This is a genomic window from Butyrivibrio sp. INlla18 (assembly GCF_900103635.1).
In the GTDB taxonomy this organism is placed as follows: domain Bacteria; phylum Bacillota; class Clostridia; order Lachnospirales; family Lachnospiraceae; genus Butyrivibrio.
The window spans coordinates 173,014-228,502 of the sequence record NZ_FMXK01000008.1; the positions used below are offsets into that span (position 1 = coordinate 173,014).

The 55,489-nt window shown below is 42.9% G+C and carries 64 protein-coding genes, 2 pseudogenes and 1 riboswitch (2 of these 67 running past the window's edge); of the genes and pseudogenes, 55 read left to right on the forward strand and 11 right to left on the reverse strand.

Translation table 11 applies throughout. From position 1 onward, the window contains the following. The 4 genes from BLS24_RS06965 to clpX all read left to right on the forward strand — a co-directional run. Window positions 1–379 carry the 3' portion of a phosphatase gene (locus tag BLS24_RS06965; protein ID WP_091757458.1) on the forward strand. It extends 434 nt beyond the left edge of the window, so only the last 379 of its 813 coding nucleotides appear in the window; the start codon falls outside the window, past its left edge; the stop codon is at window positions 377–379. 77 nt (window positions 380–456) lie between these two features. Continuing rightward, window positions 457–726: a hypothetical protein gene (locus BLS24_RS06970; protein WP_091757460.1), complete on the forward strand. Its 270-nt coding sequence runs from the start codon at window positions 457–459 to the stop codon at window positions 724–726. A 95-nt stretch (window positions 727–821) separates the two neighbouring features. Then, window positions 822–2,417: a S1C family serine protease gene (locus BLS24_RS06975; protein ID WP_242872248.1), complete on the forward strand. Its 1,596-nt coding sequence runs from the start codon at window positions 822–824 to the stop codon at window positions 2,415–2,417. An 18-nt stretch (window positions 2,418–2,435) separates the two neighbouring features. Further along, window positions 2,436–3,965 carry an ATP-dependent Clp protease ATP-binding subunit ClpX gene (gene clpX / locus BLS24_RS06980; RefSeq protein WP_091757462.1) on the forward strand — a complete coding sequence of 510 codons (1,530 nt, stop codon included), beginning with the start codon at window positions 2,436–2,438 and terminating at the stop codon, window positions 3,963–3,965. 52 nt (window positions 3,966–4,017) lie between these two features. Here the strand turns inward: clpX and arcC are convergent, their stop codons facing one another. Next, window positions 4,018–4,956, reverse strand: a complete 939-nt coding sequence (arcC, locus tag BLS24_RS06985; protein ID WP_091757464.1) for a carbamate kinase — start codon at window positions 4,954–4,956, stop codon at window positions 4,018–4,020. A 172-nt stretch (window positions 4,957–5,128) separates the two neighbouring features. Between arcC and BLS24_RS06990 the strand changes: the two genes are divergently transcribed. Next, window positions 5,129–6,499, forward strand: a complete 1,371-nt coding sequence (locus tag BLS24_RS06990) for an MATE family efflux transporter (protein WP_091757599.1) — start codon at window positions 5,129–5,131, stop codon at window positions 6,497–6,499. Window positions 6,500–6,555: 56 nt separating this feature from the next. Here the strand turns inward: BLS24_RS06990 and BLS24_RS06995 are convergent, their stop codons facing one another. Genes BLS24_RS06995 through BLS24_RS07010 form a run of 4 tightly spaced genes read right to left on the reverse strand, consistent with a single transcriptional unit; the run spans window position 6,556 to window position 10,186 of the window. Further along, window positions 6,556–8,481, reverse strand: coding sequence for a glycoside hydrolase family 2 protein (locus BLS24_RS06995; RefSeq protein ID WP_091757466.1), 1,926 nt, complete (start codon window positions 8,479–8,481; stop codon window positions 6,556–6,558). A gap of 15 nt (window positions 8,482–8,496) precedes the next feature. Then, on the reverse strand, window positions 8,497–9,225 hold the full coding sequence (locus BLS24_RS07000; protein WP_091757468.1) for a DUF975 family protein: 729 nt from the start codon (window positions 9,223–9,225) through the stop codon (window positions 8,497–8,499). A 25-nt stretch (window positions 9,226–9,250) separates the two neighbouring features. Beyond that, window positions 9,251–9,745, reverse strand: coding sequence for a hypothetical protein (locus tag BLS24_RS07005; protein WP_091757469.1), 495 nt, complete (start codon window positions 9,743–9,745; stop codon window positions 9,251–9,253). A gap of 27 nt (window positions 9,746–9,772) precedes the next feature. Beyond that, window positions 9,773–10,186 (reverse strand): DUF4190 domain-containing protein, encoded by a 414-nt coding sequence (locus tag BLS24_RS07010; RefSeq protein ID WP_091757470.1) that lies wholly within the window; start codon window positions 10,184–10,186, stop codon window positions 9,773–9,775. A 206-nt stretch (window positions 10,187–10,392) separates the two neighbouring features. Here BLS24_RS07010 and BLS24_RS07015 point away from each other — a divergent pair, with 206 nt between their 5' ends. The 3 genes from BLS24_RS07015 (at window position 10,393) to metK (ending at window position 16,187) form a co-directional block, all read left to right on the forward strand. Further along, a complete protein-coding gene (locus BLS24_RS07015; protein WP_091757472.1) occupies window positions 10,393–13,065 on the forward strand; it encodes a Tex family protein in 2,673 nt (890 codons plus the stop codon). Between the two features lie 151 nt (window positions 13,066–13,216). Next, window positions 13,217–14,686, forward strand: a complete 1,470-nt coding sequence (gene xylB, locus BLS24_RS07020; protein ID WP_091757474.1) for a xylulokinase — start codon at window positions 13,217–13,219, stop codon at window positions 14,684–14,686. Window positions 14,687–14,794: 108 nt separating this feature from the next. Next, a riboswitch (SAM riboswitch) is annotated at window positions 14,795–14,913 on the forward strand. A gap of 83 nt (window positions 14,914–14,996) precedes the next feature. Further along, window positions 14,997–16,187 (forward strand): methionine adenosyltransferase, encoded by a 1,191-nt coding sequence (gene metK, locus BLS24_RS07025; RefSeq protein WP_071175053.1) that lies wholly within the window; start codon window positions 14,997–14,999, stop codon window positions 16,185–16,187. Window positions 16,188–16,420: 233 nt separating this feature from the next. On the opposite strand, the gene BLS24_RS07030 is transcribed toward metK, so the two are convergent. Beyond that, complete coding sequence (locus BLS24_RS07030; RefSeq protein WP_091757476.1) at window positions 16,421–19,960, reverse strand: DNA polymerase III subunit alpha; 3,540 nt, start codon at window positions 19,958–19,960, stop codon at window positions 16,421–16,423. Window positions 19,961–20,121: 161 nt separating this feature from the next. Here BLS24_RS07030 and pfkA point away from each other — a divergent pair, with 161 nt between their 5' ends. The 17 genes from pfkA (at window position 20,122) to BLS24_RS07115 (ending at window position 34,175) form a co-directional block, all read left to right on the forward strand. Then, window positions 20,122–21,090 (forward strand): 6-phosphofructokinase, encoded by a 969-nt coding sequence (gene pfkA / locus BLS24_RS07035; RefSeq protein WP_091757478.1) that lies wholly within the window; start codon window positions 20,122–20,124, stop codon window positions 21,088–21,090. A 119-nt stretch (window positions 21,091–21,209) separates the two neighbouring features. After that, a complete protein-coding gene (locus BLS24_RS07040; protein WP_091757480.1) occupies window positions 21,210–22,013 on the forward strand; it encodes a TrmH family RNA methyltransferase in 804 nt (267 codons plus the stop codon). A 1-nt stretch (window position 22,014) separates the two neighbouring features. Continuing rightward, on the forward strand, window positions 22,015–22,809 hold the full coding sequence (proC, locus tag BLS24_RS07045) for a pyrroline-5-carboxylate reductase (protein WP_091757482.1): 795 nt from the start codon (window positions 22,015–22,017) through the stop codon (window positions 22,807–22,809). A gap of 145 nt (window positions 22,810–22,954) precedes the next feature. Further along, on the forward strand, window positions 22,955–24,067 hold the full coding sequence (locus BLS24_RS07050; protein WP_091757484.1) for a cell wall hydrolase: 1,113 nt from the start codon (window positions 22,955–22,957) through the stop codon (window positions 24,065–24,067). Window positions 24,068–24,192: 125 nt separating this feature from the next. Beyond that, window positions 24,193–25,185: an ornithine carbamoyltransferase gene (gene argF, locus BLS24_RS07055; RefSeq protein ID WP_091757486.1), complete on the forward strand. Its 993-nt coding sequence runs from the start codon at window positions 24,193–24,195 to the stop codon at window positions 25,183–25,185. A 1-nt stretch (window position 25,186) separates the two neighbouring features. Next, window positions 25,187–25,990, forward strand: coding sequence for a biotin--[acetyl-CoA-carboxylase] ligase (locus BLS24_RS07060; RefSeq protein ID WP_091757488.1), 804 nt, complete (start codon window positions 25,187–25,189; stop codon window positions 25,988–25,990). A gap of 12 nt (window positions 25,991–26,002) precedes the next feature. Then, the gene (locus BLS24_RS07065; RefSeq protein WP_091757490.1) at window positions 26,003–26,818 is read left to right on the forward strand and encodes a type III pantothenate kinase; all 816 of its coding nucleotides are present in this window, start codon (window positions 26,003–26,005) and stop codon (window positions 26,816–26,818) included. 22 nt (window positions 26,819–26,840) lie between these two features. Then, on the forward strand, window positions 26,841–27,323 hold the full coding sequence (locus tag BLS24_RS07070; protein ID WP_242872249.1) for a DUF6145 family protein: 483 nt from the start codon (window positions 26,841–26,843) through the stop codon (window positions 27,321–27,323). After that, window positions 27,324–28,304, forward strand: a complete 981-nt coding sequence (gene dusB / locus BLS24_RS07075) for a tRNA dihydrouridine synthase DusB (RefSeq protein ID WP_091757492.1) — start codon at window positions 27,324–27,326, stop codon at window positions 28,302–28,304. A gap of 101 nt (window positions 28,305–28,405) precedes the next feature. Next, complete coding sequence (greA, locus tag BLS24_RS07080; RefSeq protein WP_071175063.1) at window positions 28,406–28,891, forward strand: transcription elongation factor GreA; 486 nt, start codon at window positions 28,406–28,408, stop codon at window positions 28,889–28,891. A 120-nt stretch (window positions 28,892–29,011) separates the two neighbouring features. Beyond that, window positions 29,012–30,583, forward strand: coding sequence for a lysine--tRNA ligase (gene lysS, locus BLS24_RS07085; protein ID WP_091757494.1), 1,572 nt, complete (start codon window positions 29,012–29,014; stop codon window positions 30,581–30,583). A gap of 239 nt (window positions 30,584–30,822) precedes the next feature. Next, window positions 30,823–31,077: a DUF6462 family protein gene (locus BLS24_RS07090; RefSeq protein WP_091757496.1), complete on the forward strand. Its 255-nt coding sequence runs from the start codon at window positions 30,823–30,825 to the stop codon at window positions 31,075–31,077. 16 nt (window positions 31,078–31,093) lie between these two features. Beyond that, complete coding sequence (locus BLS24_RS07095) at window positions 31,094–31,354, forward strand: DUF6462 family protein (RefSeq protein ID WP_091757498.1); 261 nt, start codon at window positions 31,094–31,096, stop codon at window positions 31,352–31,354. Next, on the forward strand, window positions 31,339–32,118 hold the full coding sequence (locus BLS24_RS07100) for a ParA family protein (protein ID WP_091757500.1): 780 nt from the start codon (window positions 31,339–31,341) through the stop codon (window positions 32,116–32,118). Before BLS24_RS07095 ends, BLS24_RS07100 begins: the two co-directional genes overlap by 16 nt. Then, window positions 32,111–33,040, forward strand: coding sequence for a ParB/RepB/Spo0J family partition protein (locus BLS24_RS07105; protein ID WP_091757502.1), 930 nt, complete (start codon window positions 32,111–32,113; stop codon window positions 33,038–33,040). Before BLS24_RS07100 ends, BLS24_RS07105 begins: the two co-directional genes overlap by 8 nt. Then, window positions 33,037–33,237, forward strand: a complete 201-nt coding sequence (locus BLS24_RS07110; RefSeq protein ID WP_091757504.1) for a hypothetical protein — start codon at window positions 33,037–33,039, stop codon at window positions 33,235–33,237. Before BLS24_RS07105 ends, BLS24_RS07110 begins: the two co-directional genes overlap by 4 nt. Further along, the gene (locus BLS24_RS07115) at window positions 33,234–34,175 is read left to right on the forward strand and encodes a DUF4868 domain-containing protein (RefSeq protein ID WP_091757506.1); all 942 of its coding nucleotides are present in this window, start codon (window positions 33,234–33,236) and stop codon (window positions 34,173–34,175) included. The genes BLS24_RS07110 and BLS24_RS07115 overlap by 4 nt, the downstream gene beginning before the upstream one ends. A gap of 489 nt (window positions 34,176–34,664) precedes the next feature. Here BLS24_RS07115 and BLS24_RS07120 read toward each other — a convergent pair whose 3' ends face one another. Beyond that, entirely contained in the window at window positions 34,665–35,108 is a 444-nt protein-coding gene (locus tag BLS24_RS07120) for an Rrf2 family transcriptional regulator (protein ID WP_091757508.1), read from the reverse strand. 116 nt (window positions 35,109–35,224) lie between these two features. Here BLS24_RS07120 and BLS24_RS07125 point away from each other — a divergent pair, with 116 nt between their 5' ends. The 12 genes and pseudogenes from BLS24_RS07125 to BLS24_RS15585 all read left to right on the forward strand — a co-directional run. Next, window positions 35,225–35,620: a pyridoxamine 5'-phosphate oxidase family protein gene (locus tag BLS24_RS07125; RefSeq protein ID WP_176764364.1), complete on the forward strand. Its 396-nt coding sequence runs from the start codon at window positions 35,225–35,227 to the stop codon at window positions 35,618–35,620. Window positions 35,621–35,715: 95 nt separating this feature from the next. Continuing rightward, entirely contained in the window at window positions 35,716–36,489 is a 774-nt protein-coding gene (locus BLS24_RS07130) for a protein-ADP-ribose hydrolase (RefSeq protein WP_091757513.1), read from the forward strand. Continuing rightward, complete coding sequence (locus tag BLS24_RS07135; protein WP_091757514.1) at window positions 36,440–37,414, forward strand: SIR2 family NAD-dependent protein deacylase; 975 nt, start codon at window positions 36,440–36,442, stop codon at window positions 37,412–37,414. Before BLS24_RS07130 ends, BLS24_RS07135 begins: the two co-directional genes overlap by 50 nt. Before the next feature lie 37 nt (window positions 37,415–37,451). Then, window positions 37,452–37,982, forward strand: coding sequence for a hypothetical protein (locus BLS24_RS07140; RefSeq protein WP_091757516.1), 531 nt, complete (start codon window positions 37,452–37,454; stop codon window positions 37,980–37,982). Window positions 37,983–38,066: 84 nt separating this feature from the next. Next, window positions 38,067–38,495: a flavodoxin family protein gene (locus BLS24_RS07145; protein ID WP_091757518.1), complete on the forward strand. Its 429-nt coding sequence runs from the start codon at window positions 38,067–38,069 to the stop codon at window positions 38,493–38,495. A gap of 5 nt (window positions 38,496–38,500) precedes the next feature. Beyond that, window positions 38,501–38,848: a C-GCAxxG-C-C family protein gene (locus BLS24_RS07150; protein WP_242872250.1), complete on the forward strand. Its 348-nt coding sequence runs from the start codon at window positions 38,501–38,503 to the stop codon at window positions 38,846–38,848. 13 nt (window positions 38,849–38,861) lie between these two features. Next, complete coding sequence (locus BLS24_RS07155; protein WP_091757520.1) at window positions 38,862–39,083, forward strand: hypothetical protein; 222 nt, start codon at window positions 38,862–38,864, stop codon at window positions 39,081–39,083. Between the two features lie 15 nt (window positions 39,084–39,098). Then, the gene (gene crcB / locus BLS24_RS07160; RefSeq protein WP_091757522.1) at window positions 39,099–39,467 is read left to right on the forward strand and encodes a fluoride efflux transporter CrcB; all 369 of its coding nucleotides are present in this window, start codon (window positions 39,099–39,101) and stop codon (window positions 39,465–39,467) included. A 134-nt stretch (window positions 39,468–39,601) separates the two neighbouring features. Next, window positions 39,602–39,910, forward strand: a complete 309-nt coding sequence (locus tag BLS24_RS07165; RefSeq protein ID WP_091757524.1) for an ArsR/SmtB family transcription factor — start codon at window positions 39,602–39,604, stop codon at window positions 39,908–39,910. Between the two features lie 10 nt (window positions 39,911–39,920). After that, window positions 39,921–40,154 carry a thioredoxin family protein gene (locus tag BLS24_RS07170; RefSeq protein WP_091757526.1) on the forward strand — a complete coding sequence of 78 codons (234 nt, stop codon included), beginning with the start codon at window positions 39,921–39,923 and terminating at the stop codon, window positions 40,152–40,154. Between the two features lie 87 nt (window positions 40,155–40,241). Continuing rightward, window positions 40,242–41,249 carry a permease gene (locus BLS24_RS07175; protein ID WP_176764365.1) on the forward strand — a complete coding sequence of 336 codons (1,008 nt, stop codon included), beginning with the start codon at window positions 40,242–40,244 and terminating at the stop codon, window positions 41,247–41,249. Between the two features lie 6 nt (window positions 41,250–41,255). After that, a pseudogene (locus BLS24_RS15585) lies at window positions 41,256–41,453 on the forward strand (diguanylate cyclase); the annotation flags it as partial. 78 nt (window positions 41,454–41,531) lie between these two features. On the opposite strand, the gene BLS24_RS07185 reads toward BLS24_RS15585, so the two are convergent. The 3 genes from BLS24_RS07185 to BLS24_RS07195 form a co-directional block, all read right to left on the reverse strand. Further along, the gene (locus BLS24_RS07185) at window positions 41,532–41,861 is read right to left on the reverse strand and encodes a hypothetical protein (RefSeq protein ID WP_091757528.1); all 330 of its coding nucleotides are present in this window, start codon (window positions 41,859–41,861) and stop codon (window positions 41,532–41,534) included. Between the two features lie 21 nt (window positions 41,862–41,882). Beyond that, window positions 41,883–42,122 (reverse strand): helix-turn-helix transcriptional regulator, encoded by a 240-nt coding sequence (locus BLS24_RS07190; RefSeq protein WP_091757530.1) that lies wholly within the window; start codon window positions 42,120–42,122, stop codon window positions 41,883–41,885. Window positions 42,123–42,199: 77 nt separating this feature from the next. After that, the gene (locus BLS24_RS07195) at window positions 42,200–42,901 is read right to left on the reverse strand and encodes an XRE family transcriptional regulator (RefSeq protein ID WP_091757532.1); all 702 of its coding nucleotides are present in this window, start codon (window positions 42,899–42,901) and stop codon (window positions 42,200–42,202) included. Window positions 42,902–43,832: 931 nt separating this feature from the next. Here BLS24_RS07195 and BLS24_RS07205 point away from each other — a divergent pair. The 18 genes and pseudogenes from BLS24_RS07205 to crcB (BLS24_RS07285) all read left to right on the forward strand — a co-directional run bounded on the left by BLS24_RS07205 (window position 43,833) and on the right by crcB (BLS24_RS07285) (window position 55,058). Beyond that, entirely contained in the window at window positions 43,833–44,171 is a 339-nt protein-coding gene (locus tag BLS24_RS07205; RefSeq protein WP_091757536.1) for a helix-turn-helix domain-containing protein, read from the forward strand. Between the two features lie 123 nt (window positions 44,172–44,294). Continuing rightward, complete coding sequence (locus tag BLS24_RS07210; RefSeq protein WP_091757538.1) at window positions 44,295–45,590, forward strand: ATP-binding protein; 1,296 nt, start codon at window positions 44,295–44,297, stop codon at window positions 45,588–45,590. Window positions 45,591–45,800: 210 nt separating this feature from the next. Continuing rightward, complete coding sequence (locus tag BLS24_RS07215; protein WP_044960409.1) at window positions 45,801–46,373, forward strand: hypothetical protein; 573 nt, start codon at window positions 45,801–45,803, stop codon at window positions 46,371–46,373. Between the two features lie 3 nt (window positions 46,374–46,376). Further along, window positions 46,377–46,598 (forward strand): DUF6462 family protein, encoded by a 222-nt coding sequence (locus tag BLS24_RS07220; protein ID WP_091757540.1) that lies wholly within the window; start codon window positions 46,377–46,379, stop codon window positions 46,596–46,598. Window positions 46,599–46,705: 107 nt separating this feature from the next. Next, window positions 46,706–46,876 carry a CopG family transcriptional regulator gene (locus BLS24_RS15110; RefSeq protein WP_139221536.1) on the forward strand — a complete coding sequence of 57 codons (171 nt, stop codon included), beginning with the start codon at window positions 46,706–46,708 and terminating at the stop codon, window positions 46,874–46,876. Between the two features lie 35 nt (window positions 46,877–46,911). Continuing rightward, window positions 46,912–47,280, forward strand: a pseudogene (locus tag BLS24_RS15530) (integrase DNA-binding domain-containing protein); the annotation flags it as partial. 78 nt (window positions 47,281–47,358) lie between these two features. Further along, complete coding sequence (locus BLS24_RS15535; RefSeq protein ID WP_330388230.1) at window positions 47,359–48,141, forward strand: tyrosine-type recombinase/integrase; 783 nt, start codon at window positions 47,359–47,361, stop codon at window positions 48,139–48,141. Window positions 48,142–48,739: 598 nt separating this feature from the next. Continuing rightward, complete coding sequence (locus tag BLS24_RS15615) at window positions 48,740–49,198, forward strand: DUF6462 family protein (RefSeq protein WP_330388227.1); 459 nt, start codon at window positions 48,740–48,742, stop codon at window positions 49,196–49,198. 13 nt (window positions 49,199–49,211) lie between these two features. Next, on the forward strand, window positions 49,212–50,024 hold the full coding sequence (locus tag BLS24_RS07240; RefSeq protein WP_091757544.1) for a ParA family protein: 813 nt from the start codon (window positions 49,212–49,214) through the stop codon (window positions 50,022–50,024). Continuing rightward, window positions 49,987–50,898, forward strand: a complete 912-nt coding sequence (locus tag BLS24_RS07245; RefSeq protein ID WP_091757546.1) for a ParB/RepB/Spo0J family partition protein — start codon at window positions 49,987–49,989, stop codon at window positions 50,896–50,898. Before BLS24_RS07240 ends, BLS24_RS07245 begins: the two co-directional genes overlap by 38 nt. A 1-nt stretch (window position 50,899) precedes the next feature. After that, window positions 50,900–51,265 (forward strand): replication initiator protein A, encoded by a 366-nt coding sequence (locus BLS24_RS07250; protein ID WP_091757548.1) that lies wholly within the window; start codon window positions 50,900–50,902, stop codon window positions 51,263–51,265. Between the two features lie 65 nt (window positions 51,266–51,330). After that, on the forward strand, window positions 51,331–52,281 hold the full coding sequence (locus tag BLS24_RS07255; protein WP_091757550.1) for a DUF6017 domain-containing protein: 951 nt from the start codon (window positions 51,331–51,333) through the stop codon (window positions 52,279–52,281). Between the two features lie 79 nt (window positions 52,282–52,360). After that, window positions 52,361–52,801: a hypothetical protein gene (locus BLS24_RS07260; RefSeq protein WP_026499363.1), complete on the forward strand. Its 441-nt coding sequence runs from the start codon at window positions 52,361–52,363 to the stop codon at window positions 52,799–52,801. Then, window positions 52,801–53,238, forward strand: coding sequence for a hypothetical protein (locus tag BLS24_RS07265; RefSeq protein WP_091757552.1), 438 nt, complete (start codon window positions 52,801–52,803; stop codon window positions 53,236–53,238). Before BLS24_RS07260 ends, BLS24_RS07265 begins: the two co-directional genes overlap by 1 nt. 53 nt (window positions 53,239–53,291) lie before the next feature. After that, window positions 53,292–53,570: a type II toxin-antitoxin system RelE/ParE family toxin gene (locus BLS24_RS07270; protein ID WP_091757556.1), complete on the forward strand. Its 279-nt coding sequence runs from the start codon at window positions 53,292–53,294 to the stop codon at window positions 53,568–53,570. 17 nt (window positions 53,571–53,587) lie between these two features. After that, window positions 53,588–53,884: a HigA family addiction module antitoxin gene (locus BLS24_RS07275; RefSeq protein WP_074891508.1), complete on the forward strand. Its 297-nt coding sequence runs from the start codon at window positions 53,588–53,590 to the stop codon at window positions 53,882–53,884. A 128-nt stretch (window positions 53,885–54,012) separates the two neighbouring features. Further along, window positions 54,013–54,567, forward strand: a complete 555-nt coding sequence (locus BLS24_RS07280) for a GNAT family N-acetyltransferase (protein WP_091757558.1) — start codon at window positions 54,013–54,015, stop codon at window positions 54,565–54,567. Window positions 54,568–54,689: 122 nt separating this feature from the next. Continuing rightward, a complete protein-coding gene (gene crcB / locus BLS24_RS07285; protein ID WP_091757561.1) occupies window positions 54,690–55,058 on the forward strand; it encodes a fluoride efflux transporter CrcB in 369 nt (122 codons plus the stop codon). A 103-nt stretch (window positions 55,059–55,161) separates the two neighbouring features. Here crcB (BLS24_RS07285) and BLS24_RS15225 read toward each other — a convergent pair whose 3' ends face one another. Then, window positions 55,162–55,489 carry the 3' portion of a TetR-like C-terminal domain-containing protein gene (locus tag BLS24_RS15225; protein ID WP_091757563.1) on the reverse strand. The gene runs 17 nt beyond the window's last position, so the window shows 328 of its 345 coding nt (coding positions 18–345); its start codon lies off the right edge, out of view — the gene reads right to left on this strand; its stop codon occupies window positions 55,162–55,164.

Consider the following 55,489-nt stretch of genomic DNA (forward strand, 5'->3'; position numbering starts at 1 on the left):
CATAAATGCCCTTAGCCATCCAAAGGTTCTTTTCATAGGACACATCGGAAGATCTGGTGTTGAGTTTGAGATGGACCCAGTGCTGAAGGCAGCCAAGGATATGAACAAGGCCCTTGAGATCAACGAGGCCAGCTTCTCATACGAAGGACATCATCAGAGTCTTTGTAGACAGGTGGCAGTAAGATGCGCAGAGCTTGGAGTTAAGATTGCAGTCAATACTGATGCTCATATGGCTTATGAGATTGGAAATGCATCTAAGGCTCTTGCAATGCTAGAGGACATCCACTTCCCGGAGGAACTCATCATTACCCGCACAAGGGAGAGTTTCCTTGAAGCCTTAAGAGCAAGTGGAGTTTTTACAGATAATATTATAAAATGATTATATGCTGGATTATGAGATAAGCTCATGATCCAGCATTTATTATGAAAAGAACTTTAACAAGGCGGTATTTATCTATGTTTAGAATGTGGTGCAGAGTTGTTGATGATAACCACTTGATCAAGGATACAGTGATATGCGATGAGACCTATGACAAAAGAACTCACAAAATAATGAACGCCCTTGAAAAGGCGTGCTATGAATTTGACCTTCCAAAGCCTATTTGGCTGGACCCAATAGTTAAGGATTTTCAGCTACACAATAAATGCAGGTTCTATCAGGACTCTTTTATCGAGGAAATAGATTTCGACTATCTGGAAATACAGGTTTTAGAAGAAGATTATTAATTCTAATATTATTTTTTTATTATAAATTCAACACAATTCCGTCACAGAATGAAACTATACTAAAGCCATAATTTGAAAGGAAGAAGGTATGACCTATGTTTGAAGAAGAAAACAAGCCAGGTACAAACAGCAACCCTTACAACAATTATAGTTATGGAAATGGATATATGGGGAATAGCTCACAGAATTCTTACAGCTACGGTAACGGGCAACAGAGCTATGGAACTTATCAATATAGCTCCAATGGCAACATGAATTCTGGGGCAACAAATCAGGCGCCTGCGCCAAAGAAGAAAAATACAGCAGGCATCGCAGTAGCAATTATAGTAGCAATAGCTCTTTTGACTGGTGGCATTGGAGCGGGCTACTACGCAGTAACAAACAGACCAGAACTCTTTGCTAGTGTCAAAGATGGTTCCAAGCAGGTCGAGGAAACTCAGGAAGAAGCTCAGGACGAGACAGCAAAAGAGGAAGCTGCAGCAGAAGAAGCTTCACAGGCTGCAGAAGAGGCAGCAGAAGCAGAGAACAAGATCCAGACAACAACAGTTTCTGGTGAAGTTAAGGCAGTAGTTACCGATGTTACAGGTGTTGTATCAGAAGTAATGCCAGCAATGGTAATCATCCACAACAACTACACAGCTTCTCAGAACTACTTTGGATATGTTCAGACTCAGGAAGCTCAGGCTTCAGGTAGTGGTATCATCGTAGGTGAGAACGATACAGAGCTTCTCATTGCAACTAACTACCACGTTATCGAAGGTGCAGATTCACTTGAAGTTATCTTTACAGATGATGCTTCAGTTCAGGCAGTTGTTAAAGGAACTGACCAGGATATGGACCTTGCAGTTATAGCAGTTATGCTTGATGACATTTCAGCAGATACTCTTGGTTCCATCAAGGTAGCAACTCTTGGCGATAGCGATTCACTTGTGCTTGGCGAGCCAGCAATTGCAATAGGTAACGCTCTTGGATATGGCCAGTCAGTTACAACAGGTGTTATCTCAGCTATCAACAGAGAAGTTGAGATCTCAGAGGGTGTATATCAGACATTTATCCAGACAGACGCAGCGATCAACCCAGGTAACTCAGGTGGCGCGCTTCTTAATATTTCTGGTGAAGTGATCGGTATCAACTCTAACAAGATCGGTGGCGAGACAATTGAAGGTATGGGCTATGCTATTCCTATTTCAGTTGCACGTCCTATCATCGACAAGCTCATGAATGAAGAGACCAAGGTTAAGGTTTCTGATGAAGAGAGAGGATATCTTGGAATTTCAGGTGTGACAGTTACATCATCAGTATCTCAGATGTATGGACTTCCACTTGGCATCTACGTTGCAGAAGTTGCTGATGGCGGTGGGGCACAGGCAGCAGGTATGCAGAAGGGCGATGTCATCGTTGGATTTGAAGGCGATGAGATCACATCAATGGATGAGCTTCAGAACAAGCTTGAGTATTATTCAGCCGGCACAACAGTTAAGGTTACTGTTAAAAGAGCTAACGGCGCAGAATATTCAGAGATCACTATGGACCTTACACTCGGCAAGGCTATGGCTGATTCTAATGCAACAAATGGAAGCGGCAATTCTGGCAATGGCAATGGGTCAGAAAGCGGCAACAATGGCGGCAATGTAGACCAGCAGCCAGCCGGCGATCCAAATGCTAAGAGCGGCCAGGGTAGCGGTCACTAATAATTTAATGAGGTATATATGGCAGGAAACAGAGACGACGAATTTGATTTCAGAGAGATAAAAGAGGGTGATGATGGCTCAGATGTTGTGAATACAACATCTGAGTCTTCTGATACAACAACAGAAGATAACAACAAAACTGAATATGAAGATGTTTGTTTTGTATGCAGACGTCCAGAGAGCAAAGCTGGTAAGATGTTCCATCTTCCAAACAATATCTGCATCTGTAACGACTGTATGCAAAAGACCATGGACACAGTCAGCCAGTTTGATTATCAGAACATGCTGAACAATCCAAATCTTATGAATGAACTCAACAAGAATACAAACGGGTTCCCAGGATTTGGTTTCTTTGGCATGGGAGATCAGCCTTTTGGCGGTATTCCTAATTCACAGAAGATCAAGAAAAAGAGTGAGAGCAAGGTTAAGCCAGCTTTTGATATAAAGAATATCCCAGCTCCTCACAAGATCAAGGCTAAGCTTGATGAATATGTTATCGGACAGGATCAGGCTAAAAAAGTAATGTCTGTTGCGGTCTATAATCACTACAAGAGAGTAGCTACAGATACAATGGATGATATTGAGATCGAGAAGTCAAACATCCTTCTTCTGGGACCTACAGGTAGTGGTAAGACTTATCTAGTTAAGACCCTTGCTAAGCTTCTTGATGTGCCTCTTGCTATTGCAGATGCTACATCTCTTACAGAGGCTGGTTATATCGGTGATGATATCGAGAGCGTAGTTAGTAAGCTTCTTGCAGCTTCTGGCAATGATGTAGAGAAGACTGAGCACGGAATTATCTTCATCGATGAGATAGACAAGATTGCCAAGAAAAAGAATACTACATCAAGAGATGTTAGCGGCGAATCAGTTCAGCAGGGAATGCTCAAGCTTCTCGAAGGATCAAATGTTGAAGTTCCAGTTGGAGCAGGCAGCAAGAATGCCATGGTTCCTCTTACAACTGTTAATACTAGAAATATTCTTTTCATCTGCGGTGGTGCCTTCCCAGATCTTGAGGAAATCATTACCCAGAGGTTAAATAAGAAGACATCAATCGGATTTGATGCAGATCTTAAGGACAAATATGAAGATGATCCAAATCTTCTTTCAAATGTCACAGTGGAAGACCTCAAGAAATTCGGTATGATTCCTGAGTTCCTCGGAAGACTTCCTATTATCTGTACTCTTCAGGCTCTTGATAAAGAGATGCTGATACAGATATTAAAAGAGCCAAAGAATGCGATCCTTAAGCAGTATCAAAAGCTTCTTGCACTTGATGAAGTAGATCTACGTTTTGATGATTCAGCCCTAGAAGCTATTGCTGAGAAGGCTCTTGAAAAAGACACAGGAGCAAGAGCTCTTCGTGCCATAATAGAAGATTTCATGCTGGATATCATGTATGAGATTCCTAAGGATGAAAATATCGGAAGAGTAACTATTACTCGTGACTATATTGAAAAGAAAGCAAGTCCTTTGATCGAGATCAGAGGAGAGAGCTTCCAACCTAGAATACCTCAGTTTAATACTGAAGCAGCAAAACAGGTTTAAAGACATAATTAAAGCCTCACGCAGATGCGTGAGGCTTTATATATGAAAGAAATTATTCAAAAGTGATGAAAGTACCAGCTTTGCCCTTAAGAGCTGCATCAACAGAATCAAGTGATGTGATGAGAACTGATCCTTCGTGATTAGCTTCAAGGAATTCGATAGCAGCTTCAATCTTAGGAAGCATGTCTACCTCTCCAAACTCGCCAGCCTCGATATACTTCTTAGCATCAGCTACGTTCATCTTGAGGATTGGCTCCTGATCTTCCTTCTGGAAGTTCTTGTAAACGTAAGGAACTGAAGTTAAGATGATGAGTCTATCTACTTTGAGGTCCGCTGCAAGCTTACCGGCAATAGCATCTTTTTCGATTACGGCAGAAGCACCCTTAAGAGTGTGTCCCTGCTGAATAACTGGGATTCCGCCACCGCCACAAGCGACAACTTCCTGACCAGCATCTACAAGAGTTCTGATAGCGTCGATCTCGACGATCTCGATTGGCTTAGGAGCTGCAATGATTCTCTTGTATCCGTTTCCAGGAATCTCTTTTACGAAGTTACCTTTTTTAACCTCGTTATCAGCGTCTTCCTTGGACATGTTACGTCCGATCTCCTTGGTAGGAGCGTAGAAGGCTTCATCATAAGGATCAACAGTAACCTGTGTGAGGATAGTGCTGACCGGCTTGTAGATTCCGCGCTTTGTGAGCTCTGTTCTAAGTGAGTTCTGAATATCATAGCCAACATAGCCTTGGCTCATGGCACTGCAGACACACATAGGAGCTGAAGTGTAATCTATATACATTCTGTGAAGTTCGGTCATAGCTTTATGGATCATGCTGACCTGTGGACCATTACTGTGAGTGATGACCAGCTGATAGCCGGCCTCAACGAGATCTGCAAGAGCTTTACCAGTGAGCTGTGTGGCAGCTCTCTGTTCCATGGTGTTGACACCAAGAGCTTCGTGACCTAGAGAAACAACTGCTTTGATATTTTCCATTTTGTCCTCGTTCCTGCACTACATCTGTGCTAGTAAGATACGACTATTGTACAATAATTGCTCTATTTTTGGAAGTTTCCACCTAAAAATATACTTGATATTTTATCAGAATGTAGTAGACTATCTCAGTACCAAAAAACATGTTCGATATTGTGAAAGAATGGTTTTAAACATGCAAAAAAGTAGTAATGTAAAAGACTTAACTGTAGGAAATCCAATGTCTCTTATCCTTGGATTTGCGCTTTCTCTTTTGTGGGGAATGCTCTTCCAGCAGTTGTACAACATCATAGATACAGCCATTGTTTCCTGGTTCCTTGGTAAAGAGGCTTATTCAGGAATGGGCTCAACAGGATCCATCAACTTCCTTATCATGGGATTTTGTATGGGTGTATGTAATGGATTTGCGATTCCTGTAGCTCAGAGATTTGGAGCCAAAGACTATAAGAGCATGCGTAAGTTCGTAACACACTCCATCATCCTCAGTGCTATATTCGCTGTAGTGATGACAGTTCTTGTCAGTGTTTTCTGCAGACAGATCCTTACTGCTATGAAGACACCTGAGTCAGTTTTTGAATATGCATACATTTATATATTAGTAATATTCCTTGGAATTCCAGTTACATATATGTATAACCTTTTATCTGGAATCATCAGAGCTCTTGGAGATAGCAAGCACCCTGTTCAGTACCTGATCATTGGATCAGTTGTTAATATCGTTCTGGATATCGTGTTTATTGTTCCTTTCCACTGGGGAATCTTTGGAGCAGCCTTTGCTACAGTAATTTCTCAGGGCATTTCTGGAGCCCTTTGTCTTATCTATATTATTAGAAAGATTGACATCCTTCATTTGCAGAAGGAAGACTGGGAGCTTGATAGACATCACTTTGTGATTCTCCTCAATATGGGCGTTCCAATGGGGCTTCAGTATTCCATCACAGCCATCGGAAGCGTAATCCTTCAGATTGCCATCAACTCCCTTGGAGAAGATGCTATCGCCGCTGTTACAACAGCCAGCAAGGTTGCGATGTTCTTCTGCATTCCATTTGATGCTCTTGGATCAACAATGGCAACTTATGGCGGACAGAACGTTGGTGCCAAGAAACTGGAGCACCTTCAGGATGGCCTCATTGCTGCCTGTAAGATTGGATGTGGCTATGCAATCTTAGCCTTTGTAGTCCTTGCACTTTTTGGAAGACAGTTCTCAATGATATTTCTGGAGGCAGGAGATGTGGCATGTCTAGACAACGCCCACCTGTTCCTCTTTTACAATAGCTTATTCTACGTACCACTTGCACTTGTAAATATTGTCAGATTCCTTATCCAAGGGATGGGCTTTTCAATGTTTGCAGTACTTGCCGGAGTAATGGAAATGATCGGACGAGGCGCAGTAGCCCTTCTCTTTGTTCCTAAATTCGGCTTCATAGCAATCTGCCTTGCAAGTCCAGCAGCCTGGATCCTTGCAGACGCATTCCTGATACCAGCCTTCATCATGGTTCGTAACAGACTTAGACGAATCTTCCAAGGTCAGGTAGAAGTATATTGATCGGAAAAAAATTAAACCTCCGAGTGAGCCATTAGCAGGCTCTCGGAGGTTTTTGGTTACTGTTTTTTAAACCTTGTTAGAAGATGTGGATCAAGGTCTGGGTTGATCTTGGTGATTTTGCGGTCGTAGGTGATGAGGCCGTTTACTTCTTCTTCTACGTCGCTGAGCTGGGTGTAGACTACACCGGCTAGGCCCTTTGAAACAAGAGGCATGACGCTTGAGTTCATGATGTTATAGTAGGCGACACCTAGGTCATCTAGAGTGTCGTATTTTTTGTATCCAAAAACGCGGTCTACACTGGAGTGGCCATCTATGTGGCAGGTGAGTCCACCAAATTCCGAGATGACAAAAGCTCTGTGGTTAGGATCATCTTCCACGGTAAGTGGACGGAAGTAGTTGTGTACACTTCTAAAGTCGCCGCTTCCTTCATCAAACCATCCGCTGGCCTGATCGATAGGTCTGGTGTCATCAAGGTCTTTTGCCATGATCGTGGCACCAGCTGCGTTGAACTGTCCCCAGCCTTCGTTGAACAGAACCCAGGTGCCGATACTAGGCACGTTGTAGAGATAGCTGATGGTGTTCTGCATCTCCTGAAGCCATTCTCTGCGTCCATCTGCTGAATGCCTTGAAAATGCCTTGTAATAAGCAGGACCATCTGACATTCGCCCAAACACCTTTGGGAAAAGAGTTGGAAGGTATGAAACTACAGGCTTAGCATAGGATGAACCTCCGCTTACCATGTCCTGCCATACTATCATTCCAAGTCTATCGCAGTGATAGTACCAGCGAGCAGATTCAATCTTGATGTGCTTGCGCAGCATATTGAAGTGAAGTCTCTTCATCTCCTTAATGTCAAAGATAAGAGCTTCATCTGAAGGCGCTGTATAAAGACCATCTGGCCAATAGCCCTGGTCCAAAACTCCCATGAGGAAGTAAGGCTTATGATTTAAGCAAAAACGTCTAATGCCCTTCTCGTCATCCTCTACAGTAAATGAGCGCATTGCAAAGTATGAACTAACATGATCATCTGCGGTAGAGATCTGGATTGGATAAAGATAAGGATCTTCTGGGCTCCACAGATGAGGGTCATCGATCTCAAACTTAAAGTTATAGTAAGATGCTGGTCCCTGTGAGTGATCTATACTTGCGCTAGGATAAGTATCTGATGAGTAGGAGAAGTCTCCGATAAAGAAATTATCTAAAGCATCATGTGATGCTGGAGACTTAACAAGCTCGTGACCTGGAATCTTAACAGTAACCTGACTTGGAAGATTTGTTGAAACTTCAATAGATACTGTCTTTAGGTCTTTTTCTGGTCTGATGCGGAGCTCCCTGATGTATGTAGCTGGAACTTCCTCCATCCATACTGCCTGCCAGATGCCGCTCTGAGCGGTGTAATACATTCCACCTCTCTTGAGGGTCTGTTTGCCTCTGCTGTGATATGAAGAATCACTGGTGTCGCGAACCTTTACAACAAGAGTGTTGTTTTCAAAGGTCATGTTATCTGGTGTGTGATTGAGATAATCAGTGATATCCAGAGTAAATGGAAGATAGCCACCGCCGTGGTATCCTACGTGATCTTCGTTTATGTATATGTCTGCAAACTGATCCACTGCTCCAAAGTGAAGGAGGATCCTTGAGTTTGGAGATTTTTTTGCTATCGTTGGGAGAGCTTTTTTGTACCAAAGAAGCTGATCTGGCTCAAGACGTCTTTCTACGCCTGAGAGCATTGACTCAGGAGAAAAAGGCACAAGTATTATACCCTCAAACTCTGATGGAATCTCCTCCACTGAGTCGGGGGTAAAAGAATAATCCCAGTAGCCATTGAGATTGATATAGCTATCTCTTACAAACTGAGGTCTAGGATACTCCTTTAAAAGATTATCTGGATCGATTTTTTCACCCCAAGGGGTGTAAAGGCGATTAAGGACATCGTCTTCGTGCGGCTTATCGATTGCTTTGATTGCATCAATTAAGTCCATAGCTTACCATCCTTTTTATTCTGATTTCTTGGCCTTTTGCATTATAAGATCCTGATAAAAAGCGGCGAGAGTGCCGTTTCTATAAACGTTTATCCAAAGAAGTGGAATTCCAAGTGTAAGGATTCCTAAGAGAAACAAAGGAACAAATGTAAGATTAAGTACTAGAAGCCTTAATCTGTGGCCATTCATGATCCTGCGACTGGTTAAGAGCAGCTCTTTGGCTGATCTGTCTGGGAAATCATGAAGAAGATAAAACGCCTGTGAATAGGTGATTCTAATATAAATATTAACAACTAGTTCAACCAAAACGGCTATGAGACCGAGCATTATAAGATCTGAAGATGGACTACTAGACTGTCTTAAGAGATATACAAGATATGAAGCTGGAAGACCAACAACAAAATCAATGATCACAAAAAATGCCTGAATGATAACTGCTTTTTCAGGGTTCTTTTTGAAACCAAAGAAAAGATCGCTTATTGAAACTGTCTGTGAATAAACGAGATTCATATAGAGGTATGTCTTGCCGGAAACAAGGATACCTATGAGAATATAGATAATGAGAACTATGAGTTCATTGATGATGAGCTGGACTACGCCGTTTGCTGTAACGGTAGCGATAGCACTAACGATAAAGATAATTACGGCATAGAGAATATCTGCACCTATCAGGGTGCCATACTTATCAAGGGCCTGTTCCCTGACGGAGGCCTTAAGTTCTGATGTTGATTTAAGATTAGTCATTAAAAAGTTACACTCCCCAACATCCTCACACAGCCAGGTCTACATTGTTTCCCAGAAGTCCTTGTTTGTCCATGGACTTTCTTGCTTGCTGGTAAGGGTTTTCTTCGTTTGAATATTTTATCTTGGTTGCGGTTACTCCTCCGCTCACATAAGTACGTCCGCATTCTGGACATACAGCGGTCTTGAGAGATACTGATGCCTGCAATACCTTGCCGTTATGCTGGGCGGCATCTTTGTAGGCATTACTAACATGCTCAGCCTCATGACCTCTGACTCTTGCTGCTGCGGCCTGAGGGCTGATGTGCTGGGCGCTCTTAAAAGAAACCATCTCATCAGAACCGTCTTGATACTTGCGGTTCTTGCAGGTTTCACATTCCGCTGGAGATGAGAGCTTGCCTGGAGCTCTCTGGGTTGATTCATTTGGATTGAGGATTGGTTTACTGTCTGTAGCAGCCGCTGGGCTGTATGCCCCTGCTGAATATGCACCATATCCGCTATTAACAGCACCGATAATACTCATAGGCACCTCTTTTCCCATGCTGATAGGTTACTGATCTGTGGTAACTCCCAGTTCCTTTAGCATGTCGTCAAAGCTCTCGCCATTCATCTGCTCTGACATCTGATTTAACTGCTCTCTGTAGGTAGGATCAGTTAAAACATGATAAAAACTTGATATTAAAACAAAGTAACCAACAACGATACCGATCGTTCCATAAATGATGCCCTTTTTGGCCTGTGGCAGGAGCTTTGGCTGAGAGCCTCTTGATAAAAGAGCCAGCACAACAGCGATACCGCCTAGGATAATGCCAATGTTCATAAAGAAACAAAATGGAACAGAAATAAGTCCTGTCACCATGGCAACTGTGGCCAGATTTACATGTCTGTCAAGCTCGTTGTGAGTCTTGTTGTAGTTGTAATTGTTGTAGTAGTACTTGTCGTCCCCGTTTTCGCTTCCGTTCATGGTACTCCTCGTAGTTCAATTAATTGTGCGCATAATACGACACCTATATCATAAATATACAATAAAACAGCTGTTTTTACAATGTTTCCAGCACTTCTAGAGGCTTGAAAACGGTGGGAATTCACTGCTATAATAGTGGAGTGTGTGGATTTATAAAAAATTCACGAAAAATTAACTTCAAGTTAAACCCATAATGTGAGGAAAGTATGGACATAGTATTAAAGATCAAAGAAGAACTCAAGGTGGAAAAATGGCAGGTAGAAGCTGCAGTCAAGCTTATTGACGAAGGCAACACCATCCCATTCATTTCACGTTACAGAAAGGAAGTTACAGGATCTCTTAACGATGAGCAGCTCCGTAATCTTGATGAGAGACTCAAGTACCTTAGAAGTCTTGAAGAGAGAAGAGAGCAGGTTCTTGCTTCTATCGAAGAACAGGGCAAGATGACTGATGAGCTCAGAGCCAAGATCGTAGCAGCTGAGACCATGGTTGCTATCGAGGACCTTTACCTTCCATATAGACCAAAGAGAAAGACAAGAGCAAGTGTAGCTAGAGAGAAGGGACTTGAGGGTCTTTCAGAGATTCTTTTAGCTCAGGAAACAACCAAGCCTCTCCAGGAAGAAGCTGCAGCATTTGTTGATCCAGAAAAAGGTGTTAATGATCCAGCAGAAGCTCTTCAGGGCGCAATGGATATCATCGCTGAGGATGTATCTGACAACGCTGACTATCGTGCATACATCAGAGAAGTCACGATGGAACAGGGTATTCTCACCAGTAAGGCCAAGGATGAGAAGGCTCAGAGCGTATATGAGATGTACTACAACTACGAAGAGCCTGTTAAAAAAGTTCTAGGCCACAGAGTTCTTGCTCTTAACAGAGGTGAGGCTGAGAAATTCCTTGTAGTCAAGATCGAAGCTCCAGAGGAGCAGATCCTTCAGTACCTCAACAAGAAGCTTTTAAAGAATGACAACCCTATTACAACTCCTGTTATCGAAGAGATCACACAGGATGCTTATGAGAGACTTATTGCTCCTGCTATTGAGCGTGATATCAGGAACGAGCTTACAGAGACAGCTGAAGACGGTGCTATCACAGTATTTGGCAAGAACCTCACACAGCTCCTCATGGCACCACCTATTGCAGGCAAGACTGTACTTGGTTGGGATCCAGCTTTCAGAACAGGTTGTAAGCTTGCTATCGTAGATGCAACAGGAAAAGTCCTTGATACCAAGGTTATCTATCCTACAGCTCCACAGAACAAGGTAGAAGAAGCCAAAGTAGAGCTCAAAAAGCTCATTGATAAATACAATGTTGATCTTATCTCAGTTGGTAACGGTACTGCTTCAAGAGAGTCAGAGCAGGTTATTGTTGAGCTCATCAAAGAGCTTGATAGACCAGTTCAGTACGTTATCGTTAACGAGGCAGGTGCTTCTGTTTATTCAGCAAGTAAGCTTGCTACAGAGGAGTTCCCACAGTTTGATGTAGGACAGAGAAGTGCGGCATCTATTGCCAGAAGACTTCAGGATCCTCTTGCTGAGCTTGTTAAGATCGATCCTAAGTCAATCGGTGTTGGTCAGTACCAGCACGATATGAACCAGAAAAAGCTAGGCGAAACACTTGAAGGTGTCGTAGAAGACTGTGTTAACAAAGTAGGTGTAGACCTCAATACTGCTTCTGCACCACTTCTTCAGTATATTTCAGGTATTAGTAAGGTAATTGCCAAGAATATCGTAGATTATAGAGAAGAGCACGGTAAGTTCAAGAGCAGAAAAGAGCTCCTTGAAGTACCTAAGCTTGGACCTAAGGCTTACGAGCAGTGCGCCGGATTCCTTAGAATCTCTGATGGCGAGAATCCTCTCGATGCTACAAGCGTTCATCCTGAGTCATATGATGCAACACTTAAGCTCATGGATAAGCTTGGAATCACCTTTGACGACGTAAGAGCAGCTCAGAAGAATGCAGCCAAGGCAGTTCTTGAAAAGCCAGCTCCAAAGGCAGAAGATAAGCCACGTCCACCAAAGAAGCCAAAGCAGGTAGTTATCAAGAATACAAGCACAGCCATGGGAGCAGCCCTTGCGGCAGCTCTTGCGGGAAGTGATCTTGCAGTAGTTGACGCCCAGGATAACAAGGAATCTGCCAAGGCACCTGTAGCCAAGGCAGCAGAGACAGCTGGCACAGTTGGAACTCTTTCCAAAAAGGTTTCAGATGCAGACAAAAAGAAGCTTTCAGAGGAGCTTGGAATTGGTGAGATCACACTTACAGATATCCTCTCTGAGCTCGAGAAACCATCAAGAGACCCTCGTGAGAACATGCCTGCACCAATTCTTAGAAGTGACGTCCTTGATATGAAGGACCTCAAGCCTGGTATGGTACTTAAGGGAACAGTTAGAAATGTAATCGACTTTGGTTGTTTCGTAGATATAGGTGTTCATCAGGACGGACTTGTTCACATCTCACACATCACTGACAAGTTCATCAAGCATCCTCTTGAGGCTGTAAGCGTTGGAGATATCGTAGATGTTCAGGTTCTTGATGTTGAACTTGATAAAAAGAGAATTGCTCTTACCATGAAGATCGGTGATCCTGCCAAGGTTGCAGCAGAGGCAGCAGCCAGAGCAGCAGAAAGACCTGCTCCAAAGGTGGTAAAAGAAGAAAAGAAAGCGGCTCCAAAGAAGACATCTGTAGTTGATCAGGTGGCAAAGGCAGCAGGAGTTACCAAGAAAGCAGCTCCAGCCAAGAAGCCAGCAACTAAGGCGGCTGCTCCTGCAGAGTCAAGGCCTGCAGCTAGCTCTACTTCAACATCAGAGGCTAAGCCAGCAGCACCAAAGACATTCAAGAAAAAAGGCATTGTCATCTTTAGAGGAAATGCAAACGAATAAAAGCGAAAATGAGCCACAGGGACGGAGGTTGTGGCTCATTTTTTTCACAAGAATTAGTTAATCAAAAGCAAGATGTGAAGTGAATACTTCATGGAGAATGACTATAATAGTAATATAATGTCAGTAGTATGGGACGATTAGGAGGTAAGGTATGCTTTATATTGGTGTAGATTTGGGGACTTCATCTGTTAAGCTTGTGCTGATGGATGAAACAGGTAAGATTCATGGAACAACTTCAAGGGAATATCCTTTGTTTTTCCCACATCCAGGTTGGTCAGAACAAAAGCCTGAGGATTGGTACACAGAGGCAATAACAGGTCTCAAGGAACTGCTTAAGGATGTTGATAAGTCACAGGTTGCAGGTATCAGCTTTGGCGGACAGATGCACGGTCTTGTAATACTTGATGAGAACGATAATGTAATTCGTCCTGCAATTCTTTGGAATGACGGTAGAACTCAGAAGCAGGTTGACTATCTCAACAATGAGATTGGAAAAGAGACCCTTTCAAAATATACTGCAAACATCGCATTTGCAGGATTTACAGCACCTAAGATTCTCTGGGTAAAAGAAAATGAGCCAGAGAACTTTAAGAAGATCAAGAAGATAATGCTTCCAAAGGATTATCTTGCATATAAGTTATCAGGAACATTCTGCACAGATTATTCTGATGCTTCAGGAATGCTCCTCCTTGACGTTCAGAATCGTAAGTGGTCAAAAGAGATGTGCGATATCTGCGGTATTACAGAAGATATGCTTCCACAGCTCTTTGACAGCTTTGAGAAGGTTGGAACACTTAAGGCTGAGCTTGCTTCAGAACTTGGACTTAAGGATAGCGTAGTTATCGCAGCAGGCGCTGGCGACAACGCAGCAGCTGCTGTAGGTACAGGCACAGTTGGTAACAACAAGTGCAATATCTCACTTGGAACAAGTGGAACAATCTTCATGTCATCAGACAGCTTTGCTGTTGATAGCAATAACGCACTTCACTCATTTGATCATGCTGATGGACACTTCCATCTCATGGGATGCATGCTCAGCGCAGCTAGCTGCAACAAGTGGTGGAATGATGAGATCTTAAAGACTAAGGACTATGCTGCAGAGCAGAAGGGAATCGAGAAGCTTGGTGAGAACCACGTATTCTTCCTTCCATACCTTATGGGCGAGAGATCTCCTTGGAACAATCCAAATGCTCGTGCAACCTTCACAGGTATCACAATGGATACAACAAGAGAGGATATGACACAGGCTGTTCTTGAAGGTGTTGCTTTTGCTACAAGAGATATGTATGAAGTAGCTAAGTCTATCGGCGTAGCTCCTCAGAGAACAATGATCTGCGGTGGTGGTGCTAAGAGCCCTCTTTGGAGAAAGATGATCGCTAACATCTTAAACGTAGAAGTTGATGTTCCTTCATGCGAGGAAGGACCTGGAATGGGCGGCGCTATGCTCGCTATGGTTGCTTGTGGAGCATACAAGACGGTAGAGGATGCGGCAGCAGCCATCGTTAAGGTTGATAAGACTGAGAAGCCTGATCCAGAGCTTGTTAAGAAGTATGAGGCAAGATATCAGCAGTTCAAGACTATCTATCCTGCACTTGCTGAAACTTTTGACAAGATTATTTAATAATATTTAGATAAATATTATCAAAAGTAGTATTGCTTTTATTAATCTTATAATGTAATATCTTAAGCGGATACACGAAAATGTATCCGCTTTTACAATTTAACTATTCTCTTATTCAGAGTGGTGGAGGTACATAGGACCTGTGAAGCCACGGCAACCCCTTGATGATATCAGGAAGGTGCCAACCTGAGCGTGCAACTCCAGTATTGGAAAACGAGCAATAAGAGGATCTGATATGATAATCAGCTCCGTATGTTTTGTTTATGCACGCAACAAAACAACGGAGCTTTTCTAATGAAAGGAAAACAGAATGGATAAGTTTATTTTCACATCCGAATCAGTAACAGAAGGACACCCAGACAAAATCTGTGATAACATCTCTGATGCTATCCTTGATGCCTGCATGGAGCAGGATCCTATGAGCCGTGTAGCTTGTGAGACAGCAGCATGTACAGGATTCGTTCTCATCACAGGTGAGATCACAACAAAGGCACACGTTGATTATGCCAAGATTGCTCGTGAGACAATCAAAGAGATCGGCTATGATGATTCAGCTAAGGGCTTTGATGGTAACACATGTGCAGTACTCGTAGCACTTGATCAGCAGTCAGCTGATATCGCTATGGGTGTTGATAAGGCTCTTGAGGCTAGAGAGAACCAGATGACAGATGAGCAGCTTGAAGCTATCGGTGCTGGTGACCAGGGTATGATGTTTGGTTACGCTACAAACGAGACAGACGATTACATGCCATATGCAATCAGCCTTGCACACAAGCTTACCAAGAAGCTTACAGAAGTTAGAAAGAACGGCACACTTCCATACCTTAGAGCAGATGGAAAGAGCCAGGTTTCAGTTGAGTATGATGAGAACGGTAAGGTAAAGAGACTTGAAGCTATCGTTATCTCAACTCAGCATGATGAGAAGGTTACACAGGAGCAGATTCACGCAGATATCAGAAAGCACGTTATCGATACTGTAGTTGATCTTTCACTTGTTGATGACAACACAAAGATCTACATCAACCCAACAGGACGTTTCGTAATCGGTGGACCTCAGGGTGATGCTGGTCTTACAGGACGTAAGATCATCGTTGATACTTACGGCGGAGCAGCTCGTCATGGCGGCGGAGCATTCTCTGGTAAGGACTGCACAAAGGTTGACCGTTCAGCAGCTTATGCAGCTAGATATGTTGCAAAGAACATCGTTGCAGCAGGTCTTGCTGACAGAGCAGAGATTCAGCTTTCATATGCTATCGGTGTAGCACAGCCTACATCAATCCTTGTAGACACATTTGGAACAGGTAAGGTTTCTGATGAGAAGCTTACAGAGGCAGTTCGTAAGGTATTCGACCTTCGTCCAGCTGGTATCATCAAGATGCTTGACCTTCGTCGTCCAATCTACAAGCAGACAGCAGCTTACGGCCACTTCGGACGTAACGACCTTAACCTCCCATGGGAGCAGACCAACAAAGTCGAGGAACTCAAGGCTGCAGTTAAATAAGTTTACGTTATGAATTGAGGACGCCAGAGAGTAAAATAAAAGTTTTATTCACTTGGTATTTTTCTCAGTGATACATAAGACAATCTAAAAAACCTGAAATGATAAGTTTCACTTTGTTCAAAGCACTTATCATTTCAGGTTTTTATATTGTCATGTATCATCTGAAAAAAATAAATCGTTCATAAAACTTCTATGTTACTCTCTGGCTGACACTGAATTTATTAGCGTAAGTTTTATACCACCTGTATGTTGTCTGTACCAAAAGATTCTTTGAGTTTGTCGATTAAAATTTTATCAGCTTTAACAGTATAACCTCTACCAAGTTTTTTAACTTGTTTTGTATCAGTAAGATAAATAGCTACTTCATCTCTGCCATCACTAGTAGCAATGAGTCTTTCAAGTTCCTGGCATTTTTCTTCGTAAGCTTCTTTGCTAGGGAATCTTATCCACACAGTCTTTGGAACTTCATCAAAAAGAGTCACCTTGCTGGCGATGAGTTTGGCGTCTCGATCTTCTTCTACGGATACGCGTCCTTCTATGAAGACCTTGGCGTCTGCATTGAGGCGTCCGGCGTTGGCTTCGTAAGTTTTAGGGAAGACGATAACTTCTACTGCGCCAACCAGGTCCTCTAAGGTGATGAAGGCCATGATCTGGTCGTTCTTGGTGTATTTTATCTTTTTGTCTATTATGATTCCGCCGATGGTTGCGTTTGCGTTGTCCTTGACTGTAGGCTCACCAACTTCGTCGTCCAGGAAGAAATCTGCTGTAGTGTTTGTAATCTTCTTTTTCCACATTGCGACGTACTCTTCGAGAGGATGACCTGAGATGTAGATTCCAAGGACATCTTTTTCAAATTCCAAAAGAAGGTCTTTCTGGAATTCGCCAACATCTGGAAGAGGAACTTCATACTGTTTCTTGTCCTGCTCGGATGCAAGGTCGAAAAGAGACATCTGGCCAGCCATGCTGTTGCGGCCATTCGAATGGAGCTGATCCATGATCTGGGCGTAAACAGTCATGTGCTGTTTTCTGGTTCCTTCAAAGCAGTCGAAGGCGCCAGCTTTTATGAAGTTTTCAACAGCTCTTTTGTTGACATCATTGTCACTTCCGGACATTCTAGTCAGGAAATCGTTGAGATTCTTGAACTTGCCGTGGGCACGTCTCTCTGTGACAACAGCGGAAATCACTGGTCTGCCCACACCCTTTATAGCTGTAAGGGCGTATCTGATGGCCTTTTTCTTGCCAGGGGCTGTTGTGACTACGGCGCCAGGAATAGGAGTGTCACCCTCCCCAGCATCTATCTCAGTAACTGAGAATCCAGAATATCCCTCGTTAATATCAGGTGGCAAAAGAGTTATGTTCATGTTCCTGCAACTCATGATATAGCCTGAAACTTTGCCAGGATTATCAATGACTGAAGTCATGAGAGCCGCCATAAATTCTACAGGGTAGTAGTATTTAAGCCAAGCTGTCTGAAGTGCAACTACTGCGTAGCAGGCAGCGTGTGACTTGTTGAAGGCGTACTTGGCAAAATCCATCATGGAGTCGTAGATTGCGTTGGCAACATCAGGACTGATGCCCTTAGAAGCACAGCCTGGAACGTTCTCCTCAGAATTACCATTTACGAAGTTAGCTCTTTCTACCTCCATGACATGCTGTTTCTTTTTACTCATGGCACGTCTTACAAGGTCAGCTCGGCCAAGGGTGTAGCCGCCAAGCTGCTGAACTATCTGCATAACCTGCTCCTGGTAGACAATACAGCCGTAGGTGGGCTTCAGGATTGGCTCCAGTTCTGGAGTTAAATAACTGATGGAACCAGCGTCATTTTTACCAGAGATATATTTTGGAATAAAGTCCATAGGGCCTGGTCGGTACAGAGAAACTCCCGCAATGATATCCTCAAGGGATTGAGGCTTAAGTTCTTTCATGAAAGCCTGCATTCCGCCGGATTCAAGCTGGAATATACCGTCGCACTTGCCACTACCTATAGAAGCAAGAACCTTCTGGTCGTTGTAATCTATCTCATCTATATTAATGAAGTTAGCATCTCCAGGTTTGGCGCCAAGAGAAGCATTTGCATAATTAACAGCATCCTTGATAACAGTAAGAGTGCGAAGACCCAGGAAGTCCATCTTGAGAAGCCCCAGCTCTTCTATAGTAGTCATGGTGAACTGAGTTGTGATGTTACCTTCTGCTGAACGCGACAGTGGAACAAGGTCCTCAGCTGGTGCCTGACAGATAACGACGCCGGCAGCGTGGATCGAAGTATGTCTTGGAAGACCTTCAAGCTTCTGGCACATGTCGATCAATTTGTGAACTGTAGGGTCAGTCTCATAGCTGGTCCTAAGCTCAGGGTTCATAGAAAGAGCTTTCTCAAGAGTGATGTTCAGCTCATTTGGAATCATCTTGGCAATCTGATCGCCGTAGCTATATGGAAGATCCATAACTCTGGCAACGTCTCTGATAACACCCTTAGCTGCAAGAGTACCAAAGGTGATAATCTGAACAACCTTGTCAGCACCATATTTCTCAGTAACGTAATCTATAACATCCTGACGGCGCTCGTACTCGAAGTCCACGTCAATATCGGGCATGGATACACGTTCAGGATTAAGGAATCTCTCAAAGAGAAGATCATACTTGATAGGATCTATATTGGTGATGTGCATGCAGTAGGAAACGATACTACCAGCGGCAGAACCTCTACCTGGTCCTACAGCAATGCCATTTTCTCTACAATAATTTATGTAGTCCCATACAATAAGGAAGTAATCTACATATCCCATCCTCTTGATGACGCCGAGTTCGTAATCAAGCTTATCTTTTAAGGTGCCATCATCGTCAGGATATCTCTCATGAAGACCATCGAGACAGAGCTTATTAAGATATGTCCATGAATCATAGCCTTCTGGAACCTCGAAATGAGGGAGCTTGGTAACGCCAAATTCGATCTCAACATTACATCTGTCAGCAATCTTTTGGGTATTGTCGATAGCCTCCTGAGCATATGGGAAAAGAGCTCTCATTTCCTCTTCGCTCTTAACATAGTACTGGCCGCCCTCATAGCGCATTCTGTCTTCGTCGGTGACTTTTTTGCCAGTCTGTATGCATAAAAGGAGGTCGTGAGCCTCTGCGTCATCTGCGTATGTGTAGTGGCAGTCGTTGGTTGCAACAAGCGGAATATCGAGCTCCTGAGAAAGAGCAAGAAGAGTGTTGTTGACCATGCGCTGCTCTGGGATTCCGTGATCTTGAAGCTCTAAAAAGAAATTGCCGTGACCAAAGATATTGTCCAGGCGAATAGCAGCTTCTTTTGCTGCACCATTCTGACCCTTAATGATATTCTTGGGAATCTCACCTGCAAGACAGGCAGAAAGAGCTATGACACCTTCGTGGTACTGTTCCAAAAGCTCCATGTCTACACGTGGCTTGTAGTAATAGCCTTCAGTGAAACCGCGGCTTACGATATGTGAGAGGTTAGCGTAACCTACGTTGTTCTCTGCAAGGAGCACAAGGTGGTAGTATCTCTCATCGGAGACAGAAGTCTCTTTTTCAAAACGGGAACCTGGGGCAACATAAACTTCGCATCCAAGGATAGGATTGATGCCTTCTTCCTTGCATGCCTTGTAAAAGTCAATGACACCGTACATTACACCGTGGTCAGTGATAGCGCCGGCGGTCATTCCGAGACTCTTAAGTCTTTTAACATATTCTTTTATCTTGTTTGAACCGTCCAAAAGACTGTATTCAGTATGGACGTGAAGATGTGTAAATGCCATTTGATTGCCCCAACAAAAATTATTTAAAATATTATATCATAAAGGAAAATATTATTGCAGACATTAGAAGTTTGCGCTAATATAATAAGTTAGGAATGATAATAAAATGACAATGTAAAGGTTGCTATGCAACATAAGAAGTAGGAATCGAGGAAAGAAAGATGGCAAAGCAGATCAAAACTATCGGTGTACTTACAAGTGGTGGAGATGCACCAGGAATGAACGCTGCAATCAGAGCAGTTGTACGTAAGTCATTAGCTAACGGACTTAAAGTTAAAGGTATCAAGAAGGGATACATGGGTCTTCTCAATGAAGAGATCATTGATATGGACAGACGTAGCGTATCTGATATCATCCAGCGCGGTGGTACAATTCTTGGAACAGCTCGTTGTATGGAGTTCACAACTCCTGAGGGACAGGCTAAGGGAGCAGAGATCTGCCGTAAGCATGGTATTGATGGTATGGTTGTTATCGGTGGTGACGGATCATATCGTGGAGCTCAGAAGCTTTCAGCTCAGGGTATCAACACAGTAGGTATCCCAGGAACAATCGACCTTGATATCTCATGTACAGATTATACAATCGGTTTCGATACAGCTATCAACACAGCAATGGAAGCTATCGACAAGATCCGTGATACATCATCATCTCACGAGAGAGTTAGTATCGTAGAGGTTATGGGACGTAATGCTGGATATATCGCTCTTTGGTGCGCAATCGCTAACGGTGCTGATGATATCCTTCTTCCTGAGAAGTACGATTACAATGAGCAGAGAATCATCGACAACATCATTGATAACCGTAAGAAAGGTAAGACACACCACATCATCGTAAACGCTGAGGGTATCGGACATTCAACATCAATGGCTCGTAGAATCGAGGCTGCTACAGGTCTTGAGACAAGAGCATCTATCCTTGGTTACATGCAGCGTGGTGGTAGCCCAACATGTAAGGACCGTGTATATGCATCAATGATGGGATGCTATGCAGCAGATATCCTTGCAGCTGGCAAGACTAACAGAGTAGTTAGCTACAGAAACGGTCAGTTCGTAGATTACGATATTGATGAGGCTCTTGCAATGAAGAAGAACATCAACGAGTACATGTACGAGATCGCTCGCATTCTTTAATCTAAATATATGTAAACCTAGCTGTTATCCTCATTTGAGGGTAACAGCTTTTTTTCATTTCTGCGTATTTTTTTGTGATATACTATACGTACAAAAAATAGAATGAAGGAAATAATTATATGATCACAAGTGTGAATAACGACAGAGTCCGCAAGGTTGTGACCTATATTCAGAAGAGTAAAGCCAGAAGAGAGGATGATGTCTTCGTAATAGAAGGCATGAAGATGCTAAGAGAGGTTCCTGTTCTTCAGGTTAGAGAAGTCTACGTAACCAGTAGATTTGTTGATAAAGCAAGTGAAGATGATAAAGAGATCCTTTGGAGATACGGCGCAGAGGAGGTTTCTGAGGATGTCATGAAGAAGATGGCAGATACCCAGACTCCTCAGGGTGTTCTTGCGGTCGTGTCCCAGTACCACTATACAGAAGAGGAAGTATTGGAAGGCTACAACCAGGGCAATGAAGGTGCAGCGCCACTCCTGCTTGTGCTTGAGAACATCCAAGATCCAGGCAATCTGGGAACAATGTTCAGATCAGGCGAGGGTGCTGGAGTTACAGGTGTGATCCTCAGCAAGGGAAGCGCAGACATCTACAGCCCAAAGGTTATCAGATCTACAATGGGATCCATATTCAGAATGCCCTTTATATATGTAGATAATCTACCAGAGATGGTCAAAAAATTAGGTGACAACGGCATTAGCACATACGCCGCTCACTTAAAAGGAAAAAAGAATTACGACGAGTTCGATTATACAAAGCCAACAGCTTTTTTAATAGGGAATGAAGGAAACGGATTAACCAAAGAAACGGCTGATGCTGCTACGGATTACGTACTGATCCCTATGAAGGGCGAGGTAGAATCTATGAATGCGGCAACATCATCTGCAATACTCACATTTGAAGCATCTAGGCAGAGGAGGAGTTAATATGACAATCGGTTTTATTGGACTTGGAAACATGGCAAAAGCAATGATCGGCGGCATTTTGGAAAAAGGACTTATGGCGCCAAATGAGATCATTGGTACAGCTGCAACAGAGGAGACCAGGAAAAAAGTCGCTGATAAGTTCGGCATTCAGGTTCGCACCTCTAATGAAGCAGTTGCCAAGGAGGCTGACATCATCATTCTGGCGGTTAAACCTCAGTATCTCAAGGTTGTGATTGCTGATATCATGGACAGCGTGGATGATAAAAAGCTTGTAGTCAGCATTGCTGCGGGCAAGACCATTAGCTGGCTTTCAAATGAGTTCGAAAAACCGGTTAAGCTCATTAGAGTTATGCCAAATACACCAGCCCTCGTAGGTGAAGGTTGTTCAGCTGTATGCAGAAATGACCTTTGCAGCGACGAAGATTATCACTTTGTAAAAGAATTGCTGGAGAGCTTTGGTAAGGCTTATACAGTACCAGAGAGCATGATGGATGTAGTAGTTGGTATCAGTGGTTCATCACCTGCTTACGTATTTCTTTTCATAGAGGCTATGGCAGATGCCGCAGTTGAAGGCGGAATGCCACGCAAACAGGCATATGAGTTCGCAGCTCAGTCTGTTCTTGGAAGTGCCAAGATGGTTCTTGATACAGGCAAGCACCCTGGCGAATTAAAGGATATGGTATGTTCACCTGCCGGTACAACGATAGAAGCTGTACATGTTCTCGAACAGGAAGGATTTAGGGGAGCAGTCATGGATGCAGTAACTGCCTGCATTGAGAAGAGTAAGAGCCTCTGATTCGGGTCCAAAATTTGACAAAAATTTCGATTTTTGCTAATATCTGTTTCGGATATTTGCTTGACGGTAATATGTCGCAATATATTCGTAATATTTACTTAGACGGTCGTTTGAGTAATACATATATTTAGAGGTAAGCAAAGATATGAAAAAAGAATCACAGTTATCCACTAGGATAATGAGACTTATCATGTTTTGCGGTCTCATCTTGATTCTATTCGTTTCCCAGGGGTTAACAGCATATGCAGGAGGCGGCGCAACATACGCCAGTTATTCTACAGGTATCTCCAGCATTGTTAGTCCTACTACACCACTTGGAATCGATAGAACAGCTACAGAAGTTAAGGTGGCAGAGAGCGTAGATAAGTCCTCAGATGCCAGTTCTTCTGCTTCATCTGAGTCTAAGGAATCTAAACTCGTCATGTCCAATGTAAGTCAGGCCATGAATATTCGAGAAGAGCCCGATGAGGATGCACAGAAGGTCGGAGTTCTATACAAGGACTGTGGCGGCAAGGTAATAGAGAGAAGAGATGGATGGACCAAACTTCAGTCAGGTGACTTAATCGGATGGGCCAAGGATGAGTATCTTCTTTTTGGAGAAGACGCTGAGAGCTTAGCATCAGATGTTGGTAAGCAGCTGGTTACAAGCCAGAGCAGCGCACTTAATGTTAGGTCAGAGGATTCAGAGAACGGAGAAGTTATCGGAGTTCTCGGAGAAAAAGCTTTCGTTGATATGATCGAGGATCTCGGCAATGGCTGGATCAGCGTAGATTACAACGATGAAGTAGGTTATGTTCAGGCTGAATATGTCACAACTGAGTTCAAGATCGATCAGGGTGAGACGATCGCAGCCATCAAGGTTCGAGAAGAGCAGGAAAAGAAATCAGCTCTTACAAAGAACACCGGCGCAGTTTCTGCTGATGCTGATGAAGTTAAGCTTCTGGCAGCACTTATCCAGTGCGAAGCAGGTAACCAGCCATACGAAGGAAGAGTAGCCGTAGGTGCGGTAGTTATGAACCGAGTTAAGAGCGGCGCTTATCCTAACACTATTTACAGTGTTATTTATGCATCAGGACAGTTTACACCAGCCATCAACGGTACAGTTGCTAAGGTTTATAACAGTGGCAATATCTATGATATGAACTATCAGGCAGCTGAGGCAGCTATTAACGGTGAGACAACTGTTGGTACAGCACTTCACTTCAGACGTATCAATGGTCACGAAGGAATTATTATCGGAGCGCATGTATTCTGGTAATATTCATCAAAATTGAATATTTATACAAATTCATTCACAAAAGTGAATATTTATGCTATTATTAAGGGGGTTGCAATTGCAATCCCCTAATTACTTAGTATTTATATTTTCAGGAGGATAAAAAGATGAATTTGTACGGAAAAGATTTTTTGAAACTGCTTGATTTTACACCTGAGGAAATCCTTTATCTTATTGACCTTTCTGCAGAGTTTAAGGAAAAGAAGAAAAAAGGTATTCTTCATGATGAGCTAAAGGGCAAGAATGTCGCTCTTATTTTTGAAAAGACTAGTACCCGTACAAGATGCGCTTTCGAAGTCGCTGCACATGACCTGGGAATGGGCACAACTTATCTTAATCCAACTGATTCACAGATCGGTAAAAAAGAAAGCATCGCCGACACTGTAAGAGTCCTTGCTGGAATGTTTGATGGAATCGAATACAGAGGCTTTGAACAGGAAATAGTCGAGACCATGGCTAATTACAGCAAAGTCCCTGTATGGAACGGACTTACTAATGAGTTCCATCCAACACAGATGCTGGCTGATGCCCTTACTATCAAAGAGCATTTTGGTAAGCTTAAAGGCATCCACCTTGTATATATGGGTGATGCAAGGTACAATACAGGTAATTCACTGATGGTTATGTGTGCTAAGCTTGGCATGCATTTCACAGCAGTATCCAACAAGAAATATTTCCCAAGTCAGGAACTTATTGATACTTGCCTAGATATTGCCAAATCCACCGGAGCTGTGATAGATTTTAGTGAGGACCCAATGGAAGGAACAAAGGGTGCTGATGTTGTTTACACAGATATCTGGGTATCCATGGGAGAACCAGAGAGCGAGTGGGAACAGCGAATCAAAGATCTTGAGCCATACCGTGTTACCAAGAAGATCATGGACAATGCAGGAGAAAAGAGTGTATTTATGCACTGCCTTCCATCCTTCCACGATCTCAATACAGGAATAGGCCGAGAAGTTAAAGAAAAATATGGTCTCGATGAGATAGAAGTAACTGACGAAGTCTTTGAGTCAGATAAATCTATTGTCTTTGAGGAAGCAGAGAACCGCATGCACACCATTAAGGCTGTGATGTATGCTACTTTAAAGGATAACTAACATGCTAGGCTATGAAGAAATTAAAGGGCAGCTCAGTACCAAATGGGCTGCCCGTAATCTTGTTTATAAAGATGTTACAGGCTCCACCAATGACGATGCCAAAGTCCTTGGCGTGGAAGGCGCGCCTCATGGCACGCTGGTGGTAGCTGACGTTCAGAACAAAGGAAGAGGCACTAGAGGAAGGTCCTGGGAGAATCCTAAGGGCACCAATATTGCTATGAGCCTTCTCATAAGACCTGACGCACCACCTGACAAGATATCCATGCTCACTCTGGTCATGGGACTTTCCGTTGCAGAGGGCATTGATAATGCAGTTGGAGAGAATGTCACATCCATCAAGTGGCCCAATGACGTAGTGATCAATGGTAAAAAGATCTGTGGAATCCTAACAGAGCTTCACATGAATTCAGATAACACCATTGGCGATGTAGTAATTGGAGTAGGGATAAACGTTAAACTTATGGATATTCCAGAATCCATCAAAGATATAGCAGGTTCTATCCTTTCAGAAACAGGTAAGGCTATAGACAGGTCTTTTGTGGTAGCAAGCTGCATGAAGGCCTTTGAAGAAAACTACGAGAAATATAACGAGACTTTTGATCTAGCTCTTTTAAAAGAGCAATATGAAAAGAAGCTCATAAATAAGGGAAAAGATGTAAGAATCTTAGATCCAAAGGGCGAATATGAAGCGGTGGCTGAAGGAATAACTCCAAATGGGGCGCTGATAGTTCGCACCAAAGATGGTACAATAAAGGAAGTTAATGCCGGTGAAGTATCCGTTCGCGGACTTTACACTTATGCATAAAAGGAGCAGAAAATGATTCTGGTAATTGATGTAGGAAATACAAATATCACTTATGGAATATTCAAGGGAGAAAAGCTTGTGACATCCTTCAGGATGGTTTCCAAGATGACTCATACATCAGATGAGTATGGAATCAAGCTCTTAGAATTCCTGCATGTAAACGAGATCAAAAAAGAAGAGATCGAAGGCGTAATGATCGCAAGCGTTGTGCCTCAGCTCATGCATGCTCTTGTAAATGCGATACTCAAATACATTGGCAAGAAGCCATATATCGTAGGCCCTGGCATCAAGACAGGTATCAAGATCGCGATCGACAATCCAAGGGAAGCTGGTCCTGACCTTATAGTAGACGCTGTTGCAGGCTACGAGCTCTACGGCGGACCTGTTCTTGTAATTGACTACGGAACAGCTACTACTTATATTATTGTAAATGAAAAAGGCGAGTTTTTTACTGGTGTTGTGGCACCTGGTATCAGAATCTCAGCCAAGGCCCTCTGGGAAGATACAGCCAAGCTTCCTGAGATTGAGATCAAGAAGCCATCTAGCATTCTGGCAAAAGAGACCATCTCCAGCATGCAGGCTGGACTCATCTATGGACAGATTGGCCAGACCAAGTACATTATCAATGAGATGAAAAGAGAATCTGGCTACAGCAACATGAAAGTCGTTGCAACAGGCGGACTTGGAAGACTTATTGCAGAGGAGACAGATGAGATCGATATTTACGATCCAACACTTACTTTGAAAGGTCTTCAGATCCTTTATGAAAAGAACCGAAGGAGCAAGCCACAGCTTAATGACTTTGAAGACAGTGACAGACCAGAATAATATAGATTGATTTGGAGAAAAAATGAACGCTAAGGATTTTGAGAACGAGTACAAAAAAGAATTTGAAGATAACGGATCTATTGAAAATGAGCAGGAAGAGCTCAAGATAGATGAAATGCAAAAGACTAATAAGGGCAGAGTCTTTGAAGAGACTGCCGGCGGAAGAGTAGTTCTCTGCGGAGCCAATGCTTACGAGCAGAAGTATTACTTTAATCCAATATTCAAGCAGATTCCTGAGAGCATCAAAAAAGAGCTGAATATCATCAGTGTTCTTTTTACTCAGGAAGCAGGCGGAATCTTCACAATAGTTTTTGAAGAGGATGGAAGCATCAGCATTGAGACTAATGCAGATGAAGAGGACATCACATACGACGAGATCACAGCAGGTCTACTTGTAGGTGAGGTTCGCAGAAAGAGACAGGACCTCTTTGAGGCACTTGGACTCTATTACAGGATCTACGTGCTCCACGAAAATCCTGCAGATATATTAGGAAGTGAGGATTAAATGTCAGGATACGGCAAGCTTCAGATAGGAAGCGTAACCCTAGACAATAACATAATCTTAGGACCTATGGCAGGTGTTTCTGACCTGCCTTTTCGTCTGTTATGCAGAGAAATGGGCGCAGGTCTTGTGTGCATGGAGATGGTAAGTGCCAAGGCCATAACTTACAAGAACAAAAATACAGGAATGCTCATGGAAATCCACAAGGACGAGCATCCGGTTTCTCTTCAGCTCTTTGGCTCTGAACCAGAGATCATGCAGCAGGCAGTAGAGATGATAAAGGACAGACCTTACGACATCCTGGATGTAAACATGGGATGTCCTGTTCCAAAGGTGGTTGGAAACGGCGAAGGCTCTGCACTTATGAAGAACCCGAAACTCATTGAGGAGATAGTTGCTGCACTTGTGAAGGTTTCTGACAGACCAGTTACTGTTAAGATAAGGAAAGGCTTTAATGAGAACCTGATAAATGCTGTAGAGTGCGCACAGGCAGCAGAGGCTGGCGGCGCGGCAGCAGTTGCAGTACATGGTAGGACAAGAGAACAGTATTACTACGGCGAGGCAGATTGGAGCATCATTCGTCAGGTAAAAGAAGCTGTGAAGATCCCTGTAATCGGTAATGGTGATGTTACAGATGGCCCATCAGCTAAGCGCATGTTTGAAGAAACAGGCTGCGATGGAGTAATGGTGGCAAGGGCTGCTCAGGGCAATCCTTTCATCTTCAGGGAGATCAAAAGCTTTTTTGAAACAGGTAAGACTTGTGATAGGCCTAGTAAACAGGAAATCTATGATACTGTACTAAGGCATGCGGATCTTCAGCTAGAATATAAGGGTGAATTCATTGGAATCCGTGAGATGAGAAAGCATGTTTCCTGGTACACAACAGGTATGGCAGGAAGTGCCAAGTTTAGAAACGAGATCAATCAGATGGAAAATATGGAATCCCTCAAGGAAGCCTGTCGAAAGCTCTTTTTACAGGGATAAATTTAGTATGATTGACAGTATAATTTATAGACTGTATAATAGCAAAGTTAAAATAGGTTTTTGCACTTATACTCAATTTTTATGAAGGGTAGGTTTTTATAATGGAAGAAAAGAAAAACATCTTAACTTATGAAGGACTTAAGAAATACGAAGACGAACTTCATGAGCTCAAAGTAGTAAAGAGAAAAGAAGTTGCTGAGAAGATCAAAGAAGCAAGAGAACAGGGCGACCTTTCAGAGAACGCTGAGTATGATGCAGCTAAAGATGAGCAGCGTGATATCGAGGCTAGAATCGAAGCTCTTGAGAAGATCCTCAAAAACGCAGAAGTAGTTGTTGAGGAAGATGTAGACCTTAACAAGATCAGCATCGGATGTAAGGTTAAGATTCGTGACCTTGAGTTCAATGAGGATCTTGAGTACAAGATCGTAGGTTCATCAGAGGCTAACAGCCTTAAGGGCAAGATCTCTAACGAGTCTCCAGTTGGTAAGGCTCTTATCGGAGCTAAGAAGGGACAGACAGTTTCTGTAGAGACACAGGCTGGTGTTCTTAAGTACAAGGTGCTTGGCATCGAGAGATCAGAGAACTAAAAGATTCAGCCTAGTGCTGAGTTTGGATTAGACATTCAGAGCCAGCGATAAGTACAATTCGCTGGCTTTTATTAAGTAAAAAACGCAGGCATATGAGCTTGCTATCAGGAGGAAGAAAAAGTGGCAGATAATAATCAGCAGAACAATCAGCAGAATGCACCACAGGAAGACGTTGGACGTCTTCGTCAGGTTAGAAGAGACAAGCTTTCTGAGCTTCAGGTAGCTGGAAAAGATCCTTTCCAGATCGTTAAGTATGATCAGACACATCACACACAGGATATCAGAGACAACTTTGAGACATTGGAGTTTGTACCTCCAGTAGACGAAGAGGGCAAGGCAGTTGTAGTACCTCTTTCAGATGTTCCTTCAGAGAAGATCGTTTCTCTTGCTGGTCGTATGATGAGCAAGCGTGTAATGGGTAAGGCATCATTTGCTAACCTTCAGGACAGAGATGGCCGCATGCAGCTCTATGTTTCAAGAAATGACCTTGGTGATGAGGCTTATGCTGATTTCAAGAAGATGGATATCGGCGATATCATCGGTGTTAAGGGATTTGCATTCAGAACCAAGACTGGTGAGATCTCAGTTCATGTTAAAGAGCTGGTTCTTTTATCTAAGTCACTTATGCCACTTCCTGAGAAGTTCCACGGACTTACAGATACAGAGATCCGTTACAGACAGAGATATGTTGACCTTATCATGAATGAGGAAGTCAAGGAGACATTCAAGAAGAGATCAGCTATTCTTCGTGAGATCCGTAACTTCCTTGCTGAGAGAGACTTCATGGAAGTTGAGACTCCTATGCTCGTTGAGAATGCTGGCGGAGCAGCTGCTAGACCATTCCTTACACATTACAATGCTCTTGATGAAGAGCGTAAGCTTCGTATCTCTCTTGAGCTTTATCTTAAGAGACTTATCGTTGGTGGTCTTGAGAGAGTTTACGAGATTGGCCGTGTATTCAGAAACGAAGGTGTAGATACAAGACACAATCCAGAGTTCACACTTATGGAACTCTATCAGGCATATACAGACTACGAAGGAATGATGGAACTTACAGAGTCTATGTTCCGTTACCTTGCTGAGAAGGTTTGTGGCACAACACAGATCAAGTATGGCGATAACGTAATCGACCTTGGCAAGCCATTCGAGCGCCTTACAATGAACGACGCTATCAAGAAGTACGCAGGAATTGATTTCGATACAGTTAAGACTGACGAAGAGGCTAAGGCTCTTGCAAAGGAGAAAGGCATCGAGTTCGAGGATCGTCACACTAAGGGCGACATCATCAATCTCTTCTTTGAGGAGTTCTGCGAGAAGAACCTGATCCAGCCTACATTCATCATGGATCACCCTCTTGCTATTTCACCTCTTACCAAGAAGAAGCCTACAGATCCTGAGAAGGTTGAGCGTTTCGAACTCTTCATCAACACTTGGGAGATGTGCAACGCATACTCAGAGCTTAACGATCCTATCGATCAGCGTGAGCGTTTCGCAGCTCAGGATGCTAATGCAGCAGCTGGTGACGAAGAAGCTGAGCACACAGATGAGGACTTCCTCAACGCTCTTGAAGTTGGTATGGCTCCTACTGGTGGTATCGGCTATGGCATTGACCGTCTCTGCATGCTCCTTACAGATAGCGCAACAATCAGAGACGTGCTTCTCTTCCCGACTTTGAAAAGTGCAGGCAAGTAAAAACCAGTAATTATGCGGCTTCCGAAGCACAGTTAAGACGAAATGACAACAAATTGACAACAATTCTTCCGATAATCACGAAGAATGACAAAGGATTATAAGTTGTTGGAGAAAATAATAGCCTAGAAAATTAGGACCCTAATGGACCACTTTCTTGAAAGAAATTTCAGGAGAGTGGTCCTTTTTTTGCGTTACAGGGCATTTGCACACCAAAAACTTTTATATCGGAGGAAAAAGACATGGAAGATCAGTATTACGACATTGAAAGAAGAACAGCGATTAAGGAAGAAGCTCGGATGTTTAGAAGAAAGTTCATTACATATGAACAGGCTGAAATCATCTATAGCATTTCTCACAGGAAGCTTAGAGATATTGCAGAAAAGGCAGGTGCAGTTTACAGAATCAATGATGTCAGTGTTCTCATTAACAAGGAAATTCTAGATGAGTTCATGGAGCAGTTCAGACAACCAGCAAATCCTAACGTGAAGATATGAAGGGCGGTGTATAGACATGGCTGGACAGGCTTGGAAGTATTCAGGGGAATTAGATGAAAGAGACCTGGCATTTCTGCAACATGAGTACATAACGATTCCCATGGGCATTGAGTATTACGGATTCAGTGAAAGGCCTCTTACCAGAATGGCTAAAGAGGCAGGAGCTTTTTACAAAGTAGGAAAGATGACTCGTATAAATCGGAGCGTCTTTGATGCGTATTTAAGAGAAACAAGAAAGATCCCAAGAATAGGAGGCAAATTATGTGCAAAGTCATAAGTATCAGTAATCAAAAGGGAGGAACTGCGAAAAGTACAACCGCAGTAAACTTAGGAATAGGACTCGCAAGGGAAGGAAAGAAAGTTATCCTGCTGGATTGTGATCCACAGGGATCTATGACAATCAGCTTAGGTTTCTCAGATCCTGATGCAATGGAAGTTACTCTGGCAACTCTAATGACAAGAGTTGTTAATGAAGAAGAACTTCATGTTGAGGATGCGATTCTTCATCACGAAGAGGGAATAGATCTTATTCCTGCAAATATAGAGTTGTCAGCACTTGAAGTTTCTATGGTAAATGTCATGAGTCGTGAAACGATTCTGAGACAGCTGATAGAGGAGATCAAGGATTCATATGATTACTGCATTTTGGACTGTATGCCTAGTCTTGGAATGGTAACAATAAATGCTCTGGCATGTGCGGACTCAGTTTTGATACCCGTACAGGCGGCATATTTGCCGGTCAGAGGTCTTCAACAGCTTATAAAGACAATTGGCAGGGTAAAGAGGCAGCTTAACCCAAAACTCGAAATAGAGGGGATTCTGCTCACTATGGTAGATAACCGTACCAATTATGCCAAGGAAATTGCGCAGCTTGTCTATGACAGTTATTCATCTGCTGTAAAGGTATTTGAAACAAAAATACCTATATCAGTACGTACAGCAGAAACAAGCTTGGAAGGAAGCAGTATCTATAAATATGATCCAAAGGGCAAAGCAGCGGATGCATACAGGGGTCTTACAGAGGAGGTTCTCAATGGCTAATGTAAAAGAAAAAATGAAGCTTACAAGTATAGATGAGTTGCTGGGAGTACCGGCTACTAATGAAAATGGCACCGAGGAAATTGATATAAGCCTTATCCAGCCTTTCAAGAATCATCCTTTTAAGGTTCTTGATGATGAAAAGATGGATGAACTTGTAGACAGTGTTATCAAGCAGGGGATTATTTCTCCTGTCTTGGTAAGACCTACCGGTAAAGGTACTTATGAAATGATATCCGGTCATCGCAGGATGCACGCTGCTAAAAGGGCGCATCTTACAAAAATCCCTGCAATAGTTATGGAGCTCACTGATGATGAATCAACCATAATTATGGTTGACGCGAATTTGCAAAGGGAAGAAGTACTTCCAAGTGAAAGAGCTTTTTCTTTTAAGATGAAGATGGATGCAATGAGACATCAGGGAACTTGTCGACATGATGTCGACAAGCTAAGTCCTGTTGAAAGAAAGACTGCGACTATTGTAGGGGAGGGAAGTGGACTGACAGGCAGGAGTGTTCAGAGATATATCCGACTTACTGAATTACTACCGGAGCTACTTGAAATGGTAGATAATAAACAGTTATCATTAGTAAATGGGGTTGATATAGCTGCCTTTGATAAAGAAGTGCAGTCATATCTTTTGACTTATATTAAGGAAAAGGGAAGCATTGCTCCGGCTCAGCTTGCAGCATTAAAGAAGCAGCCGAACTTGGAGAACCTTACGCCTTATATGGTTATGACGATTATGAAAGAGGCTGTTGCCACAAAGCCTCAGACAAAGAAGGTTTCTTTTACAGAGAAGAAGTTAAATAAGTATTTCCCTGCTGATTACTCGGCATCCAAGAGAGAAAAAATAATTATAGAGCTTCTTACGAAATGGAGCGCAGAGCAGGGATTCAACAAAGATGTGGAGGGTGTGGTATGAGAGTATTAGTAAAAGTAGCAGTATTTCCGCTGGTAATTGTTTTGACATTGGCAGGACTGCTTGTAAGAGTATTTATCAACAAAGATGCCAGAGGTGTCTGCATAGGAGTTGCTGGAAATGCTGTGGGCTGTGAGTCTGTAATAGAGTACAAAAAGATTTCGGATAATGTGTATTATATAAAGAGGATAGGAAAATGAATAAAGAGGAATTAAAAGAGAATTTGGGGAAGATTTTTGTGGACGAAAAGCCGTTTGGGCTGGAGGTTTATGCTGTCCTGAAGCAAAACAATAATCTTATCATGAAGAAGTTCTTGACCACAGATGAATTGAATGCAAGATTATCATATCTTATAAAAAAAGTGATTGAACAAAACTATCTCTTGGATGAAATTGAATTGGAAGCATCCGACAACATATCCGATAATAAAAAGAATTGTATATACGATATACATGTGACAGAAGCATATGATCCATTTTCAGTAATCAATGATTACAAAGACACTAATTTACAGTATGACGAAGAAGATTCAAAAGCTTTGATGGGTTTTTTGTTCAGAATGAATTTTAATGATAATCATTTTTGGGCATATCAGCAAGTATACCCAGTTACAATGTTAAAGAAGAGCAATAGTGTTTATGCTGTAATAGGGAAAAATAAGACATATGATGAATTAAAAAAGGATATTATTGCAATTGGATCGCGTATAGACCTTATAATATTAGGTCAGCATATTATTACAGGCAATATAGGCCTGCTACAGAATAAATTTGGTTTTGAAAAGTACATTCGTCAGGAGGCACGTTTTGCAATTGATATTATTGTTGAGACGGGAATAGTTACTGATCCGGAAATCCTAGTGAGATTTTCAAGTAAAGAAAAGCTGACAAATGCAAAAAAGCTTATGAAAGCCAAAAACTCGCCAGTTCTGCGTATCGAGAAAACGGAACTGATAAATCGAATTGGCCGACATTCGAGATATAGTTCTATGATAAGAATAGATAATGACGAGATACAATTAGGATCGGAAAAGGATGTTAATAGTTTTATTAAGCTTCTTAATGATGATATTGTCCGGTCAGAACTGACTGAAACTGAATATGATAGTATTTCAAAGAGAGAACTGGAACCTGTTTGATAATATGGAGAAAGACGATGGGAGAATACTACGATTGGATGAACATAATAAAAGATTATCTCTCTAAGGTTCTGGATGATATATATATCAAAGTCGGTATGATAGGAGCTTGAATAATGAATAAGAATTCAGAGAATCCTAAAATTGGAAAAGAATTTGAAAAGGTTGTTAAGGAGTGGGCAGAGCTCTATCCTAATTATGCTCAGAAAAGAGAGCAATAATAAAAAGAATTAAGGAGCTGAACAATATGATTTTTGATACTGTGGGAACAAAGGGTAAGCTGTATGAAAGCGGTTTGAAAGAGGCAGAAAAACTGGATGCATTTCTTGGATTGTAAAACGAATCCGATTTCATATAAAAAAACAAGGAGCAGAGGTTCCTTTCCGCAATCACCTGGAGAAGTACCTGGAACTTGCTCAGGCTTTCAATAGCGATAGGATGGCAGAGGGACTGAAGAAGCTGAGAAGAAAGCAATCATAGCTGCCTTTTTTATTTTGTGGCAGTCGGAAGAGACACTCCGGGTGTGTTAAGTATATCTGCCAGAGTAATCTGCGCCATTTTATCTTCCATAACCTTTTGTATCTCATAGAGTTTGTCATCGAGCATGGCATGTATATTTGCACCTACGGGACAGGCCGGGTTGGGATCCTCATGGAAATGGAAGAGTTCATCGTTGCCTACAGCTTCTACCGCTTCAAATACATCGAGGAATGTGATGTCTTTCGGGTCTTTTCCCATTCTTATCCCGCCGCGTCCTTTTTTTACATCCAGCATATCTGCCGCTGAAAGTTGCAGCATGATCCTTCGTATTTCTACGGGATTGGCATTCACTGAATCGGCAAGGACGGTGCTTGAAACGGTCATTGTATCCTGAAAAGTGGCTACTGCTGCAAGCATATGGATAGCCATTGTAAATCTGCTTGAAATCTGCATTTTCTCACCTCAAAAAAATTATAGTAACTTTCAATGTTACTATTGACAATAGGTATATTCTGTTGTATATTATGAATTGTAACACAAGTAGTTACTATAATCAAGGAGGTTTTAAAATGAATAAGATCGTAGAAGCAATGAAAGCAACAGGCGTATTCTATCTTGCAACCATTGACGGAGAGCATTCAAGAGTCCGTCCGATCAGCGCCGTAGAGGATATAAACGGTGAAGTATATTTCTGCACCGGCAATACCAAGGATATGTATAAGCAGATCATGGCGCATCCACAGGTAGAGTTTTCCGGAATGAACAAGGATGGCAGCTGGATCAGAGTAAACGGTACTCTTGTGCGTGATGATAGTGATGAGAGCCGTGCAAAGATGCTTGAACTGGAGCCGACACTCGGAAATATGTATCACGTGGGCGACGGCGTATTTGAGGTTCTTTATCTTAAGGATGCAAAGTGCACGAAGTATTCGTTTACCGCTGCTCCGGAAGAGATCAAAGCATAAGTGTGCAGCTATAATGCCATAGAAAGTAAAGTGCAGGCCGCCGAGAAAGGAGTATTTCCTTTTGCGGCGGCTTGTTACAAAGCGGGGTGACGGGTATGGATCAGAGAGAGCGAAGAGAATATCTCATAGGCAGGCTGAAAGACGAGAGAAGCGAATATAAGAAGATTGCGATACCGAATGCGGAGAGTGATCAAAGAAGGCTTCTGCGTGCGCTTATGAATGTCCGGATGCCGGGTGAGATCGATCAGGAATTTCTTAACGTGCAGGATGAATACCTGAAAGAAGCCCGGGATGAAAAAGGCATTGTCTCCATAGATGATATAGATTTTAATCAGGATGGCATTGGTATCTGGAAGGGAGACATCACAAGGCTTCAAGTTGATGCTATCGTGAATGCGGCTAACAGCGGGATGACCGGATGCTATGTGGCCAATCATTCCTGCATTGATAATTGCATTCACACCTATGCCGGAGTTCAGATGCGTTATGAGTGTGCCCGTATCATGGAAGAGCAAGGGCATGAAGAACCGACCGGACAGGCCAAGATCACACCGGGATATAACCTGCCTTGCAAATATGTCCTTCATACCGTGGGACCGATCGTGCAGGGAAGACTTACGGAAGAGCATGAGAGGCTTCTTGCCTCCTGTTACAGATCCTGTCTGGAACTGGCTGCCGAGAAAGGTCTGGAGAGTGTGGCCTTCTGCTGTATCTCAACGGGGGTATTTATGTTCCCGAATGAGAGAGCGGCTGAGATAGCAGTACAGACGGTTAAGGACTTTATGAAAAAAGATTCTTCAGTAAGGAAGGTGATTTTCAATGTTTTCAAGGATGTCGATGAACAGATCTACCGGGGATTACTCGGATGAAATAAAAAAACTGAAAAATGCGCTTAAGACCTGTGATGCCGTTATCATCGGCGCAGGCTCCGGGCTTTCTACTGCAGCGGGATACAGCTATTCCGGCGAGCGTTTTATGAAGTACTTCGGAGATTTTGCAAAGCGGTTCGGTATCCGGGATATCTATTCCGGAGGCTTCTATCCGTTCCCGTCGCAGGAAATCAAGTGGGCCTGGTGGTCGAGACATGTGTGGGTGAATCGCTATGCTCCTGCACCGAAGCCTGTTTATGTGGACTTGCTGGATGCGGTGATGGATAAGGATTATTTTGTAATCTCCACAAACGTGGATAACGCCTTCTTAAGAGCAGGATTTGATGATAAGCGATTGTTCTATACACAAGGCGATTATGGGCTGTTCCAGTGCACAAAGCCATGTCATAAAGAGTTATATGAAAATGAAGAGGTCATCCGCAAGATGATCTTGGATCAGGGATTCATCATTGAAGAGGATGGCAATCTCACGATCCCACCGGAAGGTGTCAGGATGGAAGTGAGCTCCGAACTGTTTCCGTACTGTCCGAAATGCGGGGCTCCTATGGACATTAACTTAAGGTGTGATGATACTTTTGTTGAGGATGCAGGCTGGCACGTGCATTCCGGGGCTTATGGTGACTTCCTTGCGACACACGGAATCAAGGCGCAGGGGTTCTTTACAGATGATACAAAGGCGAAGGTAGATAAGGAATATCAGGGGAAAGTCCTTCTGATGGAGTTTGGTGTGGGAATGAATACACCAGGTATCATCAAATATCCGTTCTGGCAGTACACGGCACAGAATGGGAATGTGATTTACGCCTGCATCAATATGGGAGAGGCGTATGCGCCCACGGATATCGAAGAGCAGTCAATATGCGTGGATGGAGATATAGCAGAGATAGTCAAAGAATTGATATAATAAGCGTGAAAATCAACTGAACAGGGAGGAACAGAGAATGAGTACAGGTGTCATAATCACAGAAACGGTATATTGCTTTGATTTCCTTAAGCATAAGCTGGAAATAGCCGTCTTACACAGAGAGAAAGACAAGCTTATCCGTCTGATGCTTGATGATAAAACTGTGCTGGAGACGCCTTCGGAAGATATGGAGCTGTCCGACCCTGAATTGATAAAAAAGACCGGTGAGGACTTTGCGAGGGAACATGCAAACAATAAGTATAGCGATCTTTTCATGAAACATGGAGACAAGCTTGTCATGACAGAGAAGATCATCCGCTTTGAGGGTGCGACTGAATATAATAAAATGCGTTCGGAAGTCATTGTAAGCAAAGGATTTACAGAAATCACATCAGAGACAGGGATAGAAGGAGAGCAGATTCACATACGGCTTGCCGGTGATAATTTTTCCGATGTTTTTGAAAAGATCCGGATGACATCAACAGTTATGCAGAAAATGGTTGAGGAAGCCACAAAGAACATCACTGAGTTATCGAGTGATGTTGTGAGGGATGATTTTGGTTGGTAAGAACGGGTGTGTCATCCCCAGCCGGTCTGGATCATCGCAACATAGGGAGCAGGCAAGAGCCTGATGGACTGAGGTTTTATTCATATGAAATTCGCGATCAGATATCAATCAAGAGGCGGGAAGACGCAGAAAGTAGCAAATATCATGGCGGAGGTTCTGGGAGTTGAGGCGCTCAGTCTTGATACGCCTGTCACAGAGCATGTAGACCATCTTTTCATAGGCGGTGGCCTTTATGTAAAAAGGCACAATGAGGCGATCAAGGTTTTCCTGGAGAATACGGATCTGTCCCTGATAGGCGAGATAGTGCCGTTTGCTACATGCAATGAGTTTTCAAATGTGATCAAGCAGATAAGGAAGTTTTGCAAGGATAATAATGTAAAGTGCTCGGATGAGGATCTTTGCATCAAATGGGTGCTTGAAGGGATGCTCGATATTGGCTTCAGAGGAGCAGATTTTACACCGGAGCTGATCGAGAGGATCAGGAGCTTTGCGTCAAAGTTTAAAGGAGCATGAGATAAGTGAGTAAGGCAATAGAGGCAAAGAACAAATTCGGAAAAATGATGTGTGCCGCAGCTGTGCTGACAACATATGCTGATGAAGCCGGAATCAGCAAAGTAAAGGCTATGGCTATGGGACCTGCTATGTCAGGCGGACGTATGGTCAAATGTGGCGCGGTTCTTGCTGCAGAGGAAGTATTAAAAAAGCAGGCTCCCGATAAGATACCGGAGCTTGAGAGACGCTTTGGGGAAAAGAACGGATCTCTGTTGTGTGCGGAGCTTAAAGGTCGCACAGGCGGACCTGTTCTGCAGTCTTGTCCCGGATGTATTGAAGATGCGTCTGTAATCCTCGAGGAATTATTAGGGTAAAGGAGGTTGCGCCATGAAGAAATTTCTTGATCTGGGAGATCAGTATGCAAAAGAAAGCACATGGAAAGACTATGCGCTTATCAAGTTCTGCCTCTTCTCGATGGGAATGATCGCGGGGACACAGGTTCCTGAAAAACACAAGAAGAAAGTGATCATAGCTGCTGCATGTGTATTTGTGGCGACCTATATTCCTCTTATGGCGAAGGTATTTCACATAGCTTTTAAGGAAAAGTAAGACATGGAGACAATTATGGGTTTTTTATTTGTTGCTGCCGGCGGAGCGCTTGGAGCAATGGGAAGGTATGCGATAAGCCTGATTCCTGTCAAAACAAGCTTTCCGATACTGACGCTGGTTACGAATATTATCGGAGCGGTATTGATCGGGTTTATAGTAGGAGTTTTCGGGGACAGAGATGATATTTCACGAAATATGACTCTGTTTTGGAAGACAGGTATCTGTGGTGGCTTTACTACTTTCTCGACCTTTTCTCTTGAAGCATTTACCTTGTTTGAAAACAAACAAATTGTAACAGGCGGGGTATATGTTGTACTCAGCGTGGTATTCTGCGTCGCCGGCATTTATTTCGGAAGGCAGCTTTCTAAAGTAGTTGCGATGTGAGCATGGTTTAAGAATTATCCCAAAACGAGAGTGGACATTTGTATGGCTGCTCTTTTTTTGAAAAAACATATTGACACACATCTATGTGTGATATAGTTCGCATAGATAATAGTCTATGCGAAAGGAGAACCGTGATGACAGCTAAGGAAGTAGCGCTGATCTGTAAGGCGATGTCAGATGAGAACAGGCTTAGGATCATAGAGATGCTGACAAAGGGAGAAAAGTGCGGATGCGACCTTCTTGAAAAGCTTCAGGTCACTCAGCCAACATTGTCGCATCATATGAAGGTTCTTGGAGACTGCGGGCTGGTGGAATCCAGAAAAGACGGAAAGTGGAGCTATTATTCCATCAATTGCGATAAGTTCAAGGAATTCAAGGACTATATTAACGATATTTCCTGCTGCGATTGTGTGGCAGATAAATGCTGCTGCAAGAAAGGTTAAGGTGGATACGATGGTAAATGTTAAGGTTTTAGGTGGTGGATGCAATAAGTGCGAGACACTTCTTGCCAATGCAAAGGAAGCAATCAGCAATCTCGGAGTAGAGGCTGAGGTCGAGTATATTACGGATTTTTCCGTGATCGCAGGTTATGGGATCATGTCTACTCCTGCTCTGGTGGTAAATGAAAAGGTTGTTTCAACAGGTAAAGTGCTTAAGACAGTGGAGATTGAGAAGTTCCTGAAGTAACAAGGCTTCTTCTTTTGTTCTGACCGGAGAAATCCGGTTTTATTTTGAAATTATACATAGACAAATGTCTATGTGAAAGGAGAAGTTATGATCTGGAAATTTATACAGGAACAGATACTTGGGATGAAGTGGCTGAATGACGTGATAGGAAACCTTTTGTCGCTTGTCGGTCTTGATATAACAACAAAGATCGGAGGAAGCATTCAGTTTTTCATCTATGACGTGATCAAGATAACGGTGCTCTTATGTGTCCTTATCTTCGGCATCAGTTATATTCAGAGCTACTTTCCGCCGGAAAGAAGCAAGAAGCTCATGAGTAAGTTTCATGGGATAGGTGCAAACACAGTTGCTGCACTTCTTGGGACGGTAACACCGTTTTGCAGCTGTTCATCCATCCCGATTTTCATAGGATTTACAAGCGCCGGACTTCCTATCGGAGTGACTTTTTCGTTTTTGATCTCATCGCCTATGGTGGATCTCGGAAGCCTGGTTCTATTGATGAGCATATTCGGACCGAAGGTTGCGATCATCTATGTAGTGCTCGGTCTTGTGATAGCTGTTATCGGCGGCTCAATCATAGAGCGTATGCATCTTGAAAATGAGCTTGAAGACGTTGTTAAGAATGCTCTTAAGGCAGGTCATGTAGATATCTCAGCCCCGGACCTTACACAGAAGGACAGACTGATCTTTGCAAGGGATCAGGTAGCTGAGACATTTAAGAAGGTATTTCCTTATATCCTGATTGGTGTAGGCATCGGAGCTGTGATCCACAACTGGATCCCGGAAAGCTGGATCGAGACAGTCCTTGGAAGCAAAAACCCTCTGGGTGTTCCGCTTGCGACACTGATCGGTGTGCCCATGTATGCTGATATATTCGGGACTATCCCTGTTGCGGAAGCGCTTTTAGCTAAGGGGGCACTGCTTGGAACAGTCCTTGCATTCATGATGGCAGTTACAACGCTTTCCCTTCCTTCGATGATCATGCTGAGGAAAGCGGTGAAGCCAAAACTGCTTGGAATCTTCATCGGGATATGCGTAATCGGTATCATCTTGGTCGGTTATGGATTTAACATTTTTCAGAGTATGGTTATTTAAGAGCATGAGGATCTTGGTGTTGCAAGCTGCTGGATCCACAGGGCTAAGGAAGAATTTGAATCAGAGGAAGGCAAAGAGATCCTTAAAAGCCTTGGTATAGAAGGTGATTATGAAGGCATCGGACACCTGGTCATCGGTTATGCCGCAGCACCTGCAAATAATGCTGCACCGAGAAAAGACGATTACGTGTACTATGCAAGATAGATATAAGCAAACCTGAGACAAAGATGTTTGTATAAGAAAAACCTGTACTATACCTGAAATATGGATAGTACAGGTTTTTTACATCGCTTGAGCTGGCAGCATGGCCTTGTCATCGATGTAATAATCGCAGGTGATCTTTCTGGAATTGTTGCCGTACATCTCGACGATCTCGGGAAGATTGTCATTGATGGCATCAAAGGTAAGCTCATGTTCTGAGCACCAAAGGACCGCTTTATCCAAGGCTTCACCGGCACGGCATGTCCAGAGGATTAGCTTGTTGCCGGAAGCCTGTTGGCGTTTGAGATATTCTATGAGAGGACGGTTAGGCTCGCCAAGCTCAGGCCAGTTGCTGTAGCAGAGCGTTCCGTCAAAGTCTACGGCGATGATCTGATATGCTGTTGTACTCATGACGGGCCTCCTTTCTTCAGGCTATGTATCAAGCCCTGATTTATGTGGCTGTGTAGTATGTTCTTCCTCCAGATGGAAGATATCTTCCACAGAGACTTTAAAATATGCTGCAAGGCGAAGAGCTGTTTCAAGGCTGGCCGGATTCTTTTCAAGCTCGATGTTGCTGATACTTTTTTCACACATACCGACAGCTATTGCAAGATCAGCCTGCTTTAAGCGCTGTTCCTTGCGCAGCTTCTTAAGATCGTTTTTGACTGCCATATAATCCCTCCCTTTTGGTTGACCTGATACGGGGAGCAATTATATTGTAGCAATCAACATGTACAATAATCTGGACTCTAACTCACAACCCGGCCAAAAGTTTTAAATGTTTCTCCTTCGGCAATCTCAATAGGATCGTACTTGTCATTCAGTGAAATGAGGTACGTTCCTTTTTTATTACTTTGAAGCTTCTTACAGTAGGCGTTTCCGTTGTAATAGAAAATCCCGATCTCTCCATCATTCAGTTCATCTGTCTTCTGGATCCACACGATCTGTTTATCCAGGTATCTCGGCATCATGCTGTCTCCGCTGATGCGCACTCCGAAATCAGCTGTCTCCGGAACTTCAGGTCCGACTTCGACTTCTTCATAGCTGTCGTTGTCAAGAAACTGACCGGTTCCTGCGGATACAGGCATATCATACAGATTGAGTATCCTGACAGGCTGTAGGATACGGACGGGAGCTGCCTGGTACTTTTCGGAGCCCTTCAGCAAGTCAATATAATTAAGCGCCATCGTCCTGCCTTCCTCATTGAGCTCAGCCATAGGATCGTCCGGATTGTATCCTCCTATAAACTGATTGAAGATATCCGTGATCCCGAGGATCTTGCACATCGCAAGAAACTGTACTGCGTTCGGAATGCTGTTACCGGTCTCCCAGGTGCTGTATGCTGCAGGTTTGGTAGGGATTCCCATTCCGGTAAGCTTATCGCAGATATCCTGTTGTGAGTATTTCAGGTTTTTCCGATATGCTGCAAATATGTTTCCGATATTGTCCATAAGTGACCTCTTTCTAAGTGTGGGATACAGCCCACACGTCTGTGAATCTAATATACTTCATAGGGCGGATAAAATCAATAGAAAAATCAAATATAATTAGAAAACGGAAATATGTTTCCATTGAAATCAAATTAGACTTGTTTTATATTAGATACTCGTAAGGGGTACACGTACTGGCCGGCCGGCAGAATGGTACCCCATACACAAGCAACTTTTGGGGAAGGGGCTTGCGGACCACGCTAACCTTCGGCGGTCGGAACTTGGTTCGCTGCTTGTTTGGGATGGAGGTAATGAACATGCCTATGATTGTTTACACGCGTAGGAGGATATGAACTATCTTCTTTCTGCGCAGGAAGAAAAATTGAATAAAGAGGTTTTTAGTGAGCTGCCCGGACCTCGGGGTATTATAGTCAGCTCGCTTTGCGGATCGACTAATCAACGTTTCGCAGTAATCTGTAAAGGTGACTTTCCCTTTCCTTTTCAGACTTCAGATCAAAACATTGAATTGGAGGTGAAGAGCCGAATGCAGGCGATTGATTTTTATTGCAAGAAGTGCAGGAAATCCATGCGGATCTCCTACGCACTGACCGGAGACAGGACGGCTCCGGCTATGAACGGCATTATGATAAAGTGCCACACTCACAAATGTACCAGAGTAGTGACCCTCAAGAATTTTACAGAGGGGCAGATCGTCGAGAGAACGGATGCTCTCGGAAAGTGCTACTTATAAGCTTTAGCGATCAGGACGAAATCAAGCGTGCATGACACGCATAATTACAACTAAATGAGGGCTTCATGATATGGGGGCATGACCCACCGCGGACGCATGAAAAGATAACCGGTAAAACGGAGTCTTTTCGTGCGTTTTGTTTATTGTAACGGACACAACAGTACATCTCTTTTTTCCGGTTCGCCCGGAAAGAAGGAGAAGATGAACATATCTATTAAGGAAGAAACATTAGGACAGAGGATCAGAGCACAGCGTATCAGACTTGGAATGACCCAGGAGGAACTGGCGGAGGAGATGAATACCACCAAAAGCATGATCTCTTATTATGAGAATGATCACGGGGATATGAAACAGAGCATGATCGCTGAGTTCGCTAAGGTTCTGGGGACTACGGTTGAGTATCTGGTGTGCGGCGTGATAAAGGAAGGCAGCCCGGATGCGTCCTCTGCGGAGATGCTGCAGCTGTTTTCTTCGATGGACGACCGGACGAAGGAGATCATGCTGATCCAGATGAGAGCGTTGGTGAAAGGAGGGTGCTGACATTTTTCCGATTGAAAAGTCAATATTCTTCCGATTCGAAACCTCACATTCTTCCGATTCAAGATTGATTTTTCTTCCGATTTAGGGTAAAATACTTTAAAAAGATAAGGAGCGAATGCCTGAATGAGTGAGAAAGAGTATATCAGCAGAATATTTGACGGAATTGTTGAATTTACCCTTAAGAGTAAAGGCGCACTGGTGATAGTCGGGCCTAAATGGTGCGGAAAATCTACTACGGCAAAGAGATATGCCAGGACGGTCATCGACCTGATGCCGCTTGAATCAAGGAATGAATATATAGAACTGGCGAAGATATCACCGGAAAACTTTTTAAACTATGGCCCCAAGCCGATACTGGTCGATGAGTGGCAGCATGTATCATTTATCTGGGATCAGGTAAAGTATGAAGTCGATAAAACTGGAGATTTCGGACAGTATATCCTGACCGGCAGCGTGACGGATAAGAGCAGGACTGAACTGGACGATGAAAGCAGCAGACATACCGGAAACGGGAGGATCATACGAAAAATGATGCGTACCATGTCTCTTTACGAAACGGGAGACAGTAACGGTACCGTATCACTGCTGGATCTTAAAAATGGTAAATTTTCCAAGGCAATGTCAAAGAAAGACATAAACGATTATGCTTATTATGTCTGCAGAGGGGGATGGCCGGTCGCCATAGGCAAGGACAGGGATGTATCTCTGGCACAGGCAAGGGATTATTACGAAGTTGTCGTTACGGATGATATCTTCTCATTGAAAGACATCCCTCTGAAGAAGGACGAACAGAAAGCGAGGAAACTTATGCGTTCCTACGCCAGAAATGTTTCCATAGCTGCGGCTGATACAACGCTTTTGGAGGATTGTGCCGGAAGTGATGATACATTTGATAAGGATGTATTTGCGAAATACTTGAATGCTCTCAGAAATCTGTATGTTATAGAGGAACTTCCTGCGTGGAATCCGAACCTCAGAAGCCAGGCAGCCATCAGGACAAAAGAGACAAGGCATTTTACGGACCCTTCCATCGGTGCTGCAGCTTTAGGCATAACTCCGGAGGGGATATTTAAGGATATAACAACATTCGGATTGCTGTTTGAATCGCTGGTAGTGCATGATCTAAGAGTATATGCTGATGCGATTGGAGCCCATGTTTATAAGTACCGTGATTCAAAAAAACGTGAGGCGGATGCCGTGCTTCAGTTTGCGGACGGTTCATGGGCGCTTGTTGAGGTAAAACTCGGTGGAGAAGATGATATCAGGAAAGCGGCCGATAACTTGATCAGGATTGCTGATGATATCGACCGTGAACGGATGGGAAAGCCGGCATTTCTTATGGTTGTTACAAAAAATAAGGTGGCATATCAGATGGAGAACGGAGTTTATGTTGTTCCGCTATGCTGTCTTAAAGATTAACAATTGAATATTCATATTTTGGTATGATAAAACAGGATCTCGTAACAGAGATCCTTTTTCTTTTGCACCAAGGTTCGATATTTTCGAACCCAAAGTTCGAAATTCTATGGAACGACTTTTTACATAGAGTTCCGTAGAATTGCATATGTAAGCAAGAGGTGACGCAAGCCGGCAAGCCTAACCTCCAATCAATTTCATGGAGGTGCGAACATGTGCATTACAGAAGATAAGTTGGTGGAAAGCTACGGGAAAGCAACTCCCCGTGAACGCTTCCGACTGATCTACAAGAACTATAGTATATTTCCACAGTTAGTGGACTGCTACGAAACCGGACTGTTCAATCGGATCCTCTTCGAGGTTGAATACAACAGACGGAAGAAAAATGATGATGACCTGGGCGTGAGGATCCAGACCAGTCATCGCAGCGATCCGACAGCTGCAAAAGCGATCGAGCATATCATGATCCGCGATGCCATCGAGGAGTGCAATTTCTCCGGGAACATCTTGAAGGAGACCGATGATCCCGAGAAGCATAAGCGGGACATCCTGACGATCCACATGATGCGCAGGGAATACGAGGTCTTTGATACAAGCCTCAAAGCACTTCCCCTGGCAGAATTCAAGATCACCTACAGTCATCTGCATGACGGTAGAAAGCTCGTAGAGATCGCGGAGGAAGAAGACAAGGCGTATCAGACGATCCTGAATATCGTATCGAAAACAAGAAAAAAGCTGGAAGGCAAGACGATTGCTTTCTTCAGGGAAACCATACAGGAGGGTTAGATCATGGGATATAAGAGAAAAGAATATGAGAATATGGAAGGACTCTTTACGAATGGTAAGAAAAAGTTCGTGAAATATGATGAGGGTGCAGCGATGTACTCCATGGGAATCCATGCATTTACCGAACTTGCCAAAGAAGCGAAAGCAATCTACCGCATCAGAAGGATCGTTCTGGTAAATACAGAGATCATCGACGAGTATATGGAGAACTTCAGAGACATTTAATGGAACAGTATGGAATGAAAATAAGATGCACGGCTTTCAAAAAAATACATTGATTTTTTGTGGGGCATTAAATATAATGTGAGTAGAGATCTGAAGGGAGCAGGAAGATGGCAAAACGCGGAAGGCCTACGGTAGAAGACAAAAAGTACATTAAGGTTGGATTTAGAGTTACCGAAGCGGAACGCGACAGACTTTTGGCATACTGCGAGAAGATGAATCTCACCCAAGCACAGGTCTTTAAGGAAGCACTTGAGCTCCTTTACAAGACCAAACCCTAAGAAAGCTGTGCCTCTCCAAAAAGGAGGTAAACAGATTGGCACAGAGCAGGAAGGACTCCCGCGGCTATACGCTCAGAAGCGGTGAGTGTCAACGGGCAGACGGACGCTACTCTTATTCTTACACTGACAGAAACAGGAAGCGCCACACCGTCTACGGAAAAGATCTCGTGGAACTTCGAAAGAAGGAACAGCAGATCAGACGCGATCTGGAGGATGGACTGGATCCCCAGAGAGCAGAGCGTGTCACAGTCAATGAGGTATACGATTCGTATATCAAACAGAAATACGACCTGAAACCGACTACCAGAACTACTTACGTTTATACTTACGATCACTATGTACGTGAGACTTTTGGGAAACGCAGGCTGATCAAGGTACGTTATTCGGATGTGAGAGAGTTTTATTATTCGCTCATGCTTGAGGAGGGTTTTTCACCTTCCGTCGTTGATAACGTGCATACCGTTCTTCATCCCGCATTTCAGATGGCTGTGCGCAACGGGCTTATCCGTGTAAATCCGGCAGCCGGAGTCCTCGGAGAGATCAAAAAGAGTCATGTGTGGGTAAAGACAAAGCGTAAGTCGCTCACGGTTCCCGAGCAGAAGGCATTCATGAATTATCTCTATTCCAATCATCTGTATCATGGATGGAAGCCGGTCATAACGGTTTTGATCGGAAGCGGAATGAGAATCGGAGAGTGCCTGGGCCTCAGGTGGGAGGATTTGGACTTCGAGAACAGGATCATCGACATCAATCACAGTCTGGTACATCGCAAGGTGGATGATTCGGGATCCAATTATCACATCAGCACGCCGAAGACGGAAGCAGGATGCCGCAGGATTCCGATGATCAGTGAAGTGTATGATGCATTCCTGGAGGAATATCAGATCCAGCAGATTACTGGCTTTTGCACACAGGAGATCGATGGCTATTCAGGATTCGTATTTGCCAGTTCGGGAGGATCGATCACAACACCCGGCGAAGTGAACCGTGCGATTCACAGTATTACGGCAGACTACAATAAAGAAGAGACTGCCTTGGCGCAGAAAGAAAAGAGAGAGCCTCTGCTCCTTCCGGACTTCTCTGCCCACCACTTGAGGCACACCTTCTGCACCAGACTTTGTGAGAACGAAACGAATCTGAAGGTGATCCAGTCAGTCATGGGTCATAAGGATATCCAGACTACGATGGACATCTATGCGGACTGCACAGAGGATAAAAAGAAGGAAGTCATCAAGAACATGGAAGACAAGATTTTTATCATGTAAAAGTGCCTGTGAAGAACAGCGCATTTTTTACTCAAAAAAGCCATACATCCTAATCCATCAGGCTACCGTGTTTTGATATCTGACGCACTGAGTACCACACGTTAAGACATCACTACGGAACGGGATGTAAAACAACGAAAGTGCCGAAATGGATTAGGACGGAATATAAAGGAGCAGGGCGGAGCGGGATGTGAATTCACGAACAAAAGTCCCAACGCTGAAATCCAGTAAGTAACGCACGGACTCATTAGGAATCACTGAAATCCATAGACGTACTATGTTATCCAAAAATGCAACATTTTTACAACGAATTCATTGGACAAGTACGGAGCTATTTGGACGTGTATGTAGTTTTTATTCAAAATAAATAGGACATCAGTGGTGTGTCAAAAGACAATTTCTACTTGCTTAAAAAACGCATTTTGGGATAGGAACTTTTAAAAGTTTCTATCCCAAGGTAATTGTCAAAGGAATAATCGGTTCAGACACATCACACATTTGACCACATTTCTCGAAGGAAGAGAAGATGTGGTTTTTTTGTACCCAAAATTCTGATCTTCTTAATTGCATCTCGTAACACCAGAAACGGAGGTTACAGATGAATCGTGGAAAATCCCCACCAGTTGACTTGGACAAGTATCTTGTCGGAAAAGAACATCGATATTGCACCTATCAGGACGGAGCCAGACTTTACAGCATGGCATATTGGTCATTTGTGACTCTGGCAAAAGAAGCCAAAGCCAATATAAAGCTTCGGAAAACTGCCCTTGTGGATTTAGATTTGATCGAACAGTATATTGAACAATTTTGTGAAGAAGAAAACGAAAGTGAGGAAGTATTCATGGCTAGAAGAAAGAAAATCGAAGATTTAGCAGAAATCGTTAAGGAAGGCAAAAAGAAATATGTCAGGTACGCAGAGGGAGCAGAGCTCTATTCAATGGGGCTTCATACCTTTGAAAGCCTTGCAAAGGAAGCCAAGGCCACAAGAAAGGTAAAGGGAGTGGTTCTCTGCAACACAGAAAAGATTGATGCGTTTATTGAGTCATTTGATGAATAAGGGGGAAAAAGAGATGTCTAAAGTTATAGCAGTAGCAAACCAAAAGGGCGGTGTAGGGAAGACAGTAACAAGCGTGGATCTTGGTATTGGGCTTGCCAGGGAAGGTTACAAGGTTCTCATGATAGATGCAGATCCTCAGGGGAGCATGTCGATAAGTCTTGGATGTGATGAACCGGACAGACTGGATTATTCTCTTGCCACAGCACTTGTAAATATTATCAATGACGAGCCCGTGGATGTATCAAAAGGAATTATCCACCATGCAGAAGGTGTTGATCTGATGCCGGGAAATATTGAGCTCTCAAGCTTGGAAATAAGCATGACCGGAGTTATCAGCAGGAAAACAATTCTCAGAGAATATGTGGATAACGCAAGAAATACTTATGATTTTGTGATTATTGACTGCATGCCATCCCTTGGAATGATGACGATTAACGCACTTGCCTGTGCAGATTCAGTAATTATTCCGTGCCAGGCAGCATATCTTCCTGTAAAGGGTCTTCAGCAGCTTATTAAGACCATAGGAAGGGTTAAGAGGCAGCTTAATCCCAAGCTCGAAATAGAGGGGATTCTCATCACTATGGTTGATAACAGAACCAATTATGCAAAAGATATAGCGGCTCAGATCTACGAAGTTTATTCCTCAAGCATAAATGTTTTTGAAACGGAGATCCCTCTTTCAGTAAGAGCTGCAGAAATAAGTGCTTCAGGAAGCAGTTTGTATCAGTACGATCCAAAAGGAAAAGCAGCATTTGCTTACACATCATTTATCAAGGAGGTTATGAACAATGGCACAAAGAGTTGGTCAGAAAGTAAAGCTATCTAGTATAGATGAGCTCCTCGGTGTTCCAAGCACCGAGGGGACTGTGGATCTTGATGTAATGACTATCTATCCTTTTGAAAACCATCCTTTCAGGGCCGTTGATGATGAAAAGATGGAAGAACTTGTTGAAAGCATCAAGGAAAGTGGAGTGCTTACTCCTGTTCTCGTAAGACCGGATGATGAAGGCACTTACGAGATGATTTCAGGACATAGAAGGCTTCACGCGGCTAAACGAGTTGGGCTTCGAAAGATTCCTGCAATCATCAAGGAAATGACCAATGATGATGCAACTATCGCCATGGTTAACGCAAATATGCAGAGGGAAGAGATACTTCCGAGTGAAAGAGCCTTTGCCTTAAAAATGAAGATGGATGCCTTGAATCATCAAGGTAAGCGTTCTGATTTAACTTTGTCTCTTGAAGAGACAAAGTTGCATTCGGCAACAGAAGTTGGCGAATCAGTGGGAATGAAAAGAGCACAAATACATAGATATATGCGACTCACATATCTAATTCCCAAGTTATTAACAATGGTTGATGAAGGAAGATTAGCTATTGCAGTAGCTGTAGAAATCTCCTATTTTAACCCAACCTATCAACAGTGGATATGGGAGTATATTCACGAAAACGGCATGATCAAGCAGGAACAGCTTATGGATCTTCGTCAATATCGTGATGATGACTCTCTTACACAGGAACAGATGATAGACATTCTTATCCAAAAGAGATCCACACCACAGACTAGGAAGAAGATCCTTATCACAGAACGTAAGCTCAACAAGTACTTCCCTGCTTATTATTCACAGTCTGAGATTGAAAGAGTTATCGTAAGTCTCTTGGAGCAATGGAAGGCATCGCAGGAAAGTGAGGAACAGTAATATGATGGACTATTTTTACAACACCCAGGCACAGCAATTTGCTTCTGTAGAGATACCAAGAGAGCTGCTTACAGGGAAGAGATTTTCTTCCCTGTCGGCTTCGGCCAAAATGCTTTATGCAGTTCTTTTGGACCGAATGGGCGAAGCTAAGAAACATAATTGGTTTGATGATGATAACAGAGTCTACATCATTTATCCGTTAAGCAAGATTCAGGAAGATATCAATTTCTCCAAGCACACAATAATTGATTGTATGAATGAACTGGAAGAATTTGGTCTTATATATAAGTTACAGGCAAAAGGTAAGCCAAGCAAGATCTACGTCAAAAATTTCAATCGTAGATGCAGATTTCAGCTGATTGGGTAGTGCAGAAATTGCACCACTTAAATCCATGGAACGTCACAGAAAATCATTGAAGGGAGGAAAAACGAGTGAGCGAAAGAATTATTTTTGACTATTTCAGCGGTCAGGAATCAGAAATGCTTGCCTTTTACAGAATACCAAAGCTTTTGTTCACAAACGCCTATTTTAGCGGGCTTGACGCTCTTGCTAAGACACTTTACGGTCTTATGCTTGATAGAATGTCATTATCCCTTAAATATAAGTGGTTTGATGAGCTTCAGAGGGCATATATATACTTTGCACAGCAGGAAGCCGCAGAAATGCTGGGCTGCGGGGAAGATAAGATCAGATGTCTTTTTAAGAGTCTTGAGGAATATGGGCTCATAGAGCGCAAAAAGCAGGACCAGGGGAAGCCTACCAAGATCTATCTCAAGAACTTTGCTTCAAGGGAAAATGAAGAAGTTCAGACCTTGGAAAAACCAAGTTCTGGAACAAATATGGAAATTTTAGACCCCGGAAATATCGGGGTCAAGACCACGGGAATTTCGGGTTCTAGACCAAGCGAAAATCCGGTTCTAGACCACGGAGAATCCGACCCTAATTATATTAATATTAATAATACTAAAAGAGTTATAAATACTAATCATATCTCTTCGATGAAAACCGATTTGAATGATGAGTATAATGCCTATGCAGAAATTATCAGGGAAAATCTGTGCATTGATATCATGCTGGAAAGATATCCTCATGATACAGAGATTATTGAAGGCATCTATGATCTGGTGCTTGAGACAGTTCTTTGCCAGAATCCAACCATTTGGATCTCCAAGAACGAGTATCCTACAAATCTTGTTAAGTCCAAGTTCCTGAAGCTTAACCATATGCATCTTGAGTATGTTATGGGATGTATGAAGGACAATACTACTAAAGTGCGGAATATAAAGAACTATCTATTAGCAGCTCTTTTCAACGCACCAACGACTATGGGGAGCTATTACCAGTCCGAGGTCAGTCATGATCAGGCATACAGAGCCATGTAGAAGCATTTGACATATATGTTCAACACTCATATAATCAGAGTATAACATAACTGTTCAACACTCATAGGAGGATGAAGATATGCCAAGAGTAAATTTATCACTTACACAGGATATGTATGATCGTATTGAGAAGGAAGCCAAGAAGCAGAACATCACAGTCAATTATTATATCTGCGAGATGCTGGAAGAGCGCTTTGGTAAAAGAACTACCTACGACTATACAGTAGCCGTTGGCGAGATGATCAAGGAAGCCAAGAAAATGGATAAAGAGTTTACTTTGGCAGATCTTCCTACCTTTGCAGATGTGAATGAAGTCCTTGTAGAGTACAAGATCAAGGAATCACCGGCACAGATAAGAGCCCGTCTCGGAAAGATGTTCAATGAGGCAGTCAAGAAGGGTACAGCCAAAGGCGTAGAGAGAGCCACAACTATAAAAGACGGCGAAGAGCAGCTCAAGTTCTATTGCAGGGCTGCAGTGTATGTCAACAAATTGAATCAGATTAAAAAGGGTGACAAATAATGTGGGATGAAGATAAGTTTTTCTTTAATAGACACGATAGCGTATCAGATAGTGTTTCAAGCAGTGCTGCCGGCGCTCTGGGAGGTCTTGCTGCTATTCCGCTTGCATTGGTCCTTTCAGCTGTTGGGATTCTCATTATGAGGATTGATATCCTCAATGCTGCCAGTGCTGGCTTTATTCCATTATTCCTTACTCGTAACATGGGATTGGATTCAAAAACGTGTCTGATTATATATGGGGTAACTGTAATTGCTATGCTCATTCTTGAACACTGTTTTACTATTGCCAAGATCCTGGGAAGTATTATAGGATGCTTGGTTGTCGCTTTTCTATGCTATGAACTTAGTGATGTGACACCTATGAACACACGGCTGACAATTACTGGTGTTGGAACAGTTATAACTATTTTGCTTAATATCAGATTCTGGAAAAGGTAAATAATAAAGAAAGGAAGTTTGACACCTGTAACGTTACAGGTTATAATAATGACATGATAAAATCGTTTGCACATAAAGGCTTAAAAGACTTCTATGAAACTGGTTCAAAGAAGGGGATTCAGCCAGATCATGCACCGAAATTAGCGAGAATGCTTGACCGATTGGATGCCAGTACCAGTGCTCAAGATATGAACTTGCCTGGGTATAGATTACACCCACTTAAAGGTGATAAGCAGGATATGTGGTCTGTTACTGTCAATGGTAATTGGAGAATGACTTTTTACTTTGAGGGTCAGGATGCATTTCTTGTAGACTACATGGATTATCACTGAGGAAGGAGGAAAAATACATGACTAGAAGACCGACACATCCAGGAAATGTATTCTTGGAAGATGTAATGAAACCATTGAATCTCACAGTTACCGATGCAGCGAGAATGCTAGGAGTAAGTAGAAAAGCATTGTCAGAGTTTGTTAATGAGAAAGCTTCTCTTAGCCCGGAAATGGCTATAAGGATAAGCAAGGCAACTAATACATCTCCAGAAAGCTGGATGAATATGCAGCAGAAACTGACGCTTTGGACAGCACAACAAAATGAACCATCAAATGTAATACCTTTTCCTTTGGACGCAGTAAAAGAGGGATGATTGTAATAGCTCTGGAATCAAGATTTGATTAGTTGATGTCCGGGGCTATTTTATTTTTGTCTGAAAAAAGGTATGATAATCCATAAGTTGTCGGAAAAGATGATAGGGAAAAGGGAAAGTAGGATAAGATGAAGCATTGCGGGACACAGACTATCGAAACAGAAAGACTTATACTGAGGCAATTCAAGAGTGAAGATGCCGATGCCATGTTTAAGAACTGGGCAAATGATGAAGAAGTAACTAAGTATCTGACTTGGCCACCTCATGGAACGGTGGATGTTACAACAGAGATTTTAAAACAGTGGGTGGATTCATATAAGGATGAAAAGTACTATCAGTGGGCTATTGTTCTAAAAGAAATAGATGAACCAATAGGAAGTATCTCTGCAGTTGGTATGAAAGAGAGTATAAACATGATTCATATCGGATACTGTATCGGAAGGTGCTGGTGGAATCAGGGTATTACATCTGAAGCATTAAAAGCAGTCATAGATTTCTTTTTTGACAAGGTGGAAGCAAATCGCATCGAATCAAGGCATGATGTTAATAATCCACACTCCGGTATGGTCATGAAAAAATGTGGAATGAAGTACGAAGGGACACTCCGTAGCTCAGATATTAACAACCAGGGACTTAATGATTCCAGTTGGTATGCAATTCTAAGATCAGACAGGCTTTTATAAGAAGACTGGAATGAAAAAGGCTGTTGAAGTAATGAAATACAACCACATAGAATGGACGGAATGGACAGTATGAGTGACCGGTAGGAGTATATTTCAGTATATATGACAATAGAGAGGTTGATATGAATTTTCTATTTGTAGCACTTGGTGGTGCCTTGGGTGCAGTAGCGCGATATGCAATAAGTCTGATTCCTGTTAAGACTTATTTTCCGATATTAACTCTGATTACAAATATCCTCGGTGCCATACTAATTGGATTCGCTGTTGGAATTACCAGTAACCGAGAAAGTGTATCTGATAATACCATTCTTTTCTGGAAGACAGGGGTGTGTGGAGGTTTTACCACATTCTCTACATTTTCCCTTGAAGCTTTTAATTTGTTTGAGAAGAAACAATATATGAATGGCGGATTATATGTGGCACTGAGTTGTTGTTGCTGCATATTTGGAATTCTATGCGGAAAGAAACTTGCGACGATAATAAAACTTTGAATTCCAGAATAAATCAGAACGATAACTCGGCAGTTTTCCGTCTTTTATAAGTTTTGCTCCGGTCTGATGGTAGTTGAAGCTTATCCCGTTTTCGATGCATGCATTATGTAATATCTCCACTGCTTTCATTGTCTTGGTGCGCCAGGCTAAAGAGAATTTTTAATTCTTTGCCACCTTCATGCATACCACGTTTGATCCATTCCAGCATCCATCCGTAAATGCCATATGCCCAAAAAGATTTCATGTATGCTTCAAGGTTGGGCATTTCAGGCATTATCTGAATGGTGCTAATTATGGTTTCCATCATGATGGAAGACATACCTGCGTTATAGAGAATCGTATAAAATTCTCTATGATCACGGTAAAAGTCGAATAATGAGGGGAACAAACTTTCCGGCGTTGATTCGGGGTTAGGCAGCCTTATTGTTTCG

Bases quoted from the DNA above. Each gene is read 5' to 3' on its own strand.
- BLS24_RS15615 (WP_330388227.1), top strand. From the start codon at position 48,740: ATGAATCGTGGAAAATCCCCACCAGTTGACTTGGACAAGTATCTTGTC.
- argF (WP_091757486.1), top strand. From the start codon at position 24,193: ATGAATTTGTACGGAAAAGATTTTTTGAAACTGCTTGATTTTACACCT.
- BLS24_RS07140 (WP_091757516.1), top strand. From the start codon at position 37,452: ATGAGTACAGGTGTCATAATCACAGAAACGGTATATTGCTTTGATTTC.
- BLS24_RS06995 (WP_091757466.1), bottom strand. From the start codon at position 8,481: ATGGACTTAATTGATGCAATCAAAGCAATCGATAAGCCGCACGAAGAC.
- BLS24_RS07050 (WP_091757484.1), top strand. From the start codon at position 22,955: ATGAAAAAAGAATCACAGTTATCCACTAGGATAATGAGACTTATCATG.
- BLS24_RS07130 (WP_091757513.1), top strand. From the start codon at position 35,716: ATGGATCAGAGAGAGCGAAGAGAATATCTCATAGGCAGGCTGAAAGAC.
- pfkA (WP_091757478.1), top strand. From the start codon at position 20,122: ATGGCAAAGCAGATCAAAACTATCGGTGTACTTACAAGTGGTGGAGAT.
- BLS24_RS07245 (WP_091757546.1), top strand. From the start codon at position 49,987: ATGGCACAAAGAGTTGGTCAGAAAGTAAAGCTATCTAGTATAGATGAG.
- greA (WP_071175063.1), top strand. From the start codon at position 28,406: ATGGAAGAAAAGAAAAACATCTTAACTTATGAAGGACTTAAGAAATAC.
- BLS24_RS07015 (WP_091757472.1), top strand. From the start codon at position 10,393: ATGGACATAGTATTAAAGATCAAAGAAGAACTCAAGGTGGAAAAATGG.
- BLS24_RS06990 (WP_091757599.1), top strand. From the start codon at position 5,129: ATGCAAAAAAGTAGTAATGTAAAAGACTTAACTGTAGGAAATCCAATG.
- arcC (WP_091757464.1), bottom strand. From the start codon at position 4,956: ATGGAAAATATCAAAGCAGTTGTTTCTCTAGGTCACGAAGCTCTTGGT.
- BLS24_RS07175 (WP_176764365.1), top strand. From the start codon at position 40,242: ATGATCTGGAAATTTATACAGGAACAGATACTTGGGATGAAGTGGCTG.
- BLS24_RS07000 (WP_091757468.1), bottom strand. From the start codon at position 9,225: ATGACTAATCTTAAATCAACATCAGAACTTAAGGCCTCCGTCAGGGAA.
- BLS24_RS07165 (WP_091757524.1), top strand. From the start codon at position 39,602: ATGACAGCTAAGGAAGTAGCGCTGATCTGTAAGGCGATGTCAGATGAG.
- xylB (WP_091757474.1), top strand. From the start codon at position 13,217: ATGCTTTATATTGGTGTAGATTTGGGGACTTCATCTGTTAAGCTTGTG.
- BLS24_RS07030 (WP_091757476.1), bottom strand. From the start codon at position 19,960: ATGGCATTTACACATCTTCACGTCCATACTGAATACAGTCTTTTGGAC.
- BLS24_RS07215 (WP_044960409.1), top strand. From the start codon at position 45,801: ATGTGCATTACAGAAGATAAGTTGGTGGAAAGCTACGGGAAAGCAACT.
- BLS24_RS07275 (WP_074891508.1), top strand. From the start codon at position 53,588: ATGACTAGAAGACCGACACATCCAGGAAATGTATTCTTGGAAGATGTA.
- BLS24_RS07110 (WP_091757504.1), top strand. From the start codon at position 33,037: ATGAGAGTATTAGTAAAAGTAGCAGTATTTCCGCTGGTAATTGTTTTG.
- BLS24_RS07005 (WP_091757469.1), bottom strand. From the start codon at position 9,745: ATGAGTATTATCGGTGCTGTTAATAGCGGATATGGTGCATATTCAGCA.
- crcB (WP_091757561.1), top strand. From the start codon at position 54,690: ATGAATTTTCTATTTGTAGCACTTGGTGGTGCCTTGGGTGCAGTAGCG.
- BLS24_RS07060 (WP_091757488.1), top strand. From the start codon at position 25,187: ATGCTAGGCTATGAAGAAATTAAAGGGCAGCTCAGTACCAAATGGGCT.
- BLS24_RS07195 (WP_091757532.1), bottom strand. From the start codon at position 42,901: ATGGACAATATCGGAAACATATTTGCAGCATATCGGAAAAACCTGAAA.
- BLS24_RS07125 (WP_176764364.1), top strand. From the start codon at position 35,225: ATGAATAAGATCGTAGAAGCAATGAAAGCAACAGGCGTATTCTATCTT.
- BLS24_RS07280 (WP_091757558.1), top strand. From the start codon at position 54,013: ATGAAGCATTGCGGGACACAGACTATCGAAACAGAAAGACTTATACTG.
- BLS24_RS15535 (WP_330388230.1), top strand. From the start codon at position 47,359: ATGGCTGTGCGCAACGGGCTTATCCGTGTAAATCCGGCAGCCGGAGTC.
- clpX (WP_091757462.1), top strand. From the start codon at position 2,436: ATGGCAGGAAACAGAGACGACGAATTTGATTTCAGAGAGATAAAAGAG.
- BLS24_RS07105 (WP_091757502.1), top strand. From the start codon at position 32,111: ATGGCTAATGTAAAAGAAAAAATGAAGCTTACAAGTATAGATGAGTTG.
- metK (WP_071175053.1), top strand. From the start codon at position 14,997: ATGGATAAGTTTATTTTCACATCCGAATCAGTAACAGAAGGACACCCA.
- crcB (WP_091757522.1), top strand. From the start codon at position 39,099: ATGGGTTTTTTATTTGTTGCTGCCGGCGGAGCGCTTGGAGCAATGGGA.
- BLS24_RS07120 (WP_091757508.1), bottom strand. From the start codon at position 35,108: ATGCAGATTTCAAGCAGATTTACAATGGCTATCCATATGCTTGCAGCA.
- BLS24_RS07135 (WP_091757514.1), top strand. From the start codon at position 36,440: ATGTTTTCAAGGATGTCGATGAACAGATCTACCGGGGATTACTCGGAT.
- BLS24_RS07070 (WP_242872249.1), top strand. From the start codon at position 26,841: ATGAACGCTAAGGATTTTGAGAACGAGTACAAAAAAGAATTTGAAGAT.
- BLS24_RS15110 (WP_139221536.1), top strand. From the start codon at position 46,706: ATGGCAAAACGCGGAAGGCCTACGGTAGAAGACAAAAAGTACATTAAG.
- BLS24_RS07185 (WP_091757528.1), bottom strand. From the start codon at position 41,861: ATGAGTACAACAGCATATCAGATCATCGCCGTAGACTTTGACGGAACG.
- BLS24_RS07090 (WP_091757496.1), top strand. From the start codon at position 30,823: ATGGAAGATCAGTATTACGACATTGAAAGAAGAACAGCGATTAAGGAA.
- proC (WP_091757482.1), top strand. From the start codon at position 22,015: ATGACAATCGGTTTTATTGGACTTGGAAACATGGCAAAAGCAATGATC.
- BLS24_RS07145 (WP_091757518.1), top strand. From the start codon at position 38,067: ATGAAATTCGCGATCAGATATCAATCAAGAGGCGGGAAGACGCAGAAA.
- BLS24_RS07095 (WP_091757498.1), top strand. From the start codon at position 31,094: ATGGCTGGACAGGCTTGGAAGTATTCAGGGGAATTAGATGAAAGAGAC.
- BLS24_RS07010 (WP_091757470.1), bottom strand. From the start codon at position 10,186: ATGAACGGAAGCGAAAACGGGGACGACAAGTACTACTACAACAATTAC.
- dusB (WP_091757492.1), top strand. From the start codon at position 27,324: ATGTCAGGATACGGCAAGCTTCAGATAGGAAGCGTAACCCTAGACAAT.
- BLS24_RS07210 (WP_091757538.1), top strand. From the start codon at position 44,295: ATGAGTGAGAAAGAGTATATCAGCAGAATATTTGACGGAATTGTTGAA.
- BLS24_RS07240 (WP_091757544.1), top strand. From the start codon at position 49,212: ATGTCTAAAGTTATAGCAGTAGCAAACCAAAAGGGCGGTGTAGGGAAG.
- BLS24_RS06970 (WP_091757460.1), top strand. From the start codon at position 457: ATGTTTAGAATGTGGTGCAGAGTTGTTGATGATAACCACTTGATCAAG.
- BLS24_RS07250 (WP_091757548.1), top strand. From the start codon at position 50,900: ATGATGGACTATTTTTACAACACCCAGGCACAGCAATTTGCTTCTGTA.
- BLS24_RS07270 (WP_091757556.1), top strand. From the start codon at position 53,292: ATGATAAAATCGTTTGCACATAAAGGCTTAAAAGACTTCTATGAAACT.
- BLS24_RS07040 (WP_091757480.1), top strand. From the start codon at position 21,210: ATGATCACAAGTGTGAATAACGACAGAGTCCGCAAGGTTGTGACCTAT.
- BLS24_RS07170 (WP_091757526.1), top strand. From the start codon at position 39,921: ATGGTAAATGTTAAGGTTTTAGGTGGTGGATGCAATAAGTGCGAGACA.
- BLS24_RS07265 (WP_091757552.1), top strand. From the start codon at position 52,801: ATGTGGGATGAAGATAAGTTTTTCTTTAATAGACACGATAGCGTATCA.
- BLS24_RS07260 (WP_026499363.1), top strand. From the start codon at position 52,361: ATGCCAAGAGTAAATTTATCACTTACACAGGATATGTATGATCGTATT.
- BLS24_RS07115 (WP_091757506.1), top strand. From the start codon at position 33,234: ATGAATAAAGAGGAATTAAAAGAGAATTTGGGGAAGATTTTTGTGGAC.
- BLS24_RS07100 (WP_091757500.1), top strand. From the start codon at position 31,339: ATGTGCAAAGTCATAAGTATCAGTAATCAAAAGGGAGGAACTGCGAAA.
- BLS24_RS07155 (WP_091757520.1), top strand. From the start codon at position 38,862: ATGAAGAAATTTCTTGATCTGGGAGATCAGTATGCAAAAGAAAGCACA.
- BLS24_RS07220 (WP_091757540.1), top strand. From the start codon at position 46,377: ATGGGATATAAGAGAAAAGAATATGAGAATATGGAAGGACTCTTTACG.
- BLS24_RS07190 (WP_091757530.1), bottom strand. From the start codon at position 42,122: ATGGCAGTCAAAAACGATCTTAAGAAGCTGCGCAAGGAACAGCGCTTA.
- BLS24_RS06975 (WP_242872248.1), top strand. From the start codon at position 822: ATGTTTGAAGAAGAAAACAAGCCAGGTACAAACAGCAACCCTTACAAC.
- BLS24_RS07065 (WP_091757490.1), top strand. From the start codon at position 26,003: ATGATTCTGGTAATTGATGTAGGAAATACAAATATCACTTATGGAATA.
- BLS24_RS07205 (WP_091757536.1), top strand. From the start codon at position 43,833: ATGAACATATCTATTAAGGAAGAAACATTAGGACAGAGGATCAGAGCA.